Genomic DNA, 56,241 nt, shown 5'->3' on the forward strand with positions numbered 1-56,241 from the left:
GCGCCAAGGCCAGCGATATCGCGATCGGCGCAGTGGCTCGCGTGAAGCCCGGCGAGCGCATCGCCCTCGATGGCGTGGTGACCCGGGGCAACAGCAGCATCAACCAGGCGCCCGTGACCGGCGAGAGCATTCCGGTGGACAAGGAGCCCGGCAGCCAGGTGTTTGCCGGCACGATCAACGAGAACGGTGAACTGGAGTTCCGTGTGACCGCGGTGGCCAGCAACACGACCCTGGCGCGGATCATCCATGCAGTGGAAGAGGCGCAGGGCACCCGCGCTCCGACGCAGCGCTTCGTGGATCGCTTCGCGGCCATCTACACGCCCACCGTGTTTGCGCTGGCGCTCGCGGTGGCCGTGCTGGCGCCGCTGCTGCTGGATTGGGCGTGGCTCACCGCCATCTACAAGGCGCTGGTGTTGCTGGTGATCGCCTGTCCCTGCGCGCTGGTCATCTCGACGCCGGTCACGGTGGTCAGCGGCCTGGCGGCGGCCGCGCGCCGCGGCATCCTGATCAAGGGCGGCACCTATCTCGAAGACGCGCGCTTGCTCAAGGCCGTGGCGCTCGACAAGACCGGCACCCTGACCGAGGGCAAGCCGAGACTGGTGGCATTCAAGGCTTGGCGGCAAAGCGATGCGGCCGAGGCGCGACGCTGGGCCAAGAGCCTCGCCGCCCGCTCCGACCATCCCGTTTCAAAGTCGATTGCCCAGGGCATCGAGGGCGCGGTGCTGGAAGTGGATCGGTTCAAGGCGCTGGTGGGGCGCGGTGTCGAAGGCGTGGTGGACGGCAAGGCAATGGTGTTGGGCAATCACCGCCTGATCGGGGAACGCAACCAGGCGGATCCGGAGCTTGAAGCAGAACTGGCCGCCCATGAAGCGCAGGGGCGCACCGTCACCCTGCTGGCGGACGACACCGGCGTGCTCGCACTCTTCGCCGTGGCCGACACGATCAAGCCGGGCTCGGTGGCCGCCGTTGCCCAACTGAAGCGGATGGGCGTCACCCCCGTCATGCTGACCGGCGACAACTTGGCGACGGCACAGGCCGTCGCACGCGTGGCCGGCATTGGCGATGTCCGCGGCGGACTGCTGCCGGAGGACAAGCTGTCGGCCATCCAGGACATGCGCCAGCGCTACGGCCCGACCGCCATGACCGGCGACGGCATCAATGACGCGCCGGCGCTGGCCCGGGCGGACATCGGTTTTGCGATGGGCGGCGCCGGCACCGACACGGCGATGGAGGCGGCCGACGTGGTGATCATGAACGACAACCTGGGCCGTATCGCGGAGACTATCCGCCTGTCGCGGCGCACCCATGCGGTGCTCTGGCAGAACATCACGCTGGCCCTGGCGATCAAGCTGGTGTTCTTTATGCTGGCTGTGTTCGGCAACGCGACCATGTGGATGGCGGTGTTCGCGGACATGGGCGCGAGCCTGCTGGTGGTGGCCAACGGCTTGCGCCTGCTGCGCCGGGTCCAATCGTGAAGGCGCCCGCCCGGCGGGCGCAGGCTGTTCACTGCTTGATGGCGATGTCCGGGTCTTCGGCTGCGCGCGCGCTCGCGGCGTTGCCGGAGGCAGCCAAGTCGGGCCCGAGCGTGCGGCGACCGTCGAACACGAAGCAGTCGCCGCGGTAGTGCGCACCGCCGACCTGCTCGAAGTACTTGAGGATGCCGCCCTCGAGCTGCAGCACGTCGGCCACGCCGGCCTCGCGCATCAGGATCGCGGCTTTCTCGCAGCGGATGCCGCCGGTGCAGAAGCTCACGACCGTCTTGCCCGCGAGCTGGTCGCGGTGGTCGAGCAGGGCCTGCGGAAACTCGGTGAATTTTTCGATGCGCCAGTCGATCGCGCCTTCGAAGGTGCCGTGGTCGACCTCGAAGGCGTTGCGCGTGTCGAGCATCACGATCGGCTGGCCCGCGTCGTCATGACCCTGATCGAGCCAGCGCTTAAGTGTTTGTGCCTCCACGCCCGGCGCGCGCCCGGCCGCAGGCTGGATCGCCGGATGATCCATGCGAATGATTTCGCGCTTGACCTTGACCAGCATGCGCCGGAACGGCTGCGCAACCGACCAACTCTCCTTGGTTTCGAGGTCGGCGAAGCGTGCGTCGGCGTGCAGGAGGGCAACGAAGCCGCGCACCGCCTCCGCGGCGCCGGCCAGGAACAGGTTGATCCCCTCCGGCGCCAGCAGGATGGTGCCCATGAGGCCCAGCGAGTGGCTGCGCGCACGCAGTTCGCCCTGCAGCGACAGCGCGTCGTCGATGGCCACGAACTTGTAGGCCGCGATATTCAAAATCTCTTGCACGGGGTGCGATTTTAGAGAACGAGAGATCGCATCGTGAACTGGCGGCTTTCTACAATGAAGCGATGTTTGTCCACCTGCGCCTGCACACCGAATTTTCCGTCGTCGACGGCACCAACCGCATCGACGAAGTCGTCAAGGCTGCCGCCAAAGACAAGCAGCCGGCGCTGGCCATCACCGACCTGAGCAACCTGTTCGGCGCGGTCAAGTTCTACAAGGAAGCGCGCGGCAAGGGCGTCAAGCCGGTTCTGGGCGCCGAGATCTTCGTCGAGGGGCTGGGCAAGGAAATCGGGGCGCTCACGCGCATGGTGCTGCTGGTGCAGGACACGCAGGGCTATCTGCACCTTTCGGAGCTGCTGGCACGGGCCTGGACGCAGAACGTCGGGCGCGGCCAGTCGCAGGCGGTCTGCAAGCTGGCCTGGCTCGAAGAACTCAACGGTGGGTTGATCCTGCTGTCGGGTGCGCAGGCCGGGCCGCTCGGCCAGCCCTTGCTGCAAGGCGGCGCGCACGGCGATGCGCGTGCGGCCGAAATCGCGTTGCAGCTCGCCGGCATCTTTCCGCACCGCTTCTACATCGAACTGCAACGTGCCAGCCGGCCCGAAGACGAGCCGCACGTGGTGGCGGCCGTCCAGCTCGCGGCGCGGCTGCAGTTGCCGGTGGTCGCAACGCACCCGGTGCAGTTCGCCGGGCCCGACGATTTCGAGGCGCACGAAGCGCGCGTCTGCATTTCGGAAGGCGAGATCCTCGGCAACCCGCGCCGCGTTCGCAAGTTCACGCGCGAGCAGTACTTCAAGTCGGCCGCCGAGATGGAGCAGCTCTTTGCCGACGTGCCGAGCGCCATCGCCAACACGGTCGAAATCGCCAAGCGCTGCAGCCTCACGCTGGTGCTCGGGAAGCCGCAACTGCCGGACTTTCCGACGCCCGAGGTCGATGGCGTGCGCATGCCGATCGACGAGTTCTTCCGCGTGGAATCCTTCGAAGGGCTGGAGCAGCGGCTGGCCCATCTCTATCCGGACGTTGCAAAGCGCGACGCCGAGCGGCCGCGCTATGTGGCGCGCCTCGAGTTCGAGATCAACACCATCCTGAAGATGGGTTTCCCGGGCTACTTCCTGATCGTCGGCGACTTCATCAAGTGGGCCAAGAACAACGGCTGCCCGGTCGGCCCGGGCCGGGGTTCGGGCGCCGGCTCGCTGGTGGCCTATGCGCTGAAGATCACCGACCTCGACCCGCTCGAATACAACCTGCTGTTCGAGCGCTTCCTGAATCCCGAACGCGTCTCGATGCCCGACTTCGACATCGACTTCTGCCAGGGCAACCGGGATCGTGTGATCGACTATGTCAAGGACAAGTACGGCCGCGACGCGGTGAGCCAGATCGCGACCTTCGGCACCATGGCCGCGCGTGCAGCCATTCGCGACGTGGGCCGCGTGCTCGACATGAGCTACATGTTCTGCGACGGCATCAGCAAGCTCATTCCGAACAAGCCGGGCCAGCCCGTCACCATCCAGTACCCGCCGAGCCCGAAGGTGGAAGGCGACAAGAACAATTACGCGATCGAGATGGAGCCGCAACTCGCGGCGCGCATCGAGAAGGAAGAAGAAGTCCGCATGCTGGTCGAGCTCGCGCAGAAGCTCGAAGGCATGACGCGCAACATCGGCATGCACGCCGGCGGCGTGCTCATTGCGCCCGGCAGGCTCACCGACTTCTGCCCGCTCTACCAGCAGCCCGGCAGCGACTCGGCCGTGAGCCAGTACGACAAGGACGACGTGGAGGCGATCGGCCTCGTGAAGTTCGACTTTCTGGGCCTGGCAACGCTCACGATCCTGGAGATCGCCAAGGACTTCATCGTCGCGCGCCACAAGGGCCAGGAAAAGTTCGCGTACGAAGACATCAAGCTGGACGACGCGGCCACCTACAGGCTGTTTGCCGACGGCAAGACCGAGGCAGTGTTCCAGTTTGAAAGCCGCGGCATGCAGGGCATGCTGAAGGACGCGCGGCCGACGCGGCTGGAAGACCTGATCGCGCTGAACGCGCTGTACCGTCCGGGCCCGATGGACCTGATCCCGAGCTTCGTTGCGCGCAAGCACGGCCGCGAGCCGGTCGAGTATCCGCATCCACTGGTGGCAGAGATGCTCAGCGAGACCTACGGGATCATGGTCTACCAGGAGCAGGTGATGCAGACCGCGCAGATCCTGGGCGGCTACTCGCTCGGCGGCGCCGACCTGCTGCGCCGCGCGATGGGCAAGAAGAAGCTCGAGGAGATGGCCGAGCACCGAGCCATCTTCCGCAAAGGCGCGGCGGTCAACGGCATCGAGCAGGACAAGGCCGACGAAATCTTCGACCTGATGGAGAAGTTCGCGGGCTACGGCTTCAACAAGTCGCACGCCGCGGCCTACTCGCTGCTGGCGTACCACACGGGCTGGCTCAAGGTCCACTACACGGCCGAGTTCTTCTGCGCCAACATGACGGTGGAAATGGACGACACCGACAAGCTCAAGGTGCTGTTCCAGGACGCGGTGAAGAATTTCGGCCTGACCTTCGAGCCGCCGGACGTGAACCGTGGCCGCTACCGCTTCGAGCCCGTCACCGACAAGGTCATCCGCTACGGCCTCGGCGCCATCAAGGGCACGGGCCAGCATGCGATCGATGCGATCGCGGCGGCGCGCGAGGAGGGCGGGCCGTTCAAGAGCCTGTTCGACTTCTGCGTGCGCGTGGATCGCACCCGCATCAACAAGCGCACGGTCGAGGCGCTGATCAAGGCCGGCGCCTTCGATGCGCTGCAACAGAACCGCGCATCGCTGAGCGCTTCGCTGGACCGCGCATTCGAATTCGCCAACGCCACCGCGGCCAACGCGGCGCAGGTCGACATCTTCGGCGACAGCGAGCACGGCTCGGCCACGCAGGAGCCCGACCTGGTCGACGCTACGCCCTGGGGCGTGAAGGAACGCCTGACCTACGAGAAGACGGCCATTGGCTTCTATCTCTCCGGCCACCTGTTCGACGAGGTCGCGCACGAGGTGCGGCGCTTCTGCAAGCGCGAGATCACCGACCTGCTCGATGGCCGCGAGCAGCAGGTGATCGCCGGCATCGTGAGCGACCTGCGCGTGATCAACGGGCAGCGCGGCCGGCTGGTGCTGTTCAAGCTCGACGACAAGAGCGAAGCCATCGACGCCACCGCCGACGAGGCCGTGTTCAACGCGAACCGCAACGTGCTGAAGGACGACGAACTCGTGATCGTCAGCGGCAAGTTGCAGCCGGGCCGAGGCGGCTTCGAGGCGCGCTTCAACGTGACCCAGGTGTGGGATCTGGCCGGGGCGCGCTGCCGCTTCGGCAAATTCCTGCGCGTGGCGGTCAACGGCAAGGCGCCCGACATTGCCCGCATCGCCCGCGACTTTCCGCCGCGCATCGAGAGCAGCGAACATGGCGAACTGCGGCAAGGCTTGCCTGTGCGCCTGTCGCTCGCGCGGGGCGGCGCGCAGGTGGAGTTGCAGTTGGGCGAGGCCGCGCGCTTCTTCCCGACCGATGCGGCGCTGGCCAGCTGGATGGCGCAGGCCGAGGCCGGCAAGGCGGCCGTGATCTACGAATAAAGCGCCTCAGCGCTTCGGGCGAAGCTCGACGATCAGTGACGGGAAAATACGACCGTCGGTGTCGCGCGGCAATTTGTCGGTCTTGCGCAGGCCGCGCTCGGCCGCGTCGTCCCAACCCGGAATTCCGCTCGACTTGCGCAGCTTGACGTTCACGATGGTGCCGTCGGGGGCCACGCTCACATCGAATTCGGCGGCAGGGTTGCCACTCACCATGTCCGCATCGGGGAAGGTGATGTTGGGGCGCACTGCGGCCGCAATTCGGGCACCGTAGCCGCCCGAGGGCCCGGACGACTTGAGCGCGGTGCCCTTCGAGTCGTCAGCGCCGCTGGCGCCGGCCAGACCCTGCATGCGCTTGAGCGTGGCGGCGCGGTCGGCCGCGGCCAGCTTGGCGGCATCGGCCTTGGCCGCCTCGGCTTTCTTCGCGGCCTCGGCCTTCTTGGCCTCGGCTTCGTCACGCTTTTTCTGTTCGGCCAGCTTCTGCTGCTGTTCCTGCTTGCGATCGGCCTCGTCCTCGGCGCGTTGCTTCGCTTCGCGATCCTTCTTTTCCTGCGCCTTCTTCGCGGCGAGTTGCTGCTGCTTCTGCTTTTCCTGCCGGTCTTCCTCGAGCTCGCGCTCGCGTTCCTTCTGTTCTTTCAGCTTTTTCTCGCGCTCGAGCGCGATGTCCGGCGCCTTCGGCACTGGCGTCGGATCCGGCGGCTTCACGGCCTGCGGTGGGGGCGGCGGAGGCGGGGGCGGTGGTGCGGGCGTGGGTGCCGGCGGGGGCGGCACTGGCGTCGGCGGTGCAGATAGCCGCGGGGCGGCCTGCTGCACGGTGGACGACCAGAGTTCGGCCTCGACCGCATCGTCCTCGGCCTCGCGCTTCCAGTGCACGCCCCAGGTCAGCGCCGCGATAAGCAGCGCATGCGCGAACAGGGCGATTGCCACGGCACGCGGCGTGCCGCGCTGCGGCGGCGGGGCGAATTCGGGGCGATCAGCGGCCAGCGACATGCGTTACTTGCCGCCCGTGGTCGTGACCGAAAGGCCGACGCGCTCGACGCCGCTTTTCTTGAGCTGGTTCATCGCCTTGACCACGGTTTCGTACTTGACCGACTTGTCGGCGCTGATGACGACCGGGCGCTGCTCGTCGCCGCCCTGGGCAGCTTTGGCCGCAGCGCCGATCTGCGTCATCGGAATCGAGGAGCCGCCACTGCCGGTCGAGGGATCCTTCTTGATCTGCACCTCGTCGTCGCTCTTGACCACGATCTCGATCGGCTTGTCAGGCTGCTTGTTGGCCTTGTCGACGGTGGGCAGGTTGATCACGCTCGGCGTGATGAGCGGGGCCGTGACCATGAAGATGATCAGCAGCACCAGCATCACGTCGATGAACGGAACCATGTTGATCTCGTTGATCGTGCGGCGGCCGCGGCCGCGGGATGACATGGCGGGCATGCTGGCCTCCGCTCAACGGCCCGTGGCCGAAACGCCAACCGGGTTCGGCGGCAGGTTGGCCGACAGGTTGCGCTGCAGGATGTTGGAGAACTCCTCGATGTAGGTCTCCAGCGCAATGGCGATCTTGTCGATTTCGCGCGCGAAGCGGTTGTAGGCCACCACGGCCGGGATGGCTGCGAACAGGCCGATGGCGGTGGCGACCAGTGCTTCGGCGATGCCGGGGGCCACGGTCGACAGCGTGACCTGTGCCAGTGCGGCCAGGCCGGTGAAGGCATGCATGATCCCCCAGACCGTGCCGAACAGCCCCACGTACGGCGAGACCGAGCCGACGGTGGCCAGGAACGACAGGTTCTGCTCCACTGCGTCGAGTTCGCGCTGGAAGCTGGCACGCATCGCGCGCCGGGCACCGTCCAGCAGCGTGGCTGCGTCGGAGATGTGGCGCTCGCGCAGCTTCTGGTACTCGCGCATGCCGCTTGCGAAGATGCGTTCCATCGGGCCTGCGAGCTTGGCATTCTGGGCCGCCGAGGCAAACAGTTCGTTCAGGCTGGTGCCCGACCAGAACTCGCGCTCGAACTCGTCGTTGAGGGCGCGCGTGCGCTTCAGCGAGAAGTACTTGCGGAAGATGGCGGCCCAGCTGGCGATCGAAACGACGATCAGCAGCAGGACGACCAACTGCACGGGCAGGCTCGCATGAATCAGGAGTGTGAGGATCGAAAGGTCTTGGTTCATGGCTTGAGAGGTTGAGACATGGAGCCTCGATAGTGCTCGAGGGTTCCCGAAACTTGGGCCGGAATGCGTGCCGGGCGCAAAGTGGCGGCGTCCACCCAGCCGATGCGGATCGTGCCTTCGCAGAGCAAAACGCCTTGCTCTGTTTTTGATAGCACGCGCTGTCCGATTATCAGGGACGCCGTGCCGATTTGCTGCACATCGGCTGTAACCAGCAGTTCGTCGTCGAGCCGGGCAGGGCGGTGGTATTTCAGCGTGGTTTCGCTCACCACGAACTGGCCGCCGGTCTGCTCGCGAAGGTTGCGCTGTTCGACGCCGAGCGAGCGCAGCCATTCGGTGCGGGCGCGCTCCATGAACTTGAGGTAGTTGGCGTAGAACACGATGCCGCCGGCATCGGTGTCTTCCCAGTAGACGCGGACGGGCAGTTGGAAGCTCATCCGGCCATCGCCTTGAGACGCTCGATGGCCTCGTGCAGGTGCGCCATCGAGCTGGCCGTCGAGAAGCGCACGAAGCGGCTGGTTTCGGCGGTGCCGAAGTCGCGACCGGGCGTCACGGCGACATGTGCGCGCTTCATGGTTTCGAACGCGAAATCCCAGCTGCCCTCGATGCCTAGCTTCTGCGCGAAGGCATTGCAATCTGCCCAGGCATAGAAAGCGCCGTCGGGCACCACCGGCACCGCGAGGCCCAGCGCGTTCAGTTGCGGAATGAACCAGTCGCGCCGCGCCTTGAATTCGGCTCGGCGCCGTTCGTATTCGGCGATGCTCTCGGGCTCGAAGCAGGCCAGCGCCGCGTACTGCGAAACCGTGCTGGCGCAGATGAACAGGTTCTGCGCAAGGCGCTCGATCACCGGCACCAGCGCCTCGGGCACCACCAGCCAGCCGAGGCGCCAGCCGGTCATGTTGAAGTACTTGCTGAAGCTGTTGATGCTGATGACGTTGTCGTCGATGGCGAGCGCGGTCTGGCCGAAGGCATCGTCGTGGGAGAGGCCCAGGTAGATCTCGTCGATCAGCGTGATGCCGCCGCGCCGCGACACCACTTCATGGATGCGGTGCAGTTCGTCGGGCGCGATGGACGTGCCGGTCGGGTTCGAGGGCGAAGCCAGCAGCACGCCGCGCGTCTTGTCGGTCCAGGCCGCTTCGACCTTGGCCGCGCTGAGCTGGAAACGCTCGGCCGCAGTGGTCGGCACCAGCACCGCCTTGCCGTCGGCCGCACTCACGAAGTGGCGATTGCAGGGGTAGCTCGGGTCGGGCAGCAGGATTTCGTCGCCGGCCTCGATCAATGCCAGGCAGGCCAGTTGCAACGCGGCCGAGGCGCCGGCCGTGACCACGATGCGGCGCGCCGGCACGTCGACGCCGAAGCGCTGCGCGTACCAGGCGCTGATGCGCTCCCGCAGGGCGTCGAGCCCGGTGGCCTGCGTGTACTGCGTGGCGCCGGCGCGCACTGCGCGCGCAGCGGCTTCCTGCACCAGCGGCGGCGCGGTGAAGTCGGGCTCGCCGATGTTGAGGAAGATCATCGGCCGCTCGGTGTTCGCGACCTCGCGGGCGAGCGTCGCGGCGGCCTTGGCGACCTCCATCACGTAGAACGGCTCGATGCGCTCGGCGCGCGCCGAGATCCTCATGGGAACGTGGCCCCCACGCTCGGCATCGGAGTGTCCTGCCTGCCCGGGGCGGTGCTCATTTCGCCTTGCCTTTGGCGCGATCCGCCTCGACTTCGGTGGCGCGCAACTTCGGCGCCAGGCCATTGAGTACGGCATTCACGTACTTGTGCCCGTCGGTGCCGCCGAACTCCTTGGTGAGTTCGACGCACTCGTTGATCACCACGCGCCACGGCACGTCGAGGCAGTTCTGGAACTCGTAGACACCGATCCACATGGCCGCATGCTCGATCGGCGAGATCTCTTCCATCTTGCGGTCGAGCAGCGGCAGGATCAGCGCGTCGAGGTCGCCCGCATGCTCGATCGAGCCGTGCAGCAACGCGTCGTAGTGCGCGGCATCGGCCTTGTGGAAACCGGCCAGGTCGCGCGTGAAGTGGTCGATGGCGGTCGCGTCGTTGCGCCCGACCAGGTGCTGGTAGAGCGCCTGCAGCGCGAACTCCCGGGCCCGGCTGCGGTTCGACTTGGCCGAGGCCTTGCGTGCACCGGTGCTGGTGACGCCGGTGCGCGATTGGCGCGGTGGTTTGCTGGATTGGGGTTCGGTCATGAAAGTTGCGCGAGCAGTTGCGCCATCTCGACGGCCACGCGGGCCGCATCGCGGCCCTTGTCGGTTTGTCGGGCCACGGCTTGCGCGAGGTTCTCGGTGGTGATGATCGCGTTGGCGACCGGAATGCGGTAGTCGAGCGACACGCGGCTCACGCCGGCGCCCGACTCGTTGGCCACCAGCTCGAAGTGGTAGGTCTCGCCGCGGATGATGCAGCCCAGCGCCACCAGCGCGTGGTAGCCGCCGCGCTCCGCCAGCGCCTGCAACGCCACCGGTACTTCAAGGGCGCCGGGCACGTAGTGGTGGTCGATGTCGCTGTCGGCCACGCCGAGCGCGGCCAGTTCGGTCAGGCAGGCGGTGGCCAGCGCGCCGGTGATGTCTTCGTTGAAGCGTGCCTGCACGATGCCGATGCGCAGGCCCTTGCCGTCGAGCGCCGCTGCGGCGCCCTGGTTTGCGTTCAGCATGTCAGTCCTTGTGGCTGTAGCCGACGATCTCGAGGCCGTAGCCGGGGGTCATGCTGGGCATGCGGCGCGGGTTGGCCATGAGCGTCATCTTGTGCACCCCGCAATGGCGCAGGATCTGCGCGCCAACGCCATAGTTGCGCAAGTCCATGCGCCCGCGTTCGGGTGCCTGCGCCGGCCGCGCGGTGCCTTCGAACTGGCTCAGCAGGTCGGCGGCCGATTCGCCGCAGTTGAGCAGCACGGCCACGCCCTTGCCTTCGGCCGCGATGTGCGCAAGGGCGGCGTCCAGGCTCCACGAATGCAGCGAGCGGTTGACTTCGAGCGCGTCGAGCACCGAGAGTGGTTCGTGCACGCGCACCGGCACAGCGTCGTCGGGCGCCCAGCTGCCGCGCACCAGTGCCAGGTGCACGCCGTGGCTGGGCTTGTCCCTGAAGGCGTGGGCGGTGAACGGGCCCCAGGTGGTGTGGATCTCGCGGCTGCCGACTTTTTCGACCAGCGTCTCGGTCTGGCTGCGGTGCTCGATGAGTGCGGCAATGGTGCCGACCTTGAGCCCGTGCTCGGCGGCGAACACCTGCAGATCGGGCAGGCGCGCCATGGTGCCGTCGTCGTTCATCACTTCGCAGATCACCGATGCCGGCGAGCAGCCGGCCATGGCGGCCAGGTCGCACCCGGCTTCGGTGTGGCCCGCGCGCATGAGCACGCCGCCATCGACCGCCTGCAGCGGAAAGATGTGGCCAGGCTGCACCAGGTCGGCCGCCACCGCGTTGCGCGCGACCGCCGCCCGCACCGTGCGAGCGCGGTCGGCGGCAGAGATGCCGGTGCTGATGCCTTCGGCCGCCTCGATCGAGACGGTGAAGGCGGTCGAATGCTTGGCGCCGTTGCGCGCCACCATCGGCGGCAACTGCAGCCGCTCGCACATCTCGCGCGACAAGGTGAGGCAGATGAGGCCGCGGGCGTGGCGCGCCATGAAGTTGATGGCTTCGGGCGTGACGTGGTCGGCCGCGAGGATGATGTCGCCTTCGTTCTCGCGGTCTTCCTCGTCGACCAGGATCACCATGCGGCCGGCGCGCAGGTCGGCCACGATTTCGTCGACCGGCGAAATGGGGGCGGGCGGGCGCCCGTTGTGGGGCGTGCCGATCGGCGTGACGGAAGCGTTCATGGCTTGTTGTTCTGGATGTTGAAGGGAAGGGCACCAGCCTGGAGCATGCGCTCCACGTAGCGGGCCACGGTGTCGATTTCGAGGTTGACGCGGCTGCCTTCGACCAGCCCGCCGAGCGAGGTGTTTTCCACGGTGTGCGGGATCAGGTTGATGCTGATCTCGGCACCCTCCGGAACGTCGCTCACGCTGTTGACGGTCAGGCTCACGCCATTGACCGTGATCGAGCCCTTGTAGGCAAGAAAGCGGGCCAGAGCAGGGGGCGCCAGCACGCGAAGTTCCCAGCTTTCACCGACCGGGGCGAAGCGGCTCACCGTGCCGATGCCGTCGACATGGCCCGAAACGATGTGGCCGCCGAGCCGGTCGTGGGCGCGAAGGGCTTTTTCGAGATTGATGCGGGCGGCCGGCTCGGCCAGGCCCGCGGTCTTGTCGAGCGATTCGGCGGAAATGTCGATCGTGAACTGGTGGGCTGCCGTATCAAGCGTGGTGACGGTCATGCAGGCGCCATTGAGCGCAATGCTGTCACCGAGCCCCACGTCGTCGAGGTAACCATCGGGCGCGGCGATGCTGAGTCGCTTGCCGTGGGACGAAGAGCTGCCGAGGTCGTGGATGGCGGCGATGCGCCCCACGCCGGTGATGATTCCGGTGAACATCCGCGCATTTTCGCAGACTATTCGACCGGGGTTGGGGTCAACCCTGGAACCGGTCGCGGCCTGCCACGCGCGCGACGATGCGCAAGTCCGGGCCGAGCCGGTCGACCGAGCGGAATTCGAGCGGCAGGACTCCGGCGAGTTCGGTCAGCGGCCCGCCCGCATGCGGCTGGCTGGCCATGCCCATGCCGCTGCCGATGAACTTGGGCGCCAGATACACCAGCAACTCGTCGACCAGCCCTTCGCGCATCAGCGAGCCGTTGAGCTTGTGCCCGGCTTCGACGTGCAACTCGTTGACTTCGCGGCGAGCGAGATCGGCGAGCATCGCGGCCAGGTCGACCTTGCCCTGCGCATTCGGCAGGTAGGTGATGGTGGCGCCGCGGGCCTTGAGCGCCGTTTCCCTTTGGGGGTCGGCCGGCGCCGCCGCATAGATCCACACGGCGCGGCCCGAGATGAAAAGGCGGGCCTCGGGCGGCGTCTGGAGCTGGCTGTCGACCACAACCAGATGCGGCTGGCGCGTGGTTTTGACCAGGCGCACATCGAGCCGCGGGTTGTCTTCGAGCACCGTGCCGACACCCGTGAGCACCGCACTGGCGCGCGCCCGCCAGGCATGCCCGTCTGTGCGCGCCGCTTCCGTGGTGATCCACTGGCTGGTGCCGTTTTCAAGTGCGGTCTTGCCGTCCAGCGAGGCTGCGACCTTCAGGCGCACCCAGGGCGTCTTGCGCACCATGCGGCTGAAGAAGCCGATGTTGAGTTCGCGGGATTCTTCGGCACCCGGGCCGACCTCGACCTCGACACCGGCGGCGCGCAGCCGGGCAAAGCCCTGGCCGGCGACGAGCGGGTTCGGATCGGCGATCGATGCCACGACCTTGCCGATGCCTGCCGCGATCAGTGCATCGCAGCAGGGGCCGGTGCGGCCGTGGTGGGAACAGGGTTCGAGGGTGACGTAGGCGGTGGCACCGACGAGCGAATGGCCGTGGGCCGCCGCGTCGCGCAGCGCCATGATTTCCGCGTGCGGGCCACCGACAGGTTGCGTGTGGCCCTGGCCGAGAACCTTGCCGGCAGCGTCGGTGATGACGCAGCCGACCCGGGGATTGGGATCCGTCGTGAAGCGGCCCTGCGAAGCGAGTCGTTCGGCCTCGGCGATATGCCGTGCGTCTGCGGGTGGAGTGGGCATGGAGCGAAGCAAGGTACTCGGGGAACGCGCAGGCGTACTGCGAAAGGCGCGCGCTGCGGCTGTCGGATCATACGAGCGGTGCCGTCGCCCATGCTTTGAATCTAAACTCCGGCATCGACCGCGCGGGAATCGCTCCTGCGGATCGATGTTCAGGGAGTAGAAAAACATGGCGCAATCCAGGCGCAAAGCTGCGGGCTTTTCTCTTCTCGAGGTGCTCGTCTCGATCGTTGTCCTCAGCATCGGACTGCTGGGGGCGGTGGGCATGCTGATGACAGCAGTGCGAACCACCAACGAGTCAGGCTCGTTCACTACGGCGGTCAACCTCGTGCGCGAGCTTTCGGAAAAAGCGCGCATCAACAAGAACATTGCAGCCCGCAACAGCGTCGAGAACGCCTACGTTCTCGACGACTGGAGGAGCAGCCGCGACGCTCTTCCGGGTATCGACAACGCGACCGCCTGCACAGGCGTCGCGGCCGCCTGCAGCCAGGCGAGGCTCGCTGCCTGGGATCTGCGCAACTGGCTCCAGCGCGTCAAGACCAGCTTGCCGGAGGCCCGCGTCGCCGTGTGCTTCGACGATGCGCCCTGGGATGCAGCCAAAAACGCACACACGTGGGGTTGCAGCAAGAAGGGCCGCAACCTGGTGGTCAAGCTCGGCTGGGCCCCGCGCCTTGGCAGCGACGACGAGAAGGATGCCGACAGCCGTCCTCCGCGCGTCGTCATGCAACTCATCCCCGGACAGGACTACGATGGCTGCAGCTCCGTTGCCTTCTGAAACCGGCCTGCGCGCGCAGCAGCGCGGCGTCACGCTGGTGGAGCTCATGGTCGCCATGGTGATCGGGCTCGTGCTGGTGCTCGCAGCCTCGGCGGCATTCCTGGCGAGCAAGCAGCTCTTCAATACAGATGCCGAGGTTCAGGCGACGCAGGATTCGTTGCGCTTCGCGCGCTACATCGTGCAGGGCGTCGTCCGCCAGGCGGGCTATGCCGACTACGCGCCCGACAGTCTGGCCGATGGCATCGGCGTCATCGCCAGCAATGCCAACCTGCTGGCCGACTCCGTCGATCCGCGCGACCTGAACATCGGCGGGGCGACCAACACCACGGTGAGCAGGACGGACGACAGCTTCGGCGCCAACGACACCGACACCCGCAACCAGAACGATTCGCTCATGGTGCGCTTCTTCGGGCGAAGCACGGCCAACGCCGACACGCCCGACAACACCATGATCGACTGCCTCGGTCATCCGCAGAAGGGGCCGGCCGCGATCCCGTCAGCCGCCGATCGTGCCTGGAGCTTCTTCTACGTGGCGTTGGCCTCCGACGGCGAACCCGAGCTCTATTGCAAGTACGCGACGGAGGCTGGCAAGTTCACGGCAGAGCCCCTGGCGCGCGGTGTGGAGAAGTTCAAGGTCGTCTATGGCTACGACGGCAATGGCGACAGCGTTCCCGAAGCGTGGCTCGATGCGAAGGGCATCGCAGCCAAGGCGCAGGCCGCCGGTGGGCCGATCAATGCCGAATGGCGCAAGGCCGTGGCGGTGCGCATCGGCATCGTGGTTCGCAGCGCTCGCCCCGCTGGCGATCTGAAGCAGGTGAGTGGACATGACTATCGGCTTTACCCGCTGGGCGAGGAGTTCAGGAACAGCGTCTATTTCGACCCGCCGGACGACGGGCGATTCCGAAGCACGGCGACCTTCACGCTCATGCTGCGCAACGTCGCACGGGATCCGACATGAGCGCGCATGCCTCGATGGGGCGGGGCGGGCTCGCGGAGCGCGGGTTCTCGCTGATCGTCGTCTTGTTGCTGCTGGTCATCGTGACCGTGCTGGGTATCGGCGCGGCGCACCTGTCGCTGGTGAACGAGCGCAGTGCGCGCAACGACCGGGACAGCGAGATTGCCCTGCAGGCAGCGGAGGCGGCGTTGATGGATGCCGAGCTCGACGTGCTGGGCCCCAACCAGGCTGCGTCTGCGCGCTTGTGCCTGTTCAACAACAAGGACGTTGCGCCCTTCGTCGCGGGCTGCGGTGGCGCCGGTTCCAGTCTGGGTCTTTGCGCGCCCAACGAGCCGGGCACCACGCCGGCCTGGATGCAGGCCGATCTGTCGCCCACGAGCAAGACCGCAGTCGAGTACGGCACTTTCACCGGCCAGAAGTACGTCACGGGCCAGGGTGCCACGCCCGCTGCCTTGCCCCGCTACATCGTCGAGGTGATCCGCAACAACGGCGGGTGGCAGGCCATGCGGCTCGAAAGTGCCAGCGCCGGCAACGCCACCAACATCTTCCGCGTCACGGCGATCGGGTTTGGAGTCGAGAAGGAAACGCAGGTGGTTCTGCAAACCAATCTGTACAAGCCAACGGTCAGCGCAGGCTGTCCGTGAGGGGGAACTGGGCATGCTGAAAATTCGACAAGGCGATCTGAAGGGCGCTGCCATTGCACTTGCGCTGTATCTGGCCACGATGACCATTCTGTCGGGCGCAGTGGAAAAGATGCCGGTGGTACCGCCCGACGCGGTACTGGCCGACGAACCCCTGTTCTCGACGACCTCCCGCGTCAAGCCGAACATGGTGCTGGATCTGTCGGTGGAGTTTCCGACGACGGGCGCAGCCTATCGGCGGGGATTCGACATCACCAAGTCCTACGTCGGCTACTGGGACCCGATGGGCTGCTACGACTACGCCATCGCAGACGGCTACTTCAGGCGCACCGCCAGCGCGACGGTGTCGGACGGCGAAATCGTCTGCGCCGGGAAGTGGAGCGGCAACATGCTGAACTGGGCTGCTTCATCGGCCATCGACATGCTGCGCTATGCCATGACCGGCGGAGACCGTGTGCTCGACACCGCGGACACGACCGTGCTCCAGCGCGCCGTTCTCCAGGATAATTTCTACAACGCCGGCGACAACTTCCCGGCGCGGGTGTTGAGCGGCAATCTCGACAAGCTGACGCCCCTGTCCGGTGCCCTTGGCCCCGGTGGCACAGTGCGGATTGCCAACTGCCGCGACCGCCTTTTCGTCGGCTCGACTGCTTCGGGCAGTTGTACCGATCCGGGAACCGATCAGAGCTACGGGCCGGGCGGCGCTGCGCCGTATTTCGCGCGGGTGCAGGTCTGCTCGGCGGACGAAGGGCCGATCCGGCGCGACCTGTGTCTGAAGCAACCTGCCGGCAACTACAAGCCGGTCGGCACCATCCAGACCTATTCGGCCCGGATGCGCTTCGCCGCCTTTGGCTATCTGATGGACAACACCAACGCGCGCTATGGCGGCGTGCTGCGCGCACCGATGAAATTCGCGGGGCCCACTGCAGAAAACGCAAGGTTCGAGAAGATCGCCAACGAGGCGGCCGAGTGGGATGCCAACACCGGGGTCTTCGTTGCCAATCCGCTGGCCAGTACGGAGGGCTCGAGCGGCGTCGTCAACTATCTCAACCAGTTCGGCCGGACGGGGCCTGTTCCCGGCACCTACAAGACCTTGGACGCGGTGGGCGAGATGTACTACGAGTCGCTTCGCTATCTGCAAGGCCAGGCGCCGACCGACCAGGCGACCGCGGGTATGACGAACGCGATGAAGGATGGTTTTCCGGTTTACAACCAGACAGAAAAGTGGGGCTCCGGAGCGCAGAGCACATGGGATCCGGTCGTGGCCAACTGCCAGAAAAACTACATCCTGGCCATCGGCGACCTGAATACCCACCACGACCATTCGCTGCCGGGTCTCGGCAATGACGCCATCGATGGCTGGCCTTCGGGCTTTCGGGCCGCGGATCTTGCCAGGATGGAGCCCGACACGGCGGCCTGGGCCAGCCTTGTCGGCGCATTCGAGAACAGCGAGTCCATGGCATACACCCATCCGTCCGGCAAGACCGGCCTGACGACGCGGGGAAATGCCGACGGGCCGCGTGCCTTCGCTTACAACAACGGCGCCCGGATCACGTCGTCCAACATCCCGGCGCTGGACACCGGGGCCGACCGCGGCTCGCTGGCATGGAGCGGACTGGCCTATTGGGCCAACACGCAGAAGATTCGCCGCGACCATCCCGATGTCCGGGTCAAGACCTACACCATCGATGTCGACGAAGGTGGCGATGGCACCATCCGCCAGGGCAAGCGTGGGAGCGCGTACTACCTCGCTGCAAAGTACGGCGGTTTCGACGACAGGAACGACGACGGCAATCCGTTCGTGACCGCCCTCGGTGACGGCAATGCGGAGAGCGTGTCGAATTCCGAGTGGCAGTCGGGTGTGGATGACGACGGACAGCCCAGGCCGTCCAACTATTTCCTTGCGAGCAAGCCCGAGGAGATGATCGCCGCCATTCGTCAGATCTTCGCGAGAGCCGGTGCGGCAAGCGGCACCATCGCCGGTGGCGCGCTCTCCAGCACGCGCATCGCCTCGAGCGGCACCCATCTCTACGTTCCGCAATTGGACAGCACGCGTTGGTCCGGCTCGCTGCTGGCCTACCCGCTGGCTTACGACGCCACGCTGGGTGCGGTGAACAAGGGCAACACGCCAACCTGGAGCGCTGGCGCATTGCTGACCGTCGCGGACAAGCCGGTCGACCGGAAGATCTTCACGCAGCTCGGTTCCAGAGCCGGTGCGGAATTCAAGTGGACGGCCATCTCCGGCGACAAGGTGCTGTCGGATCTGCTGAATGCGGAGCCGTTTTCGCAGGTTGGTGCCAGGGACGATCTCGGTGAGCGCCGTGTCGCCTATCTGCGCGGCGACCGCACCGGCGAGGTCGACAGGAAGGGCGGTGTCTTCAGGGCTCGTGATTCGGTCATGGGCGATGTCGTCAATTCGACGCCGCTGCTGGTGGGCGCGCCCAGCTCCACGCTTCAGGGCAAGGACTACGACAAGTTCGTGGCGGCCCACAAGGGGCGCCCGCGGGCCGTCTACGTCGGCGCCAACGACGGCATGTTCCATGCCTTCGCTGCCGACACTGGGGCCGAACTCTTCGCCTACGTGCCGCGTTCCGTGTACGGCAGGCTCGGCGCCTACACCTCGCCAGATTACGTTCATCAGCCTTACGTCGACGGCAGCGCGGCCGCGGGCGAAATGCAGTCGGCTGAAGGCAACTGGCGCACCGTGCTGGTTTCCGGCCTGGGCGGCGGGGCGCGCGGCGTCTTTGCGCTCGACGTGACCAACCCAGCCACCTTTTCGGCGAGCAACGTGCTGTGGGAGTTCACCGGCGCCGACGATGCCGACATGGGCTACGTGACGCAAGCACCGCGAATCATGAAATTCCGCACCACTGCGGCCAGGGACGGCAAGCCAGCCGTCTACCGCTGGTTCGCCGTCGTTCCCTCCGGCTTCAACAACGGCAACACAAAGAAGGCCGCAGCGCTTTTCCTGCTCTCGCTGGACAAGGCGCCTGCCGATGCATGGGAGCGGAACCGCAACTACTACAAGATCGTGCTGCCGAATCCCGCGGACACGGCCGTGGCCAATGCTTTGGGGCCGGTCGGCGACTATGCGGCGTCCGACAACACGGCCCGCCTGCTGTACGCGGGCGACACGCAGGGCAATTTGTGGAAGTTCGATTTCAGCAAGAGTGCGCCGTGGAGTGAAGCTACGGCACTGCCGCTCGGCAGCGCACCCTTGATGGTGGCGAAAGACGCCAACGGGAACAGGCAGCCGATCACGATCGCACCGGAAGTGGGGGCGGGGCCGAATGGCGGCGCCATCGTCCTCTTCGGCACCGGAAAGCTTGTCGAGGTCGACGACCTGGGCAGCCGGCGCGCGCAGACCCTCTATGGCGTCTACGACACCAAGTCCGCAATTCCCGTGGATCAGGCGCGCACCCAGCTTCAGTCGCGCACCGTCACAGCGGACAACAAGGGCCAGTTCACCATCTCCGGCAGTGCTTTCGTCTACGGGCCCTACGACAGCGACACCTCGCAGCGCCGCGGTTGGTACTTTGACCTGCCGCAGGCAACCGACAACGGCGAGCGCCAAGTCTCGCGCATGCTGCTCAGCGACGGCTTCCTCCTGTTCAACACGCTGATTCCGAACCCGAACGCCTGCGGTGCGGGCGGCGGCGGCCACACCTGTGGGGTGAATGCGATGTCGGGCCTTTCCGTTGGCAGCACCTGCATTCCGTCGACGGTCGGGCTGCCCGGTTCGCCGATCGTCATTCAGGAAGGCGAGGGCGCTTTCACGTCGACCGATTCGTTCGGACGACGAACCGAAACCAGGAAAGTGGCGGTGATCAATCTCGGCACCGGCACTGGCAACGGCCCCGGTGTTTCCATCACGCGGCCGATCGAAGGCGGCAAGGTGTCCCAGGTGGCCGGTCGCTTGAACTGGCGTCAGGTCATCAACTTCAAGGATCTCAAGCAATGAGCCTTTCGCATGCCCAATCCGTGCGGCATCGCGCGGCCTCTGGTTTCACGCTGATCGAACTGATGATCGTCGTTGCTGTCATTGCGATCCTGGCGGCAATCGCCTATCCATCGTTCATGGATTCCATGCGCAAGGGATGGCGCGCGGAAGCGCGCGCAGCCCTCATGCAGGAGATGCAGCAGCAGGAGCGCTTCTACACCCGGACGGCCAGCTACAAGACGGACAAGCCGTTCAAGAGCCATTCGGGTGATACGCCGGCCGGCAGCAAGTACGGCCTGGCGGTTACACCCTGTGATGGTCAGGCCGACGCGAAGACGTGCATCAAACTGACGGCCACTCTCAAGCAGGGCTACCTGGATCCCCAGGTGAAGGAGATATGGATCGACAGCGCGGGCGTCAAGAGTTGCACGGGCGAAGACAAGGGCAGGTGCTGGCAATGAAGTTGGCGCTTTCCTCCAACCTGCGCACGCGCGGCTTCACGTTGATCGAAATGCTTGTCGTCATTGCCCTGGTTGCGATTCTGGGCGCCATCGCCGTGCCCGGCTTTCGCGACCTGCTGCAGAACCAGCGACTGGCGTCCGCCACCAGCGATTTCGTCGCCGCCTTGAGCCTTGCGAGGTCGGAGGCCATCAAGCGCTCGCAGGCCGTCGCCGTGAGTCCGCAAGGGCAGGGCTGGGGCAGCGGCTGGAAAGTACAGATTGCAGGGGACAGCGCCGCGCAGCCCTTGCGCACCTTCGACGCGCTCCGCGGCGGGGTGGTCGTCGACACCACGCTGAGCAACGGGTTCGACACGCTCGTCAGCTACGATGGAAACGGATTTTCGCGTGCAGGCAACAGCTACAAGGCAGGATGCCTGGCGCTGAAGGCCGAGACCGGGCGGCGCAGTGCCATCGTGATCCCGATGTCGGGGCGTCCGAAGACCTGCGATCCCGACCGGAAGGGCGATTGCGGTCTCGGGAAATGCAACGCGGCAGGCGGCTGACCGCTGCGGCCGGCGACTCAGATATCCCGAAGCAGTTGCCTGAACTCGTCCACGTCTTCAAAGCTGCGATAGACCGACGCAAATCGTACGTAAGCCACCTTGTCCAGCTTCTTGAGCTCCCGCATGACGAGCTCGCCGACCTTGTTGGACTCGAGCTCGCGCAGGCCGCTGGCCAGCAGCTTCTGTTCGATGCGCAGCAGGGCGCCATCGATCTGTTCGATGCTCACAGGGCGCTTGCGCAGCGCCAGCATCATCGAGGCGCGAACCTTGGTGGCGTCGAAATCGGCGCGGCTGCCGTCCTTCTTGACCACCACCGGAAAGTTGACGTCTGGACGCTCGTAGGTGGTGAAGCGCTTCTCGCAGGCGCCGCACTGGCGCCTCCTGCGCACGAAGTCGCCGTCTTCGGAAACGCGGGTCTCGACGACCTGCGTTTCCTGGTGGCCGCAGAACGGGCACTTCATGCTGTTGCCGCGGCCGGACTGTTTGCGGGCTTCAGCTGTAGACCGGGAAGCGGCTGGTCAATGCGTGCACCTTGGCGCGCACCGTGGCCAGATTCGCCTCGTCGCGTGGATTTTCCAGCACGTCGGCAATCAGGTTGGCGGTCGCCCGGGCTTCCTCGTCCTTGAAGCCGCGCGTGGTCATTGCCGGGGTGCCGATGCGCACGCCGCTGGTGACCATCGGCTTTTCGGGGTCGTTCGGGATCGCGTTCTTGTTGATGGTCATGTGCGCGCTGCCCAGCACCGCTTCGGCTTCTTTGCCGGTGATGCCCTTGGAACGCAGGTCGACCAGCATGACGTGGCTTTCCGTGCGACCGCTCACGATGCGCAGGCCGCGCTGCGTGAGGGTATCGGCCACGATTTGCGCGTTCTTCACCACCTGCTGCTGGTAGCTCTTGAACTCGGGCGTCAGTGCTTCCTTGAAGGCCACGGCCTTGGCCGCGATCACGTGCATCAGCGGGCCGCCTTGCAGGCCCGGGAAGATGGCGCTGTTGATCGCCTTTTCGTGCTGCGACTTCATCAGGATGATGCCGCCACGCGGGCCGCGCAGGCTCTTGTGCGTGGTGGAGGTCACGACGTCGGCGTACGGCACCGGGTTCGGGTAGCAGCCGGCGGCCACCAGGCCTGCGTAATGGGCGATGTCCACCATGAAGATCGCGCCGACATCCTTCGCCACCTTGGCAAAGCGCTCGAAATCAATGCGCAGCGAGTAGGCCGAAGCGCCCGCGATGATGAGCTTGGGCAGGTGCTCGTGCGCCTTGCGCTCCATCGCGTCGTAGTCGATCGCTTCGTTGGCGTCCAGGCCATAGCTCACCACGTTGAACCACTTGCCGCTCATGTTGAGCGGCATGCCGTGGGTCAGGTGGCCGCCTTCGGCCAGGCTCATGCCCATGATGGTGTCGCCGGGCTTCAGGAAGGCGAGCATCACGGCCTCGTTGGCCGAGGCGCCGCAATGCGGTTGCACGTTGGCAGCGTCGGCGCCGAACAGCTGCTTGACACGGTCGATAGCCAGTTGCTCGGCCACGTCGACGTGCTCGCAGCCGCCGTAGTAGCGCTTGCCGGGATAGCCCTCGGCATACTTATTAGTGAGTTGCGAGCCCTGCGCCGCCATGACGGCGGGCGACGCGTAGTTTTCACTCGCGATCAGTTCGATGTGCTGTTCCTGGCGTGCGTTTTCGGCCTGGATGGCGGCCCACACTTCGGGATCGGTCTGTTCGACCAGGATGTTGCGTTGGTACATGGCAGTCCTTTGAAGACGAATGTCCTTGTTCAAGCAAACAAGGGCTGCCCAGGCGAACGGCTGAACGCCCGACGGCCGGGCGGTACGCTTCCCAGTGGTGTTCCACGTCAGCGCATGTCCCTGAAAAGGGCTGCGCCTATCGCCAGTCGCGTACCCGGCGAGTGTAGCCGAGGCGGCTCAGGAACTGCCCAGCAGTGCCACTTTTTCGCCCGCCGGCTCCGCCGACTTGGCGGGCTCGTTCGACGGCGAATTCTGCGCGCGCAGGGCGGGTGGTGCCACCGGAATGGCGCGGCCGCCGGCCACTTGGCGCAGCCGCTCGTGCTCGGCCAGCACCTTGCCGGCGTAGCCGCCGTCGTCAACGAGGTTCGCTGCGCCGACGTAGTAGCGCAGACCCCCTTCGACGGAACCGGCGCGGGCGATGCATTCCTGCAGCACCTTGACGCCGACCCGCATGTTGGTCACCGGGTCGAAGGCGGTCAGGGTGCCGCCTGCGCTTTCGTACTTGTCGCCATGCACGCGGGTCATGACCTGCATCAGGCCCTGCGCACCGACGTGGCTCTGCGCGAAGGGGTTGAAGCTCGATTCCACCGCCATGATGGCAAGGATCAACGTGGGGTCGAGCTTGGTGCGTTTGCCGATGTCATAGGCCTCGGCCACCAGCACGCTGAGTGGTTCGGCCGCGACGCGGTATTTCTTGCTGAGCCAATAGGCCACCGCGGCCTGCTGCTTGGGCAGGTCGGTCGGGCTCGCAGCCGTGGTGCGGTCGATTGCAGTCGGGTTGAGGTCGGTCGGCTCCGGTGCCGGCTTGCGCGATTGCAGCCAGCCCATCAACTGATCTTCACCCGACTGGCGCAGGTCGGGCCGTGCGACCAGCGCCAATGCGGCGAACACGATGGCCAGGCCAATCAGTGCAAAGCCGTTGTGCGTGATCTCGAAAAAGCCGTCTGCCACATCGGACGCAAAAGTCCGGAGCCCGCGGGCCGTGGCTTCCAACGCTTGTTTCATCGCTGTTCCTTTCGTGGACGGGGCCTTGATCGCATGCCACGCGCGGGGCGGGAATGGGTCGGAGGCGACGTCGCTTGGATAAGTACGAATCAGGTCCGCGCGAGGAGGAGTGGAGCGCGGCCGCCTGATCAAGCCGGTCGCATCAAGGCACTCGGCGGCGGATTCATGGAGCCCGGCTGCAAGCGGGCAGCACGGTCAACGCGGATTCTAGGAGGCGCTAAATACTCGGTCAAGAATAACGTCTAGGTTTGTTATTCTAATTTGTGTTGAACAAGAGACTTAAAAACCGCCTCAATCGGACGGTCACAAATCATTGAAAAAGCAGTTTGCAAAGCCGTGCGCGCGAGCGTAAGCTAACTTTGCCTGTGAATTCAGGTGCTCGCCAAAGACCGAGAACAGAGGGATTCCTCCCAGGTTCAACGTCAGAGGCACCCCCCGGTGGCAATCTCTTGCTGCCTGCAAGGTCGGAACCATTCAACTTCCGGTCGAGCGAAAAGATGGCATGGGTTTTGTGCCCGCCATCGAGCCCGGTGACAAGACTTCGCGTCGAGCCACCGGGCTTTCTTGCTTCTGGGAACGCCACGGCGTTTGCGGCACACTCACACGCAAATGAATGCAAGCGCGTTGAAACAAAACAAGTGGGTGCGGCGTGGGATCGTCGCGGTGTTGGTCCTTCTGGGGCTCTGGCTCGTGGCATGGCTTGCAGTGCCGCCGATCCTCAAGAGCCAGTTGCAGAAGATCGCCAGCGAGAAGCTCGGCCGCCAGGTCACCGTCGGCAAGGTCGACTTCAAGCCCTGGACGCTGGAGCTGACCCTGAACGACCTGCGCATCGCCACCGTCGACGGCAAAGGCGCGCAGCTCCAGATCGCCCGCGTGTATGCCGACGCCGAGCTCCAGTCAGTGCTGCGGTTGGCGCCCGTGGTCGATGCGGTCGCCATCGATCAGCCCGTCATCACGCTGACCCACCTGGCCGACGGTAAATACGACATCGACGACATCCTGGCAAAGCTCGCCGCTCCGTCCGACAAGCCTGCGGGCGAGCCGCCGCGCTTTGCCATCTACAACATCGCGATCACGGGTGGCTCGGTCGATTTCGACGACCAGTCCGTCCAGCGCAAGCATGCGCTGCGCGATTTCGCGCTTAACGTGCCGTTCGTGAGCAATCTCGCGTCGCAGCGCGCGGTCAAGGTCGAACCCAAGCTGGCCTTCACGCTCAACGGCAGCAGGTTCGACTCGGCCGCATTCACCACGCCTTTCGCCGACGACCGCAAGACCGATGCCCGGCTCAGCTTCAAGGGGCTCGATCTGGCGCCTTACCTCGGCTACATCCCGGGCGGCCTGCCTGCGCAGCTCAAGGCTGGCTCGCTCGATGCCGACCTGAAGTTCGATTTCCAACGCGCAACGACCGCCAGCCTGAAGATCAGCGGCACGATCGAGGCCCATGGCGTCAAGGTGTCCGATGCCCGGGCGCGTGATCTGCTGGCTTTCGATGGGCTCAAGTTGGGCCTGGTCGATGTGCGTCCGCTGGAGCGCGTGGTTCACCTGGGCGAGGTGGCACTCGCTGCGCCCACGCTCGCGGTGGCGCGCGATGCCGCCGGCAAGCTCAACCTGCTGGCCACCAACCCTGCCACCGGTACCGCAGAAAAGGTGGTGCCTGCCGCAGATGCGCCGGGCGCTGCAGCCGCCAAGGCACCCGAACCCAAACCGTGGCAAGTGCAGGTCGACAAGCTCGCGCTCAGCGGCGGCAAGATCGGCTGGCGCGACGAAACCACCGCCCCGGCCGCCGCCCTCGAGGCCAGCGCGCTCAACATCGACGCCAGCGCGATCCGTTGGCCGATGGACAAACCGGCCAGTTTCAGCGGCAGCACTTCGGTGGGCGGCGCGGCACTCAAGTTCGAAGGCCAGGCCACCGACAAGGTGGCGACCGCCACGGTGCAGGTCGAGGCCCTGCCGTTGTCGCTGGCTGCGCCGTACCTGGCGCAAAGCCTCGAACCCACGCTCGACGGCAAGCTCGGTGGGCAGATCGACGTGGCCTGGAACCAGCCCAACCTCAAGTTCAAGGCCCGCAAGCTGTTTGTCGACGGCCTGGCGCTGACGCAGGGCAAGTCGGCGCTGGCCAGCGTCGGCCGTTTCGAGCTGACCGACGCCGAGGTCGACATGACCGAGCACAAGCTTGCCATCGGTACGTTCAGCGCCAACCAACCCAAGGTGCGGGTCGAACGCGACAAGGAAAAGCACTGGATGTTCGAGCGCTGGCTCAAGGCACCCGCGGGTGGGGGCCAAAACGGCACCGAAGTTGCCAAAGCCGCGGCACCCAAGCCGGCCGAGGCCGGCGCCGCCCCTGCGGGCGCCAATACCAAACCCTGGGCGCTGACGATCGGCACGGTGTCGGTCGACGGGGGCGCCGTCTCCTATGCCGACCAGGCGAGCGCCACGCCGGTGGCGGTCGAGATCACGGCGCTGAAGGTCAGCGCGCAGAAGATCGCGCCCGACACCGCCACCGTGTCGCCGCTGCAGGTGTCGGGCCGCATCGGTGCCGGCCGGGCCGACCCGGGCCGCTTCGACTACAAGGGCAGCATTGTGTTGAAGCCGGTCGCGGCAGAGGGGCGGCTCGAGGTCGGCGCGTTCCCGGCGCATGCCTTCAAGGCGTACTACGCCGACACCCTCAATATCGATATTCGCCGGGCTTTTGCCAGCTACCGCGGCACGGTGCGCTATGCGCAGGCGCCGGCCGGCATGAGCCTGAAGCTGGCGGGCGACACGGCGGTGGAGGATTTCCGCGCCAACAGCGTCTCGCTGACCCAGTCGCCCGGCTTCGACCGCAGCAACAACCAGTTGCTGAGCTGGAAAACGCTGAGCCTGCGTGGCATGCAGGTGGCGCTGGCGCCGACCGCACCACTCGCGCTGGATGTGCGTGAAACCACGTTGACCGACTTTTTCGCCCGCGTGATCGTCGACCCGACCGGCCGTCTCAACCTGCAGAACCTGACGAAGAAGGGCGAGCAGGAGGGCGCGGCGAAAGCCGAGGCCGCAGCGCAGACCGGCACCCGGCGCAGCCTTGGCGGCACCACCACCACGACCCGCGCAGCATCCGCGCCAGCTGCGGCGGGCGCGCCGGTGTCGGCCGAGCAGATGGTCGGCGGTGCGCCGGCTGCGGCCGTACCGGCGCCAGCCGCCGTCGCGCAGGCTGAAGACACCGGCCCCAAGCCGGTCATCAATTTCGGCCCGATGAGCCTGGTCAACGGCAAGATCGACTTCACCGACCTGTTCGTCAAGCCCAACTACTCGGCGGATCTGAGCGAGCTGACCGGCAAGCTCAGCGCGTTCTCGTCGAATCCGCCCAAAGGCTCGGGCGGGTCGCCCGCGCTGGCTGACCTGGAACTGCGGGGCAAGGCCCAGCAGACCGCGTCGCTCGAAATCACCGGCAAGCTCAATCCGCTTGCGAAGCCGCTCGAACTCGACATCACGGCGAAGATGCGCGAGCTCGACCTGGCGCCGCTGTCGCCGTATTCGGTGCGCTATTCCGGCCATGGCATCGAGCGCGGCAAGATGAGCATGGACGTCAACTACAAGATTGCGGCCGATGGACAACTGACCGCCACCAACAAGCTCGTCCTGAATCAGCTCCAGTTCGGCGAGGCCGTGCAGGGCGCGCCTGCCAGTCTGCCGGTGCGCCTTGCGGTTGCGTTGCTGGCCGACCGCAACGGCGTGATCGATGTCGACCTGCCGTTGCGTGGCTCGCTCAACGATCCGCAGTTCAGCATCGGGCCGCTGATCTTCAAGGCCATCATCAACCTGATCGCCAAGGCGGCGACGGCGCCGTTCGCCCTGCTCACGGGTGGCCTCGGCGGTGGCAGCGGCGAGTCGAGCGCCATCGTGTTCGACGCCGGCAGTTCGTCGCTGAGCCCGGCGGCCAAAGAGAGCCTCGACAAGGTTGCCAAGGCGCTGGTCGATCGTCCGACCCTGCGCATGACGGTGGTCGGCACCGCCAGCCTCGAACAGGAACGCACCGCCTACCAGAAGCAGCGCCTGCGGCAGCTGGCCCAGGCCGAGAAGCGCCGCAGCGCGGCCCGCGGCGGCCAGAACGCGGCAGAGGTGGCGCCGGTGACCGATGCCGAATACCCCGAGTTGCTCGCCGCGGTTTACAAGCGCTCCGACATCACCAAGCCGCGCAACATGGTCGGCCTCGCCAAAGACCTGCCGACCAGCGAGATGGAAAACCTGCTGCTCGCGAGCGTTCCGGTCGACGAGGAGTCGATCCGCCAACTCGCGGTGGAGCGGGGCGCCGTGGTGCGTGACTACCTGCTGGCGCAGAAGCTGCCGACCGAAAGGCTGTTCCTCGGCGCAGTGCGTACGCAGGCCAGCGGCAGCGACTGGAAACCGGGCGCAGAGCTGAAACTCGACACCCGTTAGGCCCCTTCCGGCCAGCGCCGGCAGACAGCCGGCCGCAGGTCTGTGAAAATGCACGGTTGGCCGGCATTGCCGGCTTGTGCTTTTTGCTCCTCCTTTTCAGACAACGACTTTCGCTCCGTGACCTCAAGCTCCACCAAAACCCCCGACCTCCAGGCCCTCGACACGCTCACCGGCGGCGCCTTCACCGCGCCGACTTCGGGCGAGCGCGCCCAGCGCATTCGCGATTGGCTCGCGGGTCGGCCCACGCCCGAGCAACTGCAGGATGTGTTCAAGGAGCTCAGCGGCCGCGACAAGGGCGCCGCACGCCCGGTGCGCGAAAAGCTCGACGAACTCAAACGCGCCAAGGGCCAGGAGGTGATCGCCGCTGAGTGGGCCCAGAAGGCCGAACTGCTGCTGGCCCAATCCAAACTCAACATTGCCGACGCATTGGCCTGGCAACGCGATGCGGCCAAGGCCGGCGCGCCGCTGTCGCGCGAGCCGCTGGCCGGCTTCAAGGCCCAACTGGCTGAACGCGTGAAGGGCATCGAAGACCTGCAGCACCGTGCGCAGGTGCATCGCGAGGCGGCAGTGCTGCTGGCGCAGCGCTTCGAGGTGCTCTCGACCAAGGGCTGGAAAGACGCGCAAGCCGCCGACGAATCCCTTCGCGGTGATGTCACGCACTGGCAGCAGCAGGCAGACGAAATCACCACCGACGCCAACTGGAACAGCCTGGACGCGAAGTTCGCACCGCAGCTCGAGGCCTCCCGGGCCCAGTTGCTCGTGGTGTCCGATGCCTTCCATGGCGCGCTGTCGCAGGCCGTTGCCGCCGCGAATGACGCCGCCGCGCCACTGCCACCGGTGCCGGTGTGGGCCGACGAACTGCGCACCGCACGCGGCGAGGCCGTGGTGCCCAAGGCGGCGCCTGCCAAGCCGGCGCGTCCGCCGGTCGACCCCGCCGTGCGCGCGGCCGCACAGGACGCGGTGCAGGTGGCGCTGGCGAAGCTCGAGCAGGAAACCGCCGAAGGTCATGGCAAGGCCAGTGCCGGCGCCGCAGCCGCACTGCGCGCGGTGCTCAAGGAACACGGCAAGCTGGTCGAATCCGAATTGGAGGCGCGCGTGCATGCAGCGCTGGTCGCGGCCGGCGAACTCGAAGGCTGGCAGCGCTGGAGCGCCGACAAGGTGCGCGAAGACCTGGTCGCCAAGGCCGAAGGCCTGCTCAAGCGACCCGATGGCCAGGCGCTGGGCGGCCGCAAGATGCAGGAGACCCTGCGTGCCCTGCGCGACCAGTGGAAGCAGTCCGACCAGGGCGGCGTGCCGAACCACGCGCTGTGGAAGCGCTTCGACGAAGCTTGCAACGAAGCCCACAAGGTGGTCGAGGCCTGGCTCGAAAAAGTGCGCGCGGATGCGGCCGAGCACCGTGCGCACCGCATAGCGCTGATCGAGGAGGTCAAGGCCTGGGCGGTCGAGCATGCCGATGCCGCCGATCTCAAGGCGCACAACCGCGCGCTGCACCAGTTCGCCGACCGCTGGCGCGATGCCGGCCACGTCGGCGAGAAGATGTTTGCCGAACTGCAGCCACAGTGGAACGAGGCTTTCGGTGCCGCCCGTGCGCCGTTCGAAGCAGCACAGAAGGCCAGCGTCGAACGCCGCCAGGCCATGATCGCCGAGGCGGCCGAACTGGGTGCCCAGCCGATGTTGCGCATCGACGCTGTCAAGGCGCTGCAGCAGCGCTGGCAGGCCGAGGCGCAGAGCGTGCCGCTCGATCGGCGCCACGAACAGAAGATGTGGGACGCGTTCCGCGCCCCGATCGACGAAGCCTTCAACCGCAAGACGGCGGAGCGCGAGAAGGTGTCGTCTGCGATGAGCGAGCACGACCGCAACGTGCTGCTCGCCTCCAAGGCGCTCGAAGCGGCCAATGCCACGGGCGACGCGCAGAAGATTCGCGCGGCCATGAATCAGCTCGAAGCGGCAATGCGCGGTGAAAAGATCAACCTGCCCGAACCGGCGGCGAAGCCGGTTCCGACACCCGCCACGTCGCACGTCAACACCGCCGAAGACGCGGCGCCGGCGCAAGCCGCACAGGCGGCCGAAGCCGAATTCGCAGAAAGCGCAGGCCTGGCGCCAGCGACCGGTGAAGTCGATGAGCCCGCGGTCACGCATGCCCATGCCCCCGCCCACGATCTCGTGGCGCCGGACGGCAGTGCCGACGCCGCAGCGCTCGGCGACAGTGAAACCGATTCGCTGCCCGAGCCAGCCGCAGCGCCCGCGCCGGCTGCAGTTCCCCCCAAGCCGGTGGTCGCGATGCGCCGTGCCGACGACCGTCCCGGCATGCGCAAGGCCGAGCCCGCGATGGCGGGCCGCGGCGGCCGTCCCGGCGATCGACCAGGCGACCGGCGCGACAGCCGCGGCCCGGGCGGCCCCGGCGGGCGTCCCGACCGCGCAGGTGGCTTTGGTGCCGGCGCCGGTGGCGACCGCGGTGGCCGTTTCGGCGACCGCGCCGCACCGCGCTTCGAAGATCGCGGCCCGCGCCTTGGCGATGCCGCCTTCCGCGCCCAGCGCGACGCTGTCGAGCATGCCCAGGCCGCATTGCGCAAGCTTGCGGCGCAGGCTCACGGCGAAGCATTGACGCAGTTGCTCGGCGCCTGGGAAAAGCGCGATGGTGCCAGTGTGCCCAGCGTGCAGGAACTCGGCCGTGCCGTGTCGCCCGCGGTGCGCGGCGCATGGTCGCAGGCGGTCGACGCAGCGCCTGCGGGCAATGCGTCCGACGCGTTGCTGCGGCTCGAGATCGCCGCCGAGGTGCCGACGCCGGCCGAGCATGTGGACGCGCGCCGCGCGATGCAGCTCCAGTTGCTGACCAAGCGCAACGAACCGGCGCCTGCGCAGACCTGGGGCCAGGATGCGGCGAAGGTGCTGGCCAGTGGCCACGACGCCGCCACCGCGCGCCGGCTGCAGAACGTGCTCAAGACGCTGCTCAAGGGCTCATGACGATGGCACGCAACCGCATCGCCCTGCTGCTGGCCGCCCTGGCCTTGGCCGCGGGCCTGAGCGGCTGCGGCATCTTTCCGTCGACCCCCAAACCGGCAGACCCCGACGCAGCCGCGCCGACGCCGGCGCAGGAGCAGGCCAAGGCAGCGCTGCCCGAGTCCGCCCGTCGCATCACGGCGCAAACGCCGGCCGTGCGCGCCTACCGCAAGACCGGCGCGCGCTACATCTATACGCGCTACGCCGACCGCATCTACAAGGGCAAGATTCCGCCGCTGGTGTATGCGGTCGCGACGGTGGAAACGCACATCGATGCCAAGGGTGAGGTGGAGGCCGTGACCTTCATGCGCGCCCCTTCGCACGCACCCGAGGTCAGTGTGCAGATCGTCGAGCTGATCAAGAAGGCGTCGCCGTTGCCGGCCCCCGGTCGCGTCGGTGCCCACACCTACGTGGAAACCTGGCTCTGGGACAAGAGCGGCAAGTTCCAGCTCGACAGCCTGACCGAAGGCCAGCGCAGCCGCTAAGTGCCGTCAGGCCCGATCCGGCCTGAAGAACTCGTCGAACAGCGCGGGCAAGTCGGGAAACTCCGCGCCGAAGCGCGCGCGATTCACGAAGTAGGCTTCGCAGGCCACCGCAAAAAACTCGCCGATCGACTCGGCACCATAGGCGTCGAGCCAGGGCGGCTCGCCGCCAAAGCGGTCTGCGAGGATGGTCTTTTCGCGAAAGCCTTCGTAGGCGGCCTGCAGCACCTTCAGCCAGGCGGCACGCGCTGCAGCACCCGAGGCCGTGCCCGCGAAGCCGGGCGGCAGCGGTGGGCAGCCGTCGACCGCGCCGTCGCGCATGTCGAGCTTGTGGGCGAACTCGTGGATCACGACGTTGTAGCCATCGTCGGTGGTGACGCTGCTGGCCAGCACGTCCTGCCAGCTCAGCATCACCGGCCCGTGCTCCATCGCTTCGCCGGCGATCACCTCGTCGTACTCGTGCACCACCGCGTCCACGTCGGTCACGCGGCGGCGCGCGACCACCTCGCCGGCATGCACCACGATGCCGACGAAATCGTCGTACCAGTTCAATCCGCCCGGCAGGTGCAGCACGGGCAGCACGGCCTGCGCAGCGATGGCCAGTGCCACTTCATCGGTGATCGTGAATTCGCCGGCGCCGTGGAAGCGCTTGTCGCGCAGAAACAGCGCAGCGAGCTCGCGCAGACGCACACCATCGGTAGCGGGCAATGCGGCGAGGAAGCGGTAGCGCGCCAGCGTGGCCTGCCAAGCGGCATCGGGAATCTGCGGCCCCGCGCGCAGACCGCGCAGCCAGCGGAGCATCAGCGCAGGTCGACGCGTTGCGCGCCGGCGACGGAAAGGCAGAGCAACTGCGCGCGCGGTGGGTGCGCAGCCATGTCCCAGTCGCTCAGCACGATGCGGCGCAGGCCGTCGCCAAGATCGTGCTCGGCCGGCCGGTGCGTGTGGCCGTGGATCAGCGTGCGCGCATCGGCGCGGTGCAGCCATTCGCGTGCTGCGTCAGGGTCGACATCGGCCCAGACCATGTCGGGGCTGCGCTTGCGGTCTTCGCTGTGGGCGCGCATCGAGCGTGCAAGGGCGCGGCGCTCCTCGAGCGGCCGCGCCAGAAAGGCCTGCTGCCAATCCGGCGAGCGCACCTGCGCGCGAAACTGCAGGTACTCGTGGTCTTCGAGGCAGAGTTCGTCGCCATGGCTCAACAGCCAGCGCTCGCCGTGCAGCTCCAGCACGGTCGGGTCGGCCAGCAAAGAAATGCCGCATGCGGCCGCGAAGGTCGGCCCGAGCAGAAAGTCGCGGTTGCCGTGCATGAAGAACACCGGCCGGCGCTGCGCCGTGCTGCGCAGCACCTCGGCGCATTGCGCCTCGAAGCCGGGCAGGGCGGCCGCGTCGTCGCCGATCCACACTTCGAACAGGTCGCCGAGGATGAAGATCGCATCGGCCGGCGTAGTCTCCATGTACCCGCGCCAGGCCTCGAAAGTGGCCGGCTCTCCAGCCTGGAGATGCAGGTCGGAAAGCAGGTCGACCGTGCGCCAGCCGGCAGGCGCGGCCAGCTCGGCGAACGGGGTCATTCTGTCGTGACGACAGCCTTTTCGATGATCACGTCTTCCAGCGGCACGTCGTCGTGGAAGCCCTTGCGGCCGGTCTTCACGCCCTCGATCTTGTCGACCACGTCGGTGCCCGAAACGACCTTGCCGAACACCGCATAGCCCCAGCCTTGCGCCGACGGCGCGGTGTGGTTCAGGAAGCCGTTGTTGGAGGCGTTGATGAAGAACTGCGCCGTGGCCGAGTGCGGCGCATTGGTGCGCGCCATGGCGACCGTGTACTTGTCGTTCTTCAGGCCGTTGTTGGCCTCGTTCTCGATTTCGGCACCGGTCGGTTTTTGCGTCATGCCCGGTTCGAAGCCGCCGCCCTGCACCATGAAGCCCGGGATCACGCGGTGGAACACCGTGTTGTCGTAGTGGCCCTTCTTCACGTAGGCGATGAAGTTTTCGACCGACTTGGGCGCCTTGGCGCGGTCGAGTTCGAGCGTGACGACGCCCTGGTTCTTGATGTGGAGTTCGACTTGGGGGTTGCTCATGGTGCTGTCCTCGTTTTACTTCGCCACGACGGTGGCGGACTGGATGGTGATGGGTTCGAGCGGCACGTCGGCCATGCCGCCCTTGTTGCCGGTGCGTGCGGCGCGGATCTTGTCGACGACGTCGGCGCCTGCCACGACCTTGCCGAACACGGTGTAGCCGTGGCCGTCGGGGTTGGGTGCGTTCAGCATCGCGTTGTCCTTCACGTTGATGAAGAACTGCGCGGTGGCCGAGTTCGGGTCGCTGGTGCGGGCCATGGCGATCGTGTACTTGTCGTTCTTCAGGCCGTTGGCCGCTTCGAGCGGCACCGGCGGGCGCGTCGGCTTCTGCTTCATGTCGGGCGTGAAGCCGCCGCCCTGGATCATGAAGCCGTCGATCACGCGATGGAACACGGTGCCGTCGTAGTGCTTGTCCTTGACGTACTGCAGGAAGTTGGCGACTGTCTTGGGCGCCTTGGCCGCATCGAGCTCCACCACGATGTCGCCCATCGAGGTGGCGATCTTCACGCGCGGATCGGCGCCTTGCGCCCAGGCGGAAGAAGCGGTCAACAGCGTGGCGGCGCCGAGGGCCAGGGCCGCGCGGCGTGTGAGTGCATGGATGTTCAAGTGAAGCTCGCTTTCAATGGCGGTGCCGCCGGCACCGCCGGAGCAGCGCCAGGGGCGGGGTTACTTGCGGGTGCCGGGCTTGGTCGCCTGGGGAATGGCCGGCGGCAGTGTGGCTGCAGCCTTCTCGGTGGCCGGCGTGAAGATCTGGCGCAGCAGCGTGAGCTTGGGCGCAACACTGGCATTGGCCGTGGCAAAGCTCTGCGCCTTGCCGTACGACTGGGCCGCAAGCCGCACGTACACGTCGCCGAGGTTTTCGTGCGCCGTGGCGTAGTTCGGGTTCAGGCGGATCGCCATTTCGAGTGCGACGCGCGCCTTTTCGAACTGGCTTTGTGCCGCATAGAGCGCGGCCAGATTGTTGTAGGGCTCCGGCAACTCGGGGAAGTCCTGGGTGAGCTGGGTGAAGGCGGTGGTCGCGTCGGCCTGCTTGCCCTGCTCGGTCAGGATCACGCCGCGCAGAAAGCGCATCTGCGGGTCGCGCGGCTTGCCGGCAATGTAGGCGTCGGCCTTGGCCAGCGCCTCGGTCGACTTGCCCTGGCGCAGCAACTGGTTGACGTCGGCGTACTCGTCGGCATGGGCCGCGCCCAAGGCCAATGCGAGCGCCAGAACGGAAACGATGCGGGAGAAAGGGAGCAGGGGGAACGCGGCGTGCTTCATGAAGCCTCTGGAAAAAGGGCAGGATGCGGGTTCTACCAACACCCGAAAATGCCCATCGGGGGCCGTTTATACTGCGCTGGATTGTAGCCGAGGGGCCATGTCCCGCCCCTCGTCGCCACAGCTCCAACACCCCTGAAATCCGCGGCCGTTTTCGGCATTGCGCCAGCAATGCCCGGGCGCGAACGACTGCTTTCCGAATTCCATGAGTCTGCGCATCTACAACACGCTCTCGCGTGAACTGGAGAAGTTTTCTCCTTTGCGGCCCGGCCAGGTGCGCATCTACGTGTGCGGCATGACGGTGTACGACTACTGCCACCTTGGCCATGCGCGCTCGATGGTCGCGTTCGACGTGGTCGTGCGCTGGCTGCGGTCGAGCGGCTATGTGGTGAACCATGTGCGCAACATCACCGACATCGACGACAAGATCATCCGCCGCGCGGTCGAGAACGGCGAGAGCATCCGCGCGCTGACCGATCGCATGATCGGCGCGCTGCACGAGGATGCGGACGCGCTCGGCATCGCGCGGCCGAGCCATGAGCCGCGAGCGACCGACTACGTTCCGCAGATGCTGTCGATGATCGGCGCCCTGGAGCAGAAAGGCCTGGCCTACCGCTCGCCCAACGGCGACGTGAACTACGCAGTGCGCAAGTTTCCGGGCTACGGCAAGCTCAGCGGCAAGTCGCTTGATGAGTTGCGCGCCGGCGAACGCGTGGCGGTGTCCGACGGCAAGGACGATCCGCTCGACTCGGTGCTCTGGAAAAGCGCCAAGGCCAGCGAGCCCGAAGAGGTCAAGTGGGCCAGCGAATTCGGCCCCGGCCGGCCCGGCTGGCATATCGAGTGCTCCGCGATGGCCTGCGAGTTGCTTGGCGACACGCTGGACATTCACGGCGGCGGCATGGACCTGCAGTTCCCACATCACGAGAACGAAATCGCACAGAGCGAAGGCGCAACGGGCAAGCCGCTCGCCAACTGCTGGATGCACAACGGCTTCATCAACATCGACAACGAGAAGATGTCCAAGAGCCTGGGCAACTTTTCGCTGATCCGCGATGTGCTGAAGTCCTTCGATGCCGAGACCATCCGCTTCTTCATGGTGCGGGCGCACTACCGCAGCGACCTCAACTACAGCGACGTGCATCTCAACGATGCGCGCAATTCCCTCAAGCGCCTCTACACCGCCCTCGACCTGGTGGCGCCGGCCGCCGTCGTGGCGATCGACTGGGCCGCGCCGCACGCAGCACGCTTCAAGGCGGCCATGGACGAAGACTTCGGCACGCCCGAGGCCGTTGCGGTGCTGTTCGATCTGGCGGGCGAGGTCAATCGAACGCAATCGGCCGAACTGGCCGGCCTGCTCAAGGCGCTGGGCGGTTGTCTCAATGTGCTGCAGGGCGATCCCAAGGCCTTCCTGCAAGCCGGCGCCACGCTCGATGAGGCCTCGATCCAGGCGTTGATCGAGGCGCGCGCCGCCGCCAAGGCCGCGAAGAACTTTGCCGAGGCCGACCGCATCCGCAAGGATCTGGCCGACCAGGGCATCGTGCTCAAGGACTCGCCCACGGGCACCACCTGGGCTTCGGCGCAGTGAACCGGGACTGAACATGCCGTCGTCCAAAAAGACAACCGTTGACATCTTCACGCCCGACTACTGGGAAGAAGCCTGCAAACACCTGTCCCGCAAAGACCGGGTCATGAAGCGACTGATTCCGCAGTTCGGCGACGTCCGCCTCGAATCGCGCGGCGATGCCTTCACCACGCTGGCCCGCAGCATCGTCGGCCAGCAGATCTCGGTGAAAGCGGCCCAGACGGTCTGGGACAAGTTCGAGGTGCTGCCGCGCCGGATGACGCCGTCCAACGTGCTCAAGCTCAAGGTCGACGACATGCGCGCCTGCGGCCTGTCGGCACGCAAGGTCGAATACCTGGTCGACCTGGCGATTCACTTCGACACGCAGGCCGTGCACGTCGATGCGTGGAAAGACATGGCCGACGAGCTCATCATCGAGGAACTGGTCGCGATCCGCGGCATCGGCCGCTGGACGGCCGAGATGTTCCTGATCTTTCACCTGATGCGGCCCAATGTGCTGCCGCTCGACGACGTGGGCCTGATCAGCGGGATCAGCCACAACTATTTTTCGGGCGATCCGGTGAGCCGCAGCGACGCGCGCGAGGTCGCGGTGGCCTGGGCGCCGTATTGCAGCGTGGCGACTTGGTATATTTGGCGCTCGCTCGACCCGGCACCGGTCGCGTATTGAACAACAGGAGAAGAGTTTGGCCAAACGAACCTTCCTCGACTTCGAGCAGCCCATCGCGGAACTCGAAAGCAAGATCGAAGAACTGCGCTATGTGCAGACCGAATCGGCAGTCGATATCTCGGAGGAGATCGACCAGCTCGGCAAGAAAAGCCAGCAGCTCACCAAGGACATCTACAGCGACCTGACGCCCTGGAAGATCACCAAGATCGCCCGGCATCCGGAGCGCCCGTACACGCTCGACTACGTCAACGAACTCTTCACCGATTTCGTCGAGCTGCACGGCGACCGGCATTTCTCTGACGATCTCTCGATCGTCGGCGGCCTGGCGCGCTTCAACGGCACGCCCTGCATGGTGCTGGGCCACCAGAAGGGCCGGGACACCAAGGAGCGCACCGCACGCAACTTCGGCATGAGCAAGCCCGAGGGCTACCGCAAGGCGCTGCGGCTGATGAAGACGGCCGAGAAGTTCAAGCTTCCGGTGTTCACCTTCGTCGACACGCCCGGTGCCTACCCCGGCATCGATGCGGAAGAACGCGGCCAGTCGGAAGCCATCGGCCGCAACATCTTCGAGATGGCGCAGCTCGAAGTGCCGATCATCGTCACCATCATCGGCGAGGGCGGCTCCGGCGGCGCGCTGGCCATCTCGGTCGGCGACCAGTTGCTGATGCTGCAGTACTCGATCTATTCGGTGATCAGCCCCGAAGGCTGCGCCTCGATTCTCTGGAAGACCTCCGAGAAGGCGCAGGAGGCGGCCGATGCCCTCGGCATCACCGCGCACCGCCTGAAGGCACTGGGGCTGGTCGACAAGATCGTGAACGAGCCCGTCGGTGGTGCGCACCGCGACCACCGGCAGATGGCCGCGTTCCTGAAGCGCGCCTTGAACGACGCGTTCCGCCAGGTCAGCGACCTCAAGGTCAAGGAACTGCTGGACCGCCGCTACGACCGGCTGCAGAGCTACGGCCGCTTCAACGACACCAAGGCCGACAACAGCAAGTGATCAGGCGCCGGCGCGCGCCGTACCGAAGCGGCGCTCGATCTGCGCCTTGAGCGCGGCGTGCACGTCGGGCGGCAGGAAGCGCGTGGCCAGCTGGATCAGCAGCATGGCCACCACGCCGTCGTCGAGCCAGCCCAGCACCGGAATGAAATCCGACACCAGGTCGATGGGGCTCAGCACGTAGAGCACCGCGAGCAGGGCGGTCAGCTTGGCCGCCTTCGGCGCACGTGGATCTCGCAACATGGCCCAGACCAGCGCCAGCTCCTTGCGCAGCAGCAGCCACAGCTTGCCGAGTTTCCACATACCGACTCCTTTGCAGGCCAATGCGGCCCAAGGCCCTAACGTGGGTCGCCTCGATCCGATGACAAGGGCCGGCCGCACAATCTCCCCATGAATTTCGATCAGGCCATGGCCGCTTTCGAGCCCGCGCTGCCGCTTGCAGTGGCCTACAGCGGCGGCGCCGACTCGACCGCGCTGCTGGTGGCCTGCGCTGCGCGCTGGCCGGGGCAGGTAGAGGCCTTCCACGTGCACCACGGCCTGCAGGCTGCGGCCGACGATTTCGAGCGGCACTGCGCCGCGGTGTGCGAGCGGCTTGGCGTGCCGCTGCGGGTGCAACGCATCGACGCGCGGCACACGCCCGGCGAGAGTCCCGAAGACGCTGCGCGTCGCGCCCGCTATGCATCATTTGCGGCGCTGGCGACCGTCGGGCGGGAGCAGGGTGCACTCGAATCCATCGCGCTCGGGCAGCATGCAGACGACCAGGTCGAAACGGTGGTGCTGGCCCTGTCGCGCGGTGCCGGCCTCGCGGGCCTGGCGGCGATGCCCCCCGTGATGGAGCGCGACGGGCTGCGCTACCACAGGCCGCTGCTGGGCGTGCCGGCCGCGGAGATCCGCGCCTGGCTGACGGCGCGGGAAGTGCCCTGGATCGAAGACCCGAGCAACGCCGACCCGCGCTACACCCGCAACCGGATCCGCGCCGAACTGCTGCCCGCGCTGGAGCGGGCGTTTCCGCAGTTTCGCGCCACCTTCGCGCGCAGCGCGCGCCACGCGGCGCAGGCGCAGGTTCTGCTCGCCGAACTGGCGCAGCAGGATCTGGCAAGCGTCGGCAGCCCGCCGGACATCAAGGCGCTGCAACAGATGTCGCGCGCCCGCCAGGCCAACCTGCTGCGCCACTGGTTGCTGCAGGCGCATGGCTGCACGCCGAGCACAGTGCAGCTCGACGAACTGCTTGACCAGATCGCCGCCTGCACCACGCGCGGCCACGGCCTGCACATCAAGCTCGGCGCCGGATTTGTCGAACGGCAGGGCCCCGTGCTCGGTTGGTACAATTCCGCGCCCCCGACAAAGCCTTTGCGCTGAACGTCAAGGGCGCGCCGCCTCCGGGGGCACCCCCCGGGGCCGGTTTCATCTCTTTCCCATATTTCACCCATGGCATTGATCGTTCACAAATACGGCGGCACGTCGATGGGCTCGACCGAGCGCATCAAGAACGTCGCCAAGCGCGTCGCCAAATGGGCGCGTGCCGGCCACCAGATGGTGGTGGTTCCCAGCGCCATGAGCGGCGAAACCAACCGCCTGCTGGGCCTCGCGAAAGAACTCTCGCCGAGCAAACCCGCCGACGCCACCAACCGCGAACTCGACATGCTCGCGTCGACCGGCGAACAGGCCTCGTCGGCGTTGCTGGCCATCGCACTCCAGGCCGAAGGCATGGAAGCGGTGAGCTATGCCGGCTGGCAGGTCTCGGTGCGAACCGACAGCAGCTATACCAAGGCCCGCATCGAAAGCATCGACGACGCGCGCGTGCGCGCCGACCTCGAGGCCGGCCGCGTGGTGGTCATCACCGGCTTCCAGGGCGTCGACGACGAGGGCAACATCACCACGCTCGGCCGCGGCGGCAGCGACACCTCGGCCGTGGCAATCGCGGCCGCGATGAAGGCCCACGAGTGCCTCATCTACACCGACGTGGACGGCGTCTACACCACCGATCCGCGCGTCGAACCCGACGCGCGCCGCCTGACCACCGTGAGCTTCGAAGAGATGCTCGAAATGGCGAGCCTCGGCTCCAAGGTGCTGCAGATCCGCTCGGTGGAATTTGCGGGCAAGTACAAGGTGCCGCTGCGTGTGCTGTCAAGCTTCACGCCGTGGGACATCGACATCAACGAAGAAGCCAAGTCCGGCACGCTGATCACTTTCGAGGAAGACGAAAACATGGAACAAGCCGTCGTATCCGGCATCGCGTTCAACCGTGACGAGGCCAAGATCTCGGTGCTGGGCGTGCCCGACAAGCCAGGCATCGCGTACCACATCCTGGGGGCGGTCGCCGACGCGAACATCGAGGTCGATGTGATCATCCAGAACCTGAGCAAGGACGGCAAGACCGACTTCAGCTTCACGGTGCACCGCAACGAATTCGCCAAGGCGGTCGACCTGCTCAAGGACAAGGTGCTGCCCACCCTGGGCGCGGCCGAGGTGGTCGGCGACGCGAGGATCTGCAAGGTCAGCATCGTCGGCATCGGCATGCGCAGCCACGTCGGCGTTGCAGCCAAGATGTTCCGCGTGCTGAGCGAGGAGGGCATCAACATCCAGATGATCTCCACCAGCGAGATCAAGACTTCCGTGGTGATCGACGAGAAGTACATGGAACTCGCCGTGCGCGCATTGCACAAAGCCTTCGATCTCGATCAACCGGCTGCCTGAAGCTGGCATAATGCTGGTTGCTTTCAAGGAACTGTGACCGAGTGGCCGAAGGTGCTCCCCTGCTAAGGGAGTATGGGGTGTAGAGCCTCATCGAGGGTTCGAATCCCTCCGGTTCCGCCAGAATATGGAGATCTCTCCAATGAAAAAGCCACCTTCGGGTGGCTTTTTTGTTAGAAGCACCTGGCTCAGGAGATCCGATGAGACATCCAACGAACACGCGGTTGACAGCGTTCGCACCCCTCGTATCGACCTTGTTGCTGGCGGCGTGTGCAAGCGTCACCCCGCCGACCGAGTCGACCCTGCGCCAGACCTGTCCGTCGCTGGCTGGTCAGACTGTCGCGGCCGGCGAGATGGGGCTTCCCAGCGGTGCGGCGACGGTCGGGTCCGCCAGACTCGTCGCTGCGGGCAACGGACTGCCTGAGCATTGCCAGGTGCTGGGCTCGATTGCAGCACGCACCGCAAACGCCGAACCCATCCGCTTCCAGCTCAACCTGCCGATCCAATGGAACGGGAAGGCGCTGATGTACGGCGGCGGCGGGTTCAACGGCCTGCTCATCTCGGGCTTGGCACCGCTGCGCGACGCGCCCGCGGGGCTGCCGGTGCCGCTCGCACGGGGATACGCCACTTTCGGAACGGACTCCGGCCACGATGGCGCCGCATATCCCACCGATCCGGCAAAGTTTGCACTGAACGACGAGATGTTCGAGAACTTCGCCTTTGCCTCCTACAAGAAGGTGAAAGACGCGTCGACCGTCTTGATGCAGCGCTACTACCAGCGCAAGCCGGCGCAGCAGTACTACTTCGGCGGCTCGGAGGGCGGGCGCGAAGGGTTGATGCTGGCGCAACGCTTCCCGCAGGACTTCGATGGAATCGTTGCCGTGGTGCCGGTGATTCATTGGAACGGCCTTTTCAACGGGTTCATCAACTTCACCAAGCCGCAGTTCAGCGGCGGCGTTCTGGGCACCGCGAAGACACGCCTGATCGCCAATGCAGTGAACAGCGCTTGCGACGGACTGGATGGCTTGGCGGACGGCGTGATCAACAACTACCTCGCCTGCCCAGCGCGGTTCAACGTTCAAACCCTGCGGTGCCCCGGCGGCACCGATGCCGGTGCTTCCTGTCTGTCCGACGCCCAGATCGCTACGTTCAACGGTGCCTATGCCCCTACGGTCCTGCCCTTTGCAGTCGCCAATGGGCTGACGACCTATCCTGGCCGGCTGTTCGGCGGGGAGATTCAACCGGGCGAAGGCATCGAACGCTGGATCAGCGACGGCACGATTCCCGGCACCGACGCTGTCACGACGCAAGCCCGAGGCGTGGTTTACGGCGTCAGCTACGCGCGGAATGTCATTGCGCGCGACCCCAAATTGGACGTCCGGCAATTCGACCCCGCCACCTTCCGTACGCGCATCCAGCAGGTGTCGGCGTTGATGGATGCGACCGATCCGGATCTGGGCGCTTTCCTGCGGCGCGGCGGAAAGTTGATCATTCGAGAGAACACGGGCGACATGGCGCAAAGTCCGCTCGCAGGCATGCAGTACTTCGAGAGCGTGGTGGCGCGCATGGGGCAGGCCAACGTGGAACGTTTCCTGCGCCTGTATGTATCGCCGGCATCGTCACACGGTGGCACGGCTGTGAGTCTGACGACAGGCACCCCGGTACCGACAACCGCCGACCTGCTCGGAACGCTGGACGAATGGGTTGCGAATGCACGAGCGCCGGATGACGTGCTGATCCAGGTGCGCAATGACACGGCGGCACCCTTCAGAACCCTTGCGTCGAGGCCAATGTGCCGGTATCCGAACTATCCGCAGTTCGTTTCCGGAGACGGTCTCAAGGCAGAGGACTTCCGGTGCGCAGGGCGTTGAGCTTTGGGAGAGTGATCCTCCAGTTCAGCCGAACGGCACGATGCGGATCGACGAGCCGTCGGTGAACTGACACTGGATGGCGCCGCCGTCGCCCGAGATGCCGGCAAGCCGCTGGCCATAGTGCGAGGCGCGCGAGTCCGGGCGGCTCTCCTGCACCTCCATGCCCGAGCCGCGCGAGCGGAACCGCAATGTGCTCCCGTCCTTGAACTGAACCTCGATGATGCCGCCGACCACAGTCACGGCGTTCACGAGCTCGTCCTGCATTGCATCGGCGGTGTGGGCTGACGCCGCTGCCGGCGGCGCGGGCAAGGGCGGGGCCGGGTCGGGGTAGTCGAATTGATTGGGCACTGCCAGGCACGAATACGAGAACGACAGGCTCACTTCGAGCGAGGCCACCTGATGCCACCAGCCCAAGGGCAGGAACATCGTCTCGCCCGGCTCGACCACCACCTCGAGCACCGTCGCATCGGCGAAGGCCGGGAATCGCACCGGGTCGGGCCGCTCAAGATCCACTTCGCTGAACACGTTGCGAAGGTTGTAGGCACGCGACCATTCGAGCGGAGACACGAAGCGCCAACGCTTGCGCCCGACCACCTGGGTGTGGAACAGCATCAACGTGTCGTGGTGCAGCGGTGTCACGGTGCCGGCCGGGCCGAACCAGAACGACGAGCGGTTCGCCAGCTGCGAGCGGTCGCACAGCGGCGGCAGGCTGCCGATGTCGTCGAGCAGCGGCGCGAATTCCGGCCGGCGCAGCAGTTCGTTGTTTGCCGTCAGGTAGTAGTCGTTGGTCGCGCCGCCGCGCACCACCTGGTCGACGAAGGCGCCAAGGTTCACGCGCTTTGTCAGCAGCAGCTTGTTCTGCTCGTAGTTCGGGTCGGCATGGCGCTCGGACTGGACGTCTACGTCGAGGTGGCCAAAGCGCTGCTTCAAGTCCTCGGGCGACCAGCTCCGCATGGCGGGCCAGTCGCGCGTATGGCCGGTGAGCACCACGGGCCGACAGCCGCGCACATAACGCGCAGCGAATTCCTCGTCGGACAAGTTGGCGCGCTTCTCCACCGTGCGGTACTGCGGATCGGACGCCCACAGCCGCTGCAGGTTCAGCGCCACGGCGTCGAGCTTTCGAAGCCGATGCTGCAGGCCGAGGGCCGCGGCATACGCCGGGTCGTCATCGAGCGCCGCAATGGCTCGCTCGGCATCGACTCGCGCAAGACCGCCGTTTTGCATCACCTGCAGCATCGACTCGATGGCACTGCCGCCCAGGCGCTGCTCGACGATCCAGCGCCGCCACGAGGCGTCGATCTGCCGGGGAAGCGGTGCGGGGGGTATCGGCACGGAAGGGGATGACATGGCGATTGCCTCCGCGAGACGGGTCAGTCGACGAAGTAGCTCTCAGGCGCCTGCTCGCGCAGCGCGGCGAGATGTGCGGTGATGTGGTTAATGTGCGAAGACACGCTGGCGCCGAGGCCGGCGACATCGCGCGATGCCATCTGGGCCAGCATTTGTTCATGCTCGCGCAAGGCACGCTCGGCGTGGCCCGCCACGTGCCCCAGGAGCAGCCAGCGCACGCGGTCGAATTGGCGCTTGATCGGCTCCAGCATGGCCCAGACGTGTTCGCGGCCGGCAAACTCGAAGAGCCGGCGGTGCATCAGTTCGTCCAGCTCCGAGAACCGGTCGATCTCTCCGCTCTTCACCGCATTGCGCTGGCGTTCCACGATCTGGCCGAATTCCGTCAACTGCTCCGGCGTGATGGTCTGCGCCAGCTGCACGTGGCTGGCGCATTCGAGCGTGCTTCGCACGAAGCGGCCTTCCTCCAGCAGCGAAATGCGAACCGGCGCCACGATGGTGCCGACCTGGCGGTAGATCAGCACCATCTGCTCGTCGGCCAGCTGCGCCAGCGCTTCGCGCACCGGCGTGCGGCTCACGTCGATCAGCTTGGAGATGGTGGCCTCGGAGAGCGCGGTGCGCGGGGGCAGGATGCCGCGCACGATGGCTTCACGCAGCTGGTTGTGCACCTGCGCGGTGTACGAGCGGGTCGGGTCCAGCTTGAAGCCGTTCAACGCGGCAAGCAACGAACTTTCGGCGCGTGCCGGGTCGACTTTGGAAGGATCGCTGATGGCGGTGCGGGGCATGTCGAAGAAACTCGTTTTCAGTCACTCTACACCATGGTAGAGAACGTCGATCAACCTCGTTCATAAGGGTTTTCCAGCTGTTTTGACCCCTGAGTGCTCCTAGACTCGCGGCATCGAGCCATTACTACCATGGTACTGTGGTGAAAAAAGGAGATGACGCCCATGCTTTCGACGGCAGAACGGAATGCGCAGCTTTCGCAGCAAAGCCTGGGCAAACTGGCGAAGGAAGTGGCCTTGCCCGGCTACGACCGCTCGCGTCTGGCGCGCGGCATCGTTCACGTGGGGCTGGGTGCCTTTCACCGCGCGCATCAGGCGCTCTACACCGAAGCGGTCGTCGCCCAGGGCGACCTGCGCTGGGGCATCGTCGGCGTCAGCCTGCGCGATCCGGGCGTCGCCGACACGCTGGCGGCGCAGGATCACCTCTATTCGGTGACCGAGCGGCACGGCGACGAGGCCAGGACCCGGATCGTCGGTGTGCTGCGCGACGCGTTGTATGCACCTTCGCAACTGGCGCAGGTGATCCGCGCCATCGCCGATCCGGCAACGACCATCCTGACCAGCACCGTCACCGAGAAGGGCTACAGCCAGCATCCGGCCAGCGCGGATCTCGATGTTGCCGATGCCGCCGTGCGTCACGATCTGGCGCATCCCGACGCTCCGAAAACCACGCTGGGCGTGCTGGCTGCCGGAATCCGGAGCCGCCCTGCGGGGGCGCCGCTGACGGTGGTGTGCTGCGACAACATGGCCCGCAACGGCCACAGCCTGCGCAAGCTGCTGGTGCAGTACGCGGGGCTGTTCGACGAGACGCTCGCTCGCCGCATCGAGACCCAGATCGCTTTTCCCAACAGCATGGTCGACCGCATCGTGCCGGCCGCCACGCCGGCATCGCTCGCGTGGGCCGCAGGCCGGCTCGGCCTGCGCGACGAGGCCGCGATCGTCTGCGAGCCGTTCATGCAGTGGGTGATCGAAGACTGCTTCGCGGGCCCGCGGCCGGCCTGGGAAGACGCCGGTGCGCTGCTGACTGCCGACGTGCGCCCGTACCAGGCCATGAAGCTGCGCCTTCTCAATGGCACCCACTCGGCCATCGCCTATGCCGGCCAGCTCTGCGGCCTGGAGAGCGTGTCCGATGCCATGGCCGACCCCTTGGTCGGCCAATTTGCACGCCGCTTGATGCTCGAGGATCTGCGCGCCACCGTGGCGGCGCCAGCCGGGTACGACGTGCCGGCTTACTGCCATGAGCTGCTGAGGCGCTTCGAGAACCCGGCGCTGGCGCACCGAACCCAGCAGATCGCGATGGACGGAACCCAGAAGGTGCCGGTGCGCTGGCTGCCCGCCCTGCGCGAGAGCCTCGCGGCCGGGGTGGAGCGGCCGCTGCTCGAACGCGCGCTGGCAGGCTGGCTGCACTACCTGGCCCGCGGCCGCAGCGACAGTGGCGCGCCGTTGACGATCAGCGACCCCGGCGCCGAAGCGCTCGTCGCGCGCTTGCGTGCGGCCGCGGACGAAGGCGATGCGGCCCGGGCCGCGCTGGCGCATGAGCCGGTGTTCGGCAGCGCACCCTGGCCGCCGGCGTTCGCGGCGCGCCTGGCGCGTCACCTGGCCACATTGCGGCAGGGCGGCATGGCTGCGCTGCTGGCCGGCTGAATTCGCATCCGAACCGCACTACCCAACAAACCAACGGAGACCTTTCCATGACCTTTGCGCCCACCCGCCGCCAGTTCGGCACCGCCCTCGCAACTGTTGGCATGGCCACCGCCATGCCCGCGCGCTTCGCCTTTGCGCAAAGCGAGATCAAGCTCAAGTACGGCACCGCCTTTCCGGCGGATCATCCCGGCACGCTGCGCATCAAGGAAGCCTCGGAGGCGATCCGCAAGGACACCGGCGGCAAGGTCGATCTGCAGGTCTATCCCACCAGCCAGCTCGGCAGCGAGCCGGACATGATTTCGCAGACGCGCGCGGGTGCCATCGACATCATGTCCACCGCCGGCACCAACCTCCAGACGCTGGTGCCGACCGCGGGCATCAACGGCGTGGCCTTCGCCTTCAAGGACTACGACGCCGTCTGGGCTGCGATGGACGGCGACCTGGGTCTCTACGTGCGATCGGCCCTGGCCAAAGTCAATCTCTACGCCTACGACAAGTGCCTGGACAACGGCTACCGCAACATCACCTCGGCCAGCAAGGCGATCGTGACGCCGGCGGATCTGAAGGGCTTCAAGATCCGCGTGCCCGGCATCCCGCTCTGGATCTCCATGTTCAAGGCGCTCGGCGCATCGCCCACGGCGATTCCGTTCGGCGAACTGTATTCGTCGCTTCAGACCAAGGTGGTCGACGGCCAGGAGAATCCGCTCGCGTTGATCCAGAGCGCCAAGCTCTACGAGGTGCAGAAGTTCTGCTCGCTGACGGCGCACACCTGGGACGGCCATTTCATCTTCGGCAATGCGAAAAAGCTGCAGGCGCTGCCGAAGGAAGTGCAGGAATCGCTGTCGAAGAACCTGAACGCCGCGGCACTCAAGCAGCGCGAGGACATCGCGAGGCTCAATGCCGATGCGCAGGCGCAGCTGGCCAAGCTGGGCGTGGCCTTCAACAAGCCGGATCCCGCACCGTTCCGCGAACTGCTCAAGAGCGCCGGCTTTTACACGGAGTGGAAGGCCAAGTACGGCGACGAGGTGTGGGCCAAGCTGGAGAAGTACTCCGGCAAGCTGGTCTGACCCATCGGGAAGCGCCATGCAATCCACCGTCGATCCCCTCGACCTCGCTCCTGCCGCCAAGTCGAACGGGTTCGACCGGCTGCTGGCGTGGGTGACCGAAGTACCGGCCGCCGCCATTGTGGTGGCCGAAATCCTGATCCTGGGCGGCGGCGCCTTCGCGCGCTACGCGCTGCACGCGCCGCTCACCTGGACCGACGAACTCGCCAGCATCCTGTTCCTATGGCTGGCGATGCTCGGCTCGTGCATTGCACTTCGGCGCGCGGCACATATGCACCTGACGACATTCGTCAAGGATCTGCCGGCCGACAAGCGGGCCTGGCTCGACGCGCTGGGCATGTGCCTCGTGGTCGCCTTTCTGGTCATGCTCGCCGGGCCGGCCTGGGAGCATTGGCATGAGGAGATCGCGGTCTCGACGCCGGTGCTCGGCATCAGCGAAGGCTGGCGCGCAGGAGCGGTGTGCGCCGGTGCGTTCCTGATGCTGGTGACCGCGGTCGCCCGGCTTGTCGAGCACGCGGCCTGGAAACAGATCGCCGTCACCGGTGGTGCGGTGGCGCTCGGCGGCGGTGCGCTGTGGCTGCTGTCGCCCGCGCTGGCCACGCTCGGCAACCTCAACCTGGTCATCTTCTTTTTGGTGATGCTGGTCGGTTGCATCGTGATCGGCGTGCCGATCGCGTTCGCTTTCGGATTGGCGACGATGTCCTACCTGGCCTTCTCGACCACAACGCCGATGTCGATCATGCCCAACCGCATGCAGGAGGGCATGTCGCACCTGATCCTGCTGGCCGTGCCGCTGTTCGTCTTCCTGGGGTCGCTGATCGAGATGACGGGCCTGGCCCGCGCGATGATCAACTTCCTGGTCAGCCTGATCGGCCATGTGCGCGGCGGCTTGCAGTACGTGCTGCTGGGCGCGATGTACATCGTGTCGGGCATCTCGGGCGCCAAGGCGGCCGACATGGCGGCAGTGGCCCCGGCGCTGTTCCCGGAAATGAAGAAGCGCGGCAGCAAGGATGGCGATCTGATCGGGCTGCTGTCGGCGTCGGGTGCGATGTCGGAGACCATTCCGCCGAGCATCGTGCTCATCACGGTCGGCTCGGTTACCGGGGTGTCGATCACGGCGCTCTTCGTGGGTGGCCTGATGCCGGCCGTGGTCGGCCTCGTGCTGATGGCGATCGTCGTCTGGTGGCAGACCCGGCGGGAGGACATGACTGGCGTCACCAAGGCGTCGGGCAGGCAGATCGGCAAGCTGCTGCTGGTCGCGCTGCCAGCGCTCGCGTTGCCGGTGATCATCCGCACCGCGGTGGTCGAGGGCGTCGCGACCGCGACCGAAGTCTCGACCATCGGCATCTTCTACACCCTGCTGGCGGGCCTGTTCATCTACCGGCAGTTCGACTGGCGCCGCATCTATCCGATGCTGCTCGACACGGCCTCGCTGTCCGGCGCCATCCTGCTGATCGTCGGCTGCGCCACGGCCATGGCCTGGGCGCTCACGCAATCGGGCTTCGCGCAGGATCTGGTCAAGATCATGACTGCGGTGCCGGGCGGAAAGATGGGTTTCCTGCTGGTGTCGGCGCTGGCCTTCGTTGTGCTGGGCAGCCTGCTGGAAGGCATTCCGGCGATCGTGCTGTTCGGGCCCCTGCTGTTTCCGATCGCCAAGCTGGTCGGTGTCAACGAAGTGCACTACGCGATGGTGGTGATCTTCGCGATGGGCCTGGGCCTGTTCGCACCACCCTTCGGCGTCGGCTTCTACGCGGCCTGTGCCATCGGACGGGTGTCGCCGGACGTCGCCATGCCTCGCGTGTGGCCGCACATGGCGGCGTTGTTCATCGCGCTGCTGCTGCTGGTTTTCGTGCCCTGGTTCTCGATCGGCTTCCTGTAGCCGCGCCGCGAACTGCACACCACGGCATCCCGTATATCTCCTGGAGATTCCATTGAAGATCGAACGCATCCAGACCATCGTCACCTGCCCAGGCCGAAATTTCGTCACCGTCAAGATCGTCACCGATGAAGGCGTGACCGGCCTGGGCGACGCCACGCTCAACGGCCGCGAGCTGGCCGTCAAGGCCTACCTCGACGAGCACGTGTTTCCCTGCCTCGTCGGCCGCGATCCGCGCAACATCGAGGACATCTGGCAGTACCTCTACCGCGGTGCCTATTGGCGGCGCGGGCCGGTGACGATGTCCGCCATCGCCGCCGTCGACATGGCGCTGTGGGACATCAAGGGCAAGCTGGCCGGCATGCCGGTCTACCAGCTCCTGGGCGGCAAGAGTCGCGACGGCCTCATGGTGTATGGCCACGCCAACGGCAAGGATCACGCCGAAGCGATCGAGGCCGTGCAGCAACATGTCGAGGAAGGCTACAAGGCGATCCGCGTGCAGTCCGGCGTACCGGGCCTTGCGAAGACTTACGGAGTCGGCAAGACCAAGGGCTTCTACGAGCCGGCCGAAAAAGGTCTGCCGCCGGAAGAACCGTGGGACACCTCGCTCTACCTGCGCCACACGCCCGAGCTGTTCCGCAAGGTGCGCGAGGCGGTGGGCCACGACATCCATCTGCTGCACGACGCACATCACCGTCTGACGCCGATCGAAGCCGGCCGGCTCGGCAAGGAACTGGAGCCTTACAGCCTGTTCTGGATCGAGGATGCCACGCCGGCGGAGAACCAGGAAGCGTTCCGGCTCATCCGCCAGCACACCACCACGCCACTGGCGATCGGCGAGGTCTTCAACTCGATCTGGGACTGCAAGGATCTCATCAGCGAGCAGTTGATCGACTACATCCGCTCAACCATCACGCACGCCGGCGGCATCACGCACGTCCGGCGCATCGCGGATTTCGCGGCGCTCTATCAGGTGCGCACCGGCTTTCACGGCGCGACCGACCTGTCTCCGGTCTGCATGGCGGCGGCGGTCAACTTCGGCCTGTGGGTGCCCAACTTCGGGATCCAGGAACTGATGCCGCATTCGCCGTTGACCAACGAGGTCTTCCCCCACAACTACCGCTTCGAAGACGGCTACCTGGTGATGGACGACGTGCCCGGACTGGGCGTCGACATCGACGAGGCGCTCGCCGCCAAGTACCCGTACGAACGGGCCTATCTGCCGGTGGCGCGACTGCGCGACGGCTCGATGTGGAACTGGTAGCACGACCGCACCCGCCACATCCAGCTACACAACGAATCACCAGGACCTTCAACATGCTCAGCGTCGTCGTCGATCAACCCAACAGCATGGCCGTCATCGAGCGGCCCATGCCCGAACCCGCTGCGGGCGAGGTGCGCGTGCGCGTGCGATTCGCCGGCATCTGCGGCTCGGATCTGCACATCTTTCACGGACAGAACCCGTTCGTCTCGTATCCGCGAATCATCGGCCACGAGTTCGTCGGCCGCATCGAATCGGTGGGCGAGGGCGTCAGTGCCTCGCGCATCGGCCAGACGGTGGTGGTCGACCCCGTGATCAGCTGCGGCGAATGCCATGCCTGCCGCATCGGGCGGCAGAACGTCTGCAGCCGGTTGCAGGTGATCGGCGTGCATCGCGACGGAGGCTTCAGCCAGTACGTCTGCGCGCCCGGCAAGAACGCCTACGTGGTGCCGAAGGATCTGGCGCATGCCAGCGCCTCGGTGATCGAGCCGTTCGCGGTGGCGGCCAACGTGACCGGCCGCACCGGCGTGTTCCCCAGCGACGTGGCCCTCATCTACGGTGCCGGCCCGGTCGGGCTCAACCTGATGCAGGTGCTCAAGCGTGTCTACGGCATCCGCGCCTTCATCACCGACCATTTCGACGAGCGGCTGGCCCTGGCGCTTCAATGCGGTGCGGCCGAGGACGAGATCATCAACACCACGCGTGAATCGCTGCCGGAGGCGCTGATCAAGCGCGGTGTCGAAGGCGGCCCGACATTGATCTACGACGCCGTCTGCCATCCGAAGATCATCGAAGAGGCGGTTCGCATCGCGGCGCCGGCAGCGCGCATCGGCTTGCTCGGCTTCTCCGCAACGCCATCGGCCATCCCGCAACAGGAGCTGACCAAGAAGGAACTGACGCTCTATGCATCGCGCCTGAACTGCGCGATGTTCCCCACCGTCATCGACTGGATTACGCGCGGCCTGGTCGACCCGGGCCGCATCATCAGCCACAAGGTCGACTTCCGCGACGTGGCGGGCGCCTTCGACATCGCTGAGCGCAACCCGCGCTACAGCTGCAAGGTGCTTCTCGATTTCGGCGTCGACGCCCGGGATTGATCCAGCGCAAGGAGTGGCGCAGCCTCCTGCCAAAGAATGGCGGCATGAACATCACGTTGAACGCAACCCTGCAGTGGCTGGCTTTCAGCATGGCAACGCTCCTGGCGACGGGCGTTCTCGTGCTCGCCGGCTTGAACGAAAACGGCCGTGCGGAGAGCAACCAGGCATCAGCTTCATTCGCCGCAAAAAATCCACGATGAACCCCGGTGGGCCTCGCAGCCCCGGACCGATCCGGCCCGTTACGGGCCGTTCTGCTTGGTGCCCTGCGGCCCCTCGTTGCGGGGCGGGGCTCCAAGTTTGTCCAGATCCACCAGCAAGCCCGGGATCGTCATCAACCGCAGCGCCTCGACCGGGGTGACTTCCTGGTCGCCGGCCAGAAAGCGCATCTGGCAGTCTCCGATCAGGATGCTGTCGCCGTTTGTAAGCACCTGCGGCTCGTCGACGCGGCTGCCGTTGACGGTGGTGCCGTTGCGGCTGTCCAGGTCGCGGATCGAAACGAAGGCGTCTCCAACCGTCACCACCGCGTGGAAGCGGCTGACGCGTTCCGAGTCGAGTACAAGGTCGTTGGTGGCGGCTCGCCCGATCCTGGTGTCGGGCGTTTGCAACGGCACGAGCCTGGTCTTGCCGGGTTGGGTCATCACGATGAGCCTGGGCATGCGCAGCGCCCTCCTGAATCGGTCAGTTGCCGGCTGATTTCTGCTGGTGTGCAGCCATTTCGGCTTCGATGTCGGCCAGGCCGGCCCGTGTTTCCGTCAGCTTTTTCTCGAGCTTCTCGCGGTGGGCCACCTCCTGGGCCAGCGCCTGGCTCACGTCTTCGAGGTCGTCGGCACATTCCTGCACCGCTTCCTCGAGCGCGTCATGCTTTTCGAGCGCCTGCGCCACGTCGCCGGTGCGCGCGTCGGCCGGCAACTCGTGCTTGAGAACTTCCTTGATGACGAACAATTCCTGCGCGCCGCTGTTCAGTCTGGCCTGCACATCCTGCGTTTGGGCCAGCGCCTCATCGAGCGGCGTGGTGGTTTCGGGGGAACGGGTCGGTTCGGAGGCGTTCACGCTGCAATTCCTCAAGATGACAAAGGGCAAACCCCGAAGATACTCCCCCGCGGCCGCCGCGTCCCTGTCATTCGACAATCAGCCCCTTGAGCGTCGGGTCGGGCGCCGGCGCCCGGGGCTTCATGTCACGCAGCGTTTTCACCAGCAGGCGCGCAATCATGAGGTTGCGATGCAGCTTGCTGTCGGCCGGTATCACGAACCAGGGCGCGTGCGCGGTCGAGGTCTCGGCCAGTGCTTTTTCGTAGGCGCGCTGGTAGAGGCCCCACTTCTTGCGCACGACCAGGTCGTCCCGGCTGAATTTCCATTGCTTGTCGGGCTCGTCGATCCGGGCCTGCAGCCGTTCGCGCTGTTCGCCCAGGCTGATGTGCAGCATGCATTTGACGACGACGGTGCCGGTTTCGGCCAGCAGGCGTTCGAAGTCGTTGATCTGGGCGTAGCGGCGCCTGGCCTCTGCCTTGTCGATCCAGCCCTCGACCACCGGCACCAGCACGTCTTCGTAGTGGCTGCGGTTCCACACGGCGAGTTCGCCCGTGCGCGGCACCACGGCATGGCATCGCCACAGGAAGTCGTGCGCCAGTTCCTCGGCCGAGGGAGCCTTGAATGCCGCTACCCGCACGCCGAGCGGCGAGGTGCGCGAGAACACCCAGCGCACCGTGCCGTCCTTGCCGCTGGTGTCCATGCCTTGCAGCACCAGCAGCACCTTGCGCTTGCCTTCGGCGTGCAACAGGTTCTGAAGGCCGTCGAGCTCCTTGGCGAGCTGGTCGAGTTGCTCGCGCTGCGCTTCACCGGAGCCCTTCAGAAAGGGCGTGTCGGCCGGGTCGATGTCGGCCAGGCGGAACTTGTGGCCAACGCGGTAGGGGTCGAAACGGGTCATGTGCAGATCCTTGGTCACTCGGCCTCGGGGTCGATGGATGCGCTCCAGCGGCTGTCCCAGTCGCCACGGCGGGCGCCGTCGAGCTCGCGCCGGTCGCGCTTGGTCGGGCGGCCCTGCTCGATGCTGAGCGCCGGTTCGCTGCCCATGCGGCGCTGCTCGCGCGCGGCGGCTTGCGCAGCGATGCTTTCGGGCGTTTCTTCGTAGAGCTTCTGCGCCACCGGTGCCGGGCCGCGCTGGCCGCTGATGCCGAGCACCCGCACCACGCGGGTAACGGCGCCCAGCCGTACCGCGACGGTGTCGCCGATCTTCACCTCGCGCGATGCCTTGGCGATGTCGCCGTTGACCTGTACGCGGTTCTTGCCGATCTCGTCCGCGGCCAGCGAACGGGTCTTGAAAAAGCGCACGGCCCACAGCCACTTGTCGATGCGGAGTTTGTCCATCAGGCCCCATTGTCCAGCGGAAGCCGCACCGTCGCTGTGAGACCGGCGGCACGGCGACTGTCGGCCGACCGGTTGTCCAGCGCGATGCGACCGTCGAGCGCCTGCACGATCTCGCGGCAGATGGCCAGCCCGAGGCCCGAGCCGCTCGCCACATCGCCGGCGGAGAAGGGCGCAAACAGGCGTTGGCGCAGCTCGGCCGGGATGCCCGGCCCGTCGTCCTGCACGCTCAGCAGCGCCTCGCCCGCATCCGTGCGAATCGCCACCGACAGCCGCGCGCCGGGCGGACTGTGCTTGATGGCGTTGTGCAGCAGGTTGCGCGTGAGCTCCTGCAGCATCCAGCGGTGCGCGCGCACCGGCGTGGAGGCGCCATCGAACTCGAAATCGAGGGCCTTGTCGGCGACCAGCGGCGACACGTCGAGCGCCACCTCGCGCACCACCTGCGCCCAGTCGACGCGCTCCGATTCGGGCTGCTGGCGCAACTGTTCGACCTTGGCCAGCGACAGCATCTGGTTGGCCAGCATGGTGGCGCGCTCGACCGTGTCGCTGATCTCGCCCAGCGCCTGCTCGGCCGGCATGTCGCCGCGCCGCGCCGACTGCACCTGCGCCTTGAGCACTGCAAGCGGCGTGCGCAACTGGTGCGCGGTGTCGCGCACAAAGCGCTTCTGGTGGTCCAGCAGGCGCTGCAGGCGGCCCATCACCTCGGTGGTGGCCGCCACCAGCGGCTGCAATTCGCGCGGCGCGTCCGGTGCCTCGATCGGGCTCAGATCGCCTTCGGGCCGTTCTGCCATCCGCGCACTGACGCGGCGCACCGGCAGGGTGGCGCGCTGCACCACCCAGACCACGAGCGCAGCGATCACCGCCATCAGCAGCAGCTGGCGCCACAGCGTATCGACCAGAATCCGGCGCGCCAGTGTTTCGCGCAGCTCCAGCGTCTCGGCCACCTGCACCACGGCCATGCCGCGGCCGCGTTCGCTGGCCACCGGCTGCAGCAGCACCGCGACCCGGACCGGTTCGTCGCGGAACTGCGCATCGTAGAAGTCGACCAGCGCCGAGTAGGCGCCGCGATCCGGGATGCGGCCACGCCAGAACGGCAGTTCGGCAAAGCCCGACACCATCTCGCCGTCGAGACTCGACACCCGGTAGTACATGTGGCTCTTGTTGTCGGCCTCGAAGGCCTCGAGCGCGGAGTAGGGCACCTTGGCCAGCAGCACGGCCCGATCTTCGTAACCCACCACGTCGAGCTGCTCGCCGATGGTCTTGGCCGAGGCCAGCAGCGTGCGGTCGTAGGCCAGCGTCGCAGCCGCCAGGCTCTGCCGGTAGAGGCTGATCGAGTTGATCACGATGAACAGGCCCACGGGCCCGAGGATGCCGATCAGCAGCGTGCGGCGCAGCGAGGCAGCGCGCTTCATCGATCTTCGCGCAGGAGGTAGCCGAGGCCCCGCATGGTCATCAGCGCTGCTCCGGTGCCGGCCAGCTTCTTGCGCAGGCGGTACACCACCACCTCGATGGCCTCGTACTGCACATCCACCTCGCCCGGGAACACCAGCTCGAACAGGCGCTCCTTGGTGACCGCGTGGCCCGGCTTCATCATCAGCGCCTTGAGCAATGCCAGCTCGCGCGGCGTCAGCTCCAGCACCTCGGCGCGGTGGTAGATTGCGCCGCTGTCGGCCTCATAGCGCAGCGCACCCACGTCCTGCGGCCGGGCCGGGCCGTCGGCATCGGGGTTCTTCTGGTGGCGCCTGCGCAGCGCGCGCAGCCGCGCTTCGAGTTCGTCCAGGTCGAACGGCTTGGGCAGGTAGTCGTCAGCACCGGCGTTGAGGCCCACGATGCGGTCGCCCACCGTGCCGCGTGCCGTGAGCAGCAGCACCGGCGTGCGCAGCCCGGCGGCACGGGCCTGAGCCAGCACCTGCAGGCCATCGAGGTTCGGCAGGCTCAGGTCGAGTGCCACCACGTCGGGTTCGAGCTCGCGCCACTGCGCCACCGCGAGGGCACCGTCGCCGCACACGCGCACGTCGATCTGGCGGCGCCCGAGCGTGCGCTGCAACGTGGTTTGCATCGAGGG

51 protein-coding genes, 1 tRNA gene and 1 riboswitch (2 of these 53 cut by a window edge) are annotated in these 56,241 nt (G+C 66.4%); of the genes, 24 read left to right on the forward strand and 28 right to left on the reverse strand.

Annotated features, from left to right (window positions below):
* Positions 1-1,475 carry the 3' portion of a heavy metal translocating P-type ATPase gene (locus tag QTI05_RS23495; RefSeq protein ID WP_286619822.1) on the forward strand. 742 nt of this gene lie to the left of the window's left edge, so only the last 1,475 of its 2,217 coding nucleotides appear in the window; its start codon lies off the left edge, out of view; the stop codon is at positions 1,473-1,475.
* Positions 1,476-1,503: 28 nt separating this feature from the next.
* Here QTI05_RS23495 and QTI05_RS23500 read toward each other — a convergent pair whose 3' ends face one another.
* Positions 1,504-2,289, reverse strand: a complete 786-nt coding sequence (locus QTI05_RS23500; RefSeq protein ID WP_286619824.1) for a sulfurtransferase — start codon at positions 2,287-2,289, stop codon at positions 1,504-1,506.
* A 62-nt stretch (positions 2,290-2,351) separates the two neighbouring features.
* Between QTI05_RS23500 and dnaE the strand changes: the two genes are divergently transcribed.
* Positions 2,352-5,873 carry a DNA polymerase III subunit alpha gene (gene dnaE / locus QTI05_RS23505; RefSeq protein WP_286619825.1) on the forward strand — a complete coding sequence of 1,174 codons (3,522 nt, stop codon included), beginning with the start codon at positions 2,352-2,354 and terminating at the stop codon, positions 5,871-5,873.
* 6 nt (positions 5,874-5,879) lie between these two features.
* On the opposite strand, the gene tolA is transcribed toward dnaE, so the two are convergent.
* The 10 genes from tolA to ribD are packed head-to-tail and all read right to left on the reverse strand — an operon-like array spanning position 5,880 to position 13,666.
* On the reverse strand, positions 5,880-6,860 hold the full coding sequence (tolA, locus tag QTI05_RS23510; RefSeq protein WP_286543126.1) for a cell envelope integrity protein TolA: 981 nt from the start codon (positions 6,858-6,860) through the stop codon (positions 5,880-5,882).
* Between the two features lie 3 nt (positions 6,861-6,863).
* Entirely contained in the window at positions 6,864-7,301 is a 438-nt protein-coding gene (locus QTI05_RS23515; protein ID WP_286619826.1) for a biopolymer transporter ExbD, read from the reverse strand.
* Positions 7,302-7,313: 12 nt separating this feature from the next.
* Positions 7,314-8,030, reverse strand: coding sequence for a protein TolQ (gene tolQ / locus QTI05_RS23520; protein WP_286619829.1), 717 nt, complete (start codon positions 8,028-8,030; stop codon positions 7,314-7,316).
* The gene (gene ybgC / locus QTI05_RS23525; protein WP_286619830.1) at positions 8,027-8,464 is read right to left on the reverse strand and encodes a tol-pal system-associated acyl-CoA thioesterase; all 438 of its coding nucleotides are present in this window, start codon (positions 8,462-8,464) and stop codon (positions 8,027-8,029) included. The genes tolQ and ybgC overlap by 4 nt, the downstream gene beginning before the upstream one ends.
* Positions 8,461-9,645, reverse strand: a complete 1,185-nt coding sequence (locus tag QTI05_RS23530; RefSeq protein WP_286619831.1) for a pyridoxal phosphate-dependent aminotransferase — start codon at positions 9,643-9,645, stop codon at positions 8,461-8,463. Before QTI05_RS23530 ends, ybgC begins: the two co-directional genes overlap by 4 nt.
* Positions 9,646-9,700: 55 nt before the next feature.
* Positions 9,701-10,225, reverse strand: coding sequence for a transcription antitermination factor NusB (gene nusB / locus QTI05_RS23535; protein WP_286543133.1), 525 nt, complete (start codon positions 10,223-10,225; stop codon positions 9,701-9,703).
* Positions 10,222-10,686, reverse strand: a complete 465-nt coding sequence (ribH, locus tag QTI05_RS23540) for a 6,7-dimethyl-8-ribityllumazine synthase (RefSeq protein ID WP_286543134.1) — start codon at positions 10,684-10,686, stop codon at positions 10,222-10,224. The genes nusB and ribH overlap by 4 nt, the downstream gene beginning before the upstream one ends.
* Position 10,687: 1 nt before the next feature.
* The gene (ribBA, locus tag QTI05_RS23545) at positions 10,688-11,842 is read right to left on the reverse strand and encodes a bifunctional 3,4-dihydroxy-2-butanone-4-phosphate synthase/GTP cyclohydrolase II (protein ID WP_286619832.1); all 1,155 of its coding nucleotides are present in this window, start codon (positions 11,840-11,842) and stop codon (positions 10,688-10,690) included.
* Positions 11,839-12,492: a riboflavin synthase gene (locus QTI05_RS23550; RefSeq protein ID WP_286543138.1), complete on the reverse strand. Its 654-nt coding sequence runs from the start codon at positions 12,490-12,492 to the stop codon at positions 11,839-11,841. Before QTI05_RS23550 ends, ribBA begins: the two co-directional genes overlap by 4 nt.
* Before the next feature lie 37 nt (positions 12,493-12,529).
* A complete protein-coding gene (ribD, locus tag QTI05_RS23555) occupies positions 12,530-13,666 on the reverse strand; it encodes a bifunctional diaminohydroxyphosphoribosylaminopyrimidine deaminase/5-amino-6-(5-phosphoribosylamino)uracil reductase RibD (RefSeq protein ID WP_286619833.1) in 1,137 nt (378 codons plus the stop codon).
* A gap of 166 nt (positions 13,667-13,832) precedes the next feature.
* On the opposite strand from ribD, the gene pilV reads away from it, so the two are divergent.
* From pilV to QTI05_RS23585, 6 genes are all read left to right on the forward strand, one after another.
* Entirely contained in the window at positions 13,833-14,438 is a 606-nt protein-coding gene (pilV, locus tag QTI05_RS23560; RefSeq protein WP_286619835.1) for a type IV pilus modification protein PilV, read from the forward strand.
* Positions 14,428-15,396: a PilW family protein gene (locus QTI05_RS23565; RefSeq protein ID WP_286657924.1), complete on the forward strand. Its 969-nt coding sequence runs from the start codon at positions 14,428-14,430 to the stop codon at positions 15,394-15,396. The genes pilV and QTI05_RS23565 overlap by 11 nt, the downstream gene beginning before the upstream one ends.
* Complete coding sequence (locus QTI05_RS23570; RefSeq protein WP_286619838.1) at positions 15,393-16,037, forward strand: pilus assembly PilX family protein; 645 nt, start codon at positions 15,393-15,395, stop codon at positions 16,035-16,037. Before QTI05_RS23565 ends, QTI05_RS23570 begins: the two co-directional genes overlap by 4 nt.
* 184 nt (positions 16,038-16,221) lie before the next feature.
* Positions 16,222-19,995 (forward strand): pilus assembly protein, encoded by a 3,774-nt coding sequence (locus QTI05_RS27950; protein WP_506555334.1) that lies wholly within the window; start codon positions 16,222-16,224, stop codon positions 19,993-19,995.
* Complete coding sequence (locus QTI05_RS23580; protein ID WP_286619840.1) at positions 19,992-20,435, forward strand: type IV pilin protein; 444 nt, start codon at positions 19,992-19,994, stop codon at positions 20,433-20,435. Before QTI05_RS27950 ends, QTI05_RS23580 begins: the two co-directional genes overlap by 4 nt.
* Positions 20,432-20,977 (forward strand): GspH/FimT family pseudopilin, encoded by a 546-nt coding sequence (locus tag QTI05_RS23585; protein WP_286619842.1) that lies wholly within the window; start codon positions 20,432-20,434, stop codon positions 20,975-20,977. Before QTI05_RS23580 ends, QTI05_RS23585 begins: the two co-directional genes overlap by 4 nt.
* A 17-nt stretch (positions 20,978-20,994) precedes the next feature.
* On the opposite strand, the gene nrdR is transcribed toward QTI05_RS23585, so the two are convergent.
* From nrdR to QTI05_RS23600, 3 genes are all read right to left on the reverse strand, one after another.
* Positions 20,995-21,438, reverse strand: coding sequence for a transcriptional regulator NrdR (gene nrdR / locus QTI05_RS23590; RefSeq protein WP_286543148.1), 444 nt, complete (start codon positions 21,436-21,438; stop codon positions 20,995-20,997).
* Positions 21,439-21,469: 31 nt separating this feature from the next.
* On the reverse strand, positions 21,470-22,714 hold the full coding sequence (gene glyA, locus QTI05_RS23595) for a serine hydroxymethyltransferase (protein WP_286619845.1): 1,245 nt from the start codon (positions 22,712-22,714) through the stop codon (positions 21,470-21,472).
* 39 nt (positions 22,715-22,753) lie between these two features.
* A riboswitch (ZMP/ZTP riboswitch) is annotated at positions 22,754-22,874 on the reverse strand.
* A gap of 17 nt (positions 22,875-22,891) precedes the next feature.
* A complete protein-coding gene (locus tag QTI05_RS23600; protein ID WP_286543151.1) occupies positions 22,892-23,719 on the reverse strand; it encodes a transglycosylase SLT domain-containing protein in 828 nt (275 codons plus the stop codon).
* Between the two features lie 609 nt (positions 23,720-24,328).
* Between QTI05_RS23600 and QTI05_RS23605 the strand changes: the two genes are divergently transcribed.
* The 3 genes from QTI05_RS23605 (at position 24,329) to QTI05_RS23615 (ending at position 31,617) form a co-directional block, all read left to right on the forward strand.
* On the forward strand, positions 24,329-28,132 hold the full coding sequence (locus tag QTI05_RS23605; RefSeq protein WP_286619847.1) for a DUF748 domain-containing protein: 3,804 nt from the start codon (positions 24,329-24,331) through the stop codon (positions 28,130-28,132).
* A 117-nt stretch (positions 28,133-28,249) separates the two neighbouring features.
* Positions 28,250-31,096: a DUF349 domain-containing protein gene (locus QTI05_RS23610; protein WP_286619850.1), complete on the forward strand. Its 2,847-nt coding sequence runs from the start codon at positions 28,250-28,252 to the stop codon at positions 31,094-31,096.
* Between the two features lie 2 nt (positions 31,097-31,098).
* On the forward strand, positions 31,099-31,617 hold the full coding sequence (locus QTI05_RS23615) for a hypothetical protein (protein ID WP_286619851.1): 519 nt from the start codon (positions 31,099-31,101) through the stop codon (positions 31,615-31,617).
* Between the two features lie 6 nt (positions 31,618-31,623).
* Here the strand turns inward: QTI05_RS23615 and QTI05_RS23620 are convergent, their stop codons facing one another.
* From QTI05_RS23620 to QTI05_RS23640, 5 genes are read right to left on the reverse strand one after another with little or no spacing between them, the layout of a single operon-like run.
* Positions 31,624-32,415: a M90 family metallopeptidase gene (locus QTI05_RS23620; RefSeq protein ID WP_286619853.1), complete on the reverse strand. Its 792-nt coding sequence runs from the start codon at positions 32,413-32,415 to the stop codon at positions 31,624-31,626.
* Positions 32,415-33,176: a UDP-2,3-diacylglucosamine diphosphatase gene (locus QTI05_RS23625; RefSeq protein ID WP_286619856.1), complete on the reverse strand. Its 762-nt coding sequence runs from the start codon at positions 33,174-33,176 to the stop codon at positions 32,415-32,417. The genes QTI05_RS23620 and QTI05_RS23625 overlap by 1 nt, the downstream gene beginning before the upstream one ends.
* Positions 33,173-33,685 (reverse strand): peptidylprolyl isomerase, encoded by a 513-nt coding sequence (locus QTI05_RS23630; RefSeq protein ID WP_286543160.1) that lies wholly within the window; start codon positions 33,683-33,685, stop codon positions 33,173-33,175. The genes QTI05_RS23625 and QTI05_RS23630 overlap by 4 nt, the downstream gene beginning before the upstream one ends.
* A 15-nt stretch (positions 33,686-33,700) precedes the next feature.
* Entirely contained in the window at positions 33,701-34,288 is a 588-nt protein-coding gene (locus QTI05_RS23635; RefSeq protein WP_444812957.1) for a peptidylprolyl isomerase, read from the reverse strand.
* 60 nt (positions 34,289-34,348) lie between these two features.
* Positions 34,349-34,942: a tetratricopeptide repeat protein gene (locus QTI05_RS23640; protein WP_286543162.1), complete on the reverse strand. Its 594-nt coding sequence runs from the start codon at positions 34,940-34,942 to the stop codon at positions 34,349-34,351.
* 202 nt (positions 34,943-35,144) lie between these two features.
* Between QTI05_RS23640 and cysS the strand changes: the two genes are divergently transcribed.
* From cysS to QTI05_RS23655, 3 genes are read left to right on the forward strand one after another with little or no spacing between them, the layout of a single operon-like run.
* Positions 35,145-36,524 (forward strand): cysteine--tRNA ligase, encoded by a 1,380-nt coding sequence (gene cysS, locus QTI05_RS23645; RefSeq protein ID WP_286619858.1) that lies wholly within the window; start codon positions 35,145-35,147, stop codon positions 36,522-36,524.
* 13 nt (positions 36,525-36,537) lie between these two features.
* The gene (locus tag QTI05_RS23650; RefSeq protein ID WP_286543167.1) at positions 36,538-37,188 is read left to right on the forward strand and encodes a DNA-3-methyladenine glycosylase family protein; all 651 of its coding nucleotides are present in this window, start codon (positions 36,538-36,540) and stop codon (positions 37,186-37,188) included.
* A 16-nt stretch (positions 37,189-37,204) separates the two neighbouring features.
* Complete coding sequence (locus QTI05_RS23655; protein WP_286543169.1) at positions 37,205-38,185, forward strand: acetyl-CoA carboxylase carboxyltransferase subunit alpha; 981 nt, start codon at positions 37,205-37,207, stop codon at positions 38,183-38,185.
* Here the strand turns inward: QTI05_RS23655 and QTI05_RS23660 are convergent, their stop codons facing one another.
* Positions 38,186-38,485: a YkvA family protein gene (locus QTI05_RS23660; protein WP_286543170.1), complete on the reverse strand. Its 300-nt coding sequence runs from the start codon at positions 38,483-38,485 to the stop codon at positions 38,186-38,188.
* Between the two features lie 87 nt (positions 38,486-38,572).
* Between QTI05_RS23660 and tilS the strand changes: the two genes are divergently transcribed.
* The 4 genes from tilS (at position 38,573) to QTI05_RS23680 (ending at position 42,747) form a co-directional block, all read left to right on the forward strand.
* Positions 38,573-39,541 carry a tRNA lysidine(34) synthetase TilS gene (tilS, locus tag QTI05_RS23665; protein ID WP_286619860.1) on the forward strand — a complete coding sequence of 323 codons (969 nt, stop codon included), beginning with the start codon at positions 38,573-38,575 and terminating at the stop codon, positions 39,539-39,541.
* 69 nt (positions 39,542-39,610) lie between these two features.
* On the forward strand, positions 39,611-40,879 hold the full coding sequence (locus QTI05_RS23670; protein ID WP_286543174.1) for an aspartate kinase: 1,269 nt from the start codon (positions 39,611-39,613) through the stop codon (positions 40,877-40,879).
* 27 nt (positions 40,880-40,906) lie between these two features.
* Positions 40,907-40,999 (forward strand) — tRNA-Ser (locus QTI05_RS23675).
* Between the two features lie 101 nt (positions 41,000-41,100).
* Positions 41,101-42,747, forward strand: a complete 1,647-nt coding sequence (locus tag QTI05_RS23680) for a tannase/feruloyl esterase family alpha/beta hydrolase (protein ID WP_286657925.1) — start codon at positions 41,101-41,103, stop codon at positions 42,745-42,747.
* 24 nt (positions 42,748-42,771) lie between these two features.
* Here the strand turns inward: QTI05_RS23680 and QTI05_RS23685 are convergent, their stop codons facing one another.
* A complete protein-coding gene (locus QTI05_RS23685) occupies positions 42,772-44,094 on the reverse strand; it encodes a cupin-like domain-containing protein (protein WP_286619864.1) in 1,323 nt (440 codons plus the stop codon).
* A 23-nt stretch (positions 44,095-44,117) separates the two neighbouring features.
* Entirely contained in the window at positions 44,118-44,876 is a 759-nt protein-coding gene (locus QTI05_RS23690; RefSeq protein ID WP_286619865.1) for a GntR family transcriptional regulator, read from the reverse strand.
* 162 nt (positions 44,877-45,038) lie between these two features.
* On the opposite strand from QTI05_RS23690, the gene QTI05_RS23695 reads away from it, so the two are divergent.
* The 6 genes from QTI05_RS23695 to QTI05_RS23720 are packed head-to-tail and all read left to right on the forward strand — an operon-like array spanning position 45,039 to position 52,015.
* Positions 45,039-46,517, forward strand: coding sequence for a mannitol dehydrogenase family protein (locus QTI05_RS23695; RefSeq protein ID WP_444812958.1), 1,479 nt, complete (start codon positions 45,039-45,041; stop codon positions 46,515-46,517).
* Positions 46,518-46,564: 47 nt separating this feature from the next.
* The gene (locus tag QTI05_RS23700) at positions 46,565-47,584 is read left to right on the forward strand and encodes a TRAP transporter substrate-binding protein (RefSeq protein ID WP_286619869.1); all 1,020 of its coding nucleotides are present in this window, start codon (positions 46,565-46,567) and stop codon (positions 47,582-47,584) included.
* A gap of 16 nt (positions 47,585-47,600) precedes the next feature.
* The gene (locus QTI05_RS23705) at positions 47,601-49,460 is read left to right on the forward strand and encodes a TRAP transporter large permease (RefSeq protein WP_286619871.1); all 1,860 of its coding nucleotides are present in this window, start codon (positions 47,601-47,603) and stop codon (positions 49,458-49,460) included.
* 52 nt (positions 49,461-49,512) lie between these two features.
* Positions 49,513-50,721 (forward strand): D-mannonate dehydratase ManD, encoded by a 1,209-nt coding sequence (gene manD / locus QTI05_RS23710; protein WP_286619872.1) that lies wholly within the window; start codon positions 49,513-49,515, stop codon positions 50,719-50,721.
* 53 nt (positions 50,722-50,774) lie between these two features.
* Positions 50,775-51,815, forward strand: coding sequence for a Zn-dependent oxidoreductase (locus tag QTI05_RS23715; RefSeq protein WP_286619875.1), 1,041 nt, complete (start codon positions 50,775-50,777; stop codon positions 51,813-51,815).
* A gap of 44 nt (positions 51,816-51,859) precedes the next feature.
* On the forward strand, positions 51,860-52,015 hold the full coding sequence (locus tag QTI05_RS23720; RefSeq protein WP_286619877.1) for a hypothetical protein: 156 nt from the start codon (positions 51,860-51,862) through the stop codon (positions 52,013-52,015).
* Between the two features lie 39 nt (positions 52,016-52,054).
* Here QTI05_RS23720 and QTI05_RS23725 read toward each other — a convergent pair whose 3' ends face one another.
* The 6 genes from QTI05_RS23725 to QTI05_RS23750 all read right to left on the reverse strand — a co-directional run.
* Positions 52,055-52,471 (reverse strand): FHA domain-containing protein, encoded by a 417-nt coding sequence (locus QTI05_RS23725; RefSeq protein ID WP_286619878.1) that lies wholly within the window; start codon positions 52,469-52,471, stop codon positions 52,055-52,057.
* Positions 52,472-52,493: 22 nt separating this feature from the next.
* Positions 52,494-52,865, reverse strand: coding sequence for a hypothetical protein (locus QTI05_RS23730; protein WP_286619879.1), 372 nt, complete (start codon positions 52,863-52,865; stop codon positions 52,494-52,496).
* Between the two features lie 67 nt (positions 52,866-52,932).
* Positions 52,933-53,739, reverse strand: a complete 807-nt coding sequence (locus QTI05_RS23735) for a PPK2 family polyphosphate kinase (protein ID WP_286619881.1) — start codon at positions 53,737-53,739, stop codon at positions 52,933-52,935.
* Between the two features lie 14 nt (positions 53,740-53,753).
* Positions 53,754-54,179, reverse strand: a complete 426-nt coding sequence (locus tag QTI05_RS23740; protein ID WP_286619883.1) for an RNA-binding S4 domain-containing protein — start codon at positions 54,177-54,179, stop codon at positions 53,754-53,756.
* Positions 54,179-55,588 carry a sensor histidine kinase gene (locus QTI05_RS23745; protein WP_286619885.1) on the reverse strand — a complete coding sequence of 470 codons (1,410 nt, stop codon included), beginning with the start codon at positions 55,586-55,588 and terminating at the stop codon, positions 54,179-54,181. Before QTI05_RS23745 ends, QTI05_RS23740 begins: the two co-directional genes overlap by 1 nt.
* Positions 55,585-56,241, reverse strand: partial view of a response regulator transcription factor gene (locus tag QTI05_RS23750; RefSeq protein ID WP_286543199.1) — the 3' portion only. 27 nt of this gene lie beyond the right edge of the window; 657 of the gene's 684 nt are visible here — the last part of the coding sequence; its start codon lies beyond the right edge, outside the window; it ends in the stop codon at positions 55,585-55,587. The genes QTI05_RS23745 and QTI05_RS23750 overlap by 4 nt, the downstream gene beginning before the upstream one ends.

Source organism: Variovorax fucosicus (assembly GCF_030316825.1).
Classification (GTDB): domain Bacteria; phylum Pseudomonadota; class Gammaproteobacteria; order Burkholderiales; family Burkholderiaceae_C; genus Variovorax; species Variovorax fucosicus.

Bases quoted from the DNA above. Each gene is read 5' to 3' on its own strand.
- dnaE (WP_286619825.1), top strand. From the start codon at position 2,352: ATGTTTGTCCACCTGCGCCTGCACACCGAATTTTCCGTCGTCGACGGC.
- tolA (WP_286543126.1), bottom strand. From the start codon at position 6,860: ATGTCGCTGGCCGCTGATCGCCCCGAATTCGCCCCGCCGCCGCAGCGC.
- QTI05_RS23515 (WP_286619826.1), bottom strand. From the start codon at position 7,301: ATGCCCGCCATGTCATCCCGCGGCCGCGGCCGCCGCACGATCAACGAG.
- tolQ (WP_286619829.1), bottom strand. From the start codon at position 8,030: ATGAACCAAGACCTTTCGATCCTCACACTCCTGATTCATGCGAGCCTG.
- ybgC (WP_286619830.1), bottom strand. From the start codon at position 8,464: ATGAGCTTCCAACTGCCCGTCCGCGTCTACTGGGAAGACACCGATGCC.
- QTI05_RS23530 (WP_286619831.1), bottom strand. From the start codon at position 9,645: ATGAGGATCTCGGCGCGCGCCGAGCGCATCGAGCCGTTCTACGTGATG.
- nusB (WP_286543133.1), bottom strand. From the start codon at position 10,225: ATGACCGAACCCCAATCCAGCAAACCACCGCGCCAATCGCGCACCGGC.
- ribH (WP_286543134.1), bottom strand. From the start codon at position 10,686: ATGCTGAACGCAAACCAGGGCGCCGCAGCGGCGCTCGACGGCAAGGGC.
- ribBA (WP_286619832.1), bottom strand. From the start codon at position 11,842: ATGAACGCTTCCGTCACGCCGATCGGCACGCCCCACAACGGGCGCCCG.
- QTI05_RS23550 (WP_286543138.1), bottom strand. From the start codon at position 12,492: ATGTTCACCGGAATCATCACCGGCGTGGGGCGCATCGCCGCCATCCAC.
- ribD (WP_286619833.1), bottom strand. From the start codon at position 13,666: ATGCCCACTCCACCCGCAGACGCACGGCATATCGCCGAGGCCGAACGA.
- pilV (WP_286619835.1), top strand. From the start codon at position 13,833: ATGGCGCAATCCAGGCGCAAAGCTGCGGGCTTTTCTCTTCTCGAGGTG.
- QTI05_RS23570 (WP_286619838.1), top strand. From the start codon at position 15,393: ATGAGCGCGCATGCCTCGATGGGGCGGGGCGGGCTCGCGGAGCGCGGG.
- QTI05_RS27950 (WP_506555334.1), top strand. From the start codon at position 16,222: ATGGTGCTGGATCTGTCGGTGGAGTTTCCGACGACGGGCGCAGCCTAT.
- QTI05_RS23580 (WP_286619840.1), top strand. From the start codon at position 19,992: ATGAGCCTTTCGCATGCCCAATCCGTGCGGCATCGCGCGGCCTCTGGT.
- QTI05_RS23585 (WP_286619842.1), top strand. From the start codon at position 20,432: ATGAAGTTGGCGCTTTCCTCCAACCTGCGCACGCGCGGCTTCACGTTG.
- nrdR (WP_286543148.1), bottom strand. From the start codon at position 21,438: ATGAAGTGCCCGTTCTGCGGCCACCAGGAAACGCAGGTCGTCGAGACC.
- glyA (WP_286619845.1), bottom strand. From the start codon at position 22,714: ATGTACCAACGCAACATCCTGGTCGAACAGACCGATCCCGAAGTGTGG.
- QTI05_RS23600 (WP_286543151.1), bottom strand. From the start codon at position 23,719: ATGAAACAAGCGTTGGAAGCCACGGCCCGCGGGCTCCGGACTTTTGCG.
- QTI05_RS23605 (WP_286619847.1), top strand. From the start codon at position 24,329: ATGAATGCAAGCGCGTTGAAACAAAACAAGTGGGTGCGGCGTGGGATC.
- QTI05_RS23615 (WP_286619851.1), top strand. From the start codon at position 31,099: ATGGCACGCAACCGCATCGCCCTGCTGCTGGCCGCCCTGGCCTTGGCC.
- QTI05_RS23620 (WP_286619853.1), bottom strand. From the start codon at position 32,415: ATGCTCCGCTGGCTGCGCGGTCTGCGCGCGGGGCCGCAGATTCCCGAT.
- QTI05_RS23625 (WP_286619856.1), bottom strand. From the start codon at position 33,176: ATGACCCCGTTCGCCGAGCTGGCCGCGCCTGCCGGCTGGCGCACGGTC.
- QTI05_RS23630 (WP_286543160.1), bottom strand. From the start codon at position 33,685: ATGAGCAACCCCCAAGTCGAACTCCACATCAAGAACCAGGGCGTCGTC.
- QTI05_RS23640 (WP_286543162.1), bottom strand. From the start codon at position 34,942: ATGAAGCACGCCGCGTTCCCCCTGCTCCCTTTCTCCCGCATCGTTTCC.
- cysS (WP_286619858.1), top strand. From the start codon at position 35,145: ATGAGTCTGCGCATCTACAACACGCTCTCGCGTGAACTGGAGAAGTTT.
- QTI05_RS23650 (WP_286543167.1), top strand. From the start codon at position 36,538: ATGCCGTCGTCCAAAAAGACAACCGTTGACATCTTCACGCCCGACTAC.
- QTI05_RS23660 (WP_286543170.1), bottom strand. From the start codon at position 38,485: ATGTGGAAACTCGGCAAGCTGTGGCTGCTGCTGCGCAAGGAGCTGGCG.
- tilS (WP_286619860.1), top strand. From the start codon at position 38,573: ATGAATTTCGATCAGGCCATGGCCGCTTTCGAGCCCGCGCTGCCGCTT.
- QTI05_RS23670 (WP_286543174.1), top strand. From the start codon at position 39,611: ATGGCATTGATCGTTCACAAATACGGCGGCACGTCGATGGGCTCGACC.
- QTI05_RS23685 (WP_286619864.1), bottom strand. From the start codon at position 44,094: ATGTCATCCCCTTCCGTGCCGATACCCCCCGCACCGCTTCCCCGGCAG.
- QTI05_RS23690 (WP_286619865.1), bottom strand. From the start codon at position 44,876: ATGCCCCGCACCGCCATCAGCGATCCTTCCAAAGTCGACCCGGCACGC.
- QTI05_RS23695 (WP_444812958.1), top strand. From the start codon at position 45,039: ATGCTTTCGACGGCAGAACGGAATGCGCAGCTTTCGCAGCAAAGCCTG.
- QTI05_RS23700 (WP_286619869.1), top strand. From the start codon at position 46,565: ATGACCTTTGCGCCCACCCGCCGCCAGTTCGGCACCGCCCTCGCAACT.
- QTI05_RS23705 (WP_286619871.1), top strand. From the start codon at position 47,601: ATGCAATCCACCGTCGATCCCCTCGACCTCGCTCCTGCCGCCAAGTCG.
- QTI05_RS23715 (WP_286619875.1), top strand. From the start codon at position 50,775: ATGCTCAGCGTCGTCGTCGATCAACCCAACAGCATGGCCGTCATCGAG.
- QTI05_RS23720 (WP_286619877.1), top strand. From the start codon at position 51,860: ATGAACATCACGTTGAACGCAACCCTGCAGTGGCTGGCTTTCAGCATG.
- QTI05_RS23725 (WP_286619878.1), bottom strand. From the start codon at position 52,471: ATGCCCAGGCTCATCGTGATGACCCAACCCGGCAAGACCAGGCTCGTG.
- QTI05_RS23735 (WP_286619881.1), bottom strand. From the start codon at position 53,739: ATGACCCGTTTCGACCCCTACCGCGTTGGCCACAAGTTCCGCCTGGCC.
- QTI05_RS23740 (WP_286619883.1), bottom strand. From the start codon at position 54,179: ATGGACAAACTCCGCATCGACAAGTGGCTGTGGGCCGTGCGCTTTTTC.
- QTI05_RS23745 (WP_286619885.1), bottom strand. From the start codon at position 55,588: ATGAAGCGCGCTGCCTCGCTGCGCCGCACGCTGCTGATCGGCATCCTC.